51 protein-coding genes, 1 pseudogene and 1 riboswitch (1 of these 53 cut by a window edge) are annotated in these 57203 nt (G+C 72.0%); of the genes and pseudogenes, 42 read left to right on the forward strand and 10 right to left on the reverse strand.

What is annotated here, in order from left to right:
* Positions 1–107: 107 nt before the first annotated feature.
* On the reverse strand, positions 108–911 hold the full coding sequence (locus ACIQ7M_RS00950) for an IclR family transcriptional regulator (RefSeq protein WP_355772951.1): 804 nt from the start codon (positions 909–911) through the stop codon (positions 108–110).
* Between the two features lie 348 nt (positions 912–1259).
* On the opposite strand from ACIQ7M_RS00950, the gene allB reads away from it, so the two are divergent.
* Together allB and alc are read left to right on the forward strand one after the other, a co-directional pair.
* Positions 1260–2600, forward strand: a complete 1341-nt coding sequence (gene allB, locus ACIQ7M_RS00955) for an allantoinase AllB (protein WP_403638453.1) — start codon at positions 1260–1262, stop codon at positions 2598–2600.
* 126 nt (positions 2601–2726) lie between these two features.
* Positions 2727–3848 (forward strand): allantoicase, encoded by a 1122-nt coding sequence (gene alc, locus ACIQ7M_RS00960; protein ID WP_403638455.1) that lies wholly within the window; start codon positions 2727–2729, stop codon positions 3846–3848.
* A gap of 339 nt (positions 3849–4187) precedes the next feature.
* Here alc and ACIQ7M_RS00965 read toward each other — a convergent pair whose 3' ends face one another.
* Positions 4188–4937 carry a 3-oxoacyl-ACP reductase family protein gene (locus ACIQ7M_RS00965; protein ID WP_403638457.1) on the reverse strand — a complete coding sequence of 250 codons (750 nt, stop codon included), beginning with the start codon at positions 4935–4937 and terminating at the stop codon, positions 4188–4190.
* 97 nt (positions 4938–5034) lie between these two features.
* Positions 5035–5160, forward strand: a riboswitch (cobalamin riboswitch).
* Positions 5161–5259: 99 nt separating this feature from the next.
* On the opposite strand from ACIQ7M_RS00965, the gene ACIQ7M_RS00970 reads away from it, so the two are divergent.
* Together ACIQ7M_RS00970 and ACIQ7M_RS00975 are read left to right on the forward strand one after the other, a co-directional pair.
* Positions 5260–5616, forward strand: coding sequence for a (2Fe-2S) ferredoxin domain-containing protein (locus ACIQ7M_RS00970; protein ID WP_403639209.1), 357 nt, complete (start codon positions 5260–5262; stop codon positions 5614–5616).
* A 262-nt stretch (positions 5617–5878) separates the two neighbouring features.
* Positions 5879–7168, forward strand: a complete 1290-nt coding sequence (locus ACIQ7M_RS00975; RefSeq protein ID WP_403638459.1) for a tachylectin-related carbohydrate-binding protein — start codon at positions 5879–5881, stop codon at positions 7166–7168.
* Positions 7169–7373: 205 nt separating this feature from the next.
* Here ACIQ7M_RS00975 and ACIQ7M_RS00980 read toward each other — a convergent pair whose 3' ends face one another.
* Together ACIQ7M_RS00980 and ACIQ7M_RS00985 are read right to left on the reverse strand one after the other, a co-directional pair.
* Positions 7374–7601 (reverse strand): hypothetical protein, encoded by a 228-nt coding sequence (locus ACIQ7M_RS00980; RefSeq protein ID WP_403638461.1) that lies wholly within the window; start codon positions 7599–7601, stop codon positions 7374–7376.
* Positions 7602–7771: 170 nt separating this feature from the next.
* On the reverse strand, positions 7772–8080 hold the full coding sequence (locus ACIQ7M_RS00985; RefSeq protein ID WP_403638463.1) for a hypothetical protein: 309 nt from the start codon (positions 8078–8080) through the stop codon (positions 7772–7774).
* A 158-nt stretch (positions 8081–8238) separates the two neighbouring features.
* Here ACIQ7M_RS00985 and ACIQ7M_RS00990 point away from each other — a divergent pair, with 158 nt between their 5' ends.
* The 8 genes from ACIQ7M_RS00990 (at position 8239) to ACIQ7M_RS01025 (ending at position 15536) form a co-directional block, all read left to right on the forward strand.
* Positions 8239–9234: a LuxR C-terminal-related transcriptional regulator gene (locus ACIQ7M_RS00990; RefSeq protein WP_403638465.1), complete on the forward strand. Its 996-nt coding sequence runs from the start codon at positions 8239–8241 to the stop codon at positions 9232–9234.
* An 86-nt stretch (positions 9235–9320) separates the two neighbouring features.
* Entirely contained in the window at positions 9321–9449 is a 129-nt protein-coding gene (locus ACIQ7M_RS00995) for a hypothetical protein (RefSeq protein WP_403638467.1), read from the forward strand.
* Positions 9450–9594: 145 nt separating this feature from the next.
* Complete coding sequence (locus ACIQ7M_RS01000; protein ID WP_355775333.1) at positions 9595–10410, forward strand: AIM24 family protein; 816 nt, start codon at positions 9595–9597, stop codon at positions 10408–10410.
* A gap of 196 nt (positions 10411–10606) precedes the next feature.
* Positions 10607–11215: a dihydrofolate reductase family protein gene (locus tag ACIQ7M_RS01005; RefSeq protein ID WP_355775335.1), complete on the forward strand. Its 609-nt coding sequence runs from the start codon at positions 10607–10609 to the stop codon at positions 11213–11215.
* 193 nt (positions 11216–11408) lie between these two features.
* A complete protein-coding gene (locus ACIQ7M_RS01010; RefSeq protein WP_403638470.1) occupies positions 11409–12683 on the forward strand; it encodes a histidine kinase in 1275 nt (424 codons plus the stop codon).
* Positions 12684–13119: 436 nt separating this feature from the next.
* A complete protein-coding gene (locus ACIQ7M_RS01015; protein ID WP_403638472.1) occupies positions 13120–13791 on the forward strand; it encodes a response regulator in 672 nt (223 codons plus the stop codon).
* A gap of 43 nt (positions 13792–13834) precedes the next feature.
* Entirely contained in the window at positions 13835–15010 is a 1176-nt protein-coding gene (locus ACIQ7M_RS01020) for a cytochrome P450 (protein WP_403638474.1), read from the forward strand.
* 31 nt (positions 15011–15041) lie between these two features.
* Positions 15042–15536 carry a hypothetical protein gene (locus ACIQ7M_RS01025; protein WP_403638476.1) on the forward strand — a complete coding sequence of 165 codons (495 nt, stop codon included), beginning with the start codon at positions 15042–15044 and terminating at the stop codon, positions 15534–15536.
* A gap of 97 nt (positions 15537–15633) precedes the next feature.
* Here ACIQ7M_RS01025 and ACIQ7M_RS01030 read toward each other — a convergent pair whose 3' ends face one another.
* Positions 15634–16647, reverse strand: a complete 1014-nt coding sequence (locus ACIQ7M_RS01030) for a Gfo/Idh/MocA family oxidoreductase (RefSeq protein ID WP_386983138.1) — start codon at positions 16645–16647, stop codon at positions 15634–15636.
* A gap of 116 nt (positions 16648–16763) precedes the next feature.
* Between ACIQ7M_RS01030 and ACIQ7M_RS01035 the strand changes: the two genes are divergently transcribed.
* The 15 genes and pseudogenes from ACIQ7M_RS01035 to ACIQ7M_RS01105 form a co-directional block, all read left to right on the forward strand.
* Positions 16764–17513: a GntR family transcriptional regulator gene (locus ACIQ7M_RS01035; RefSeq protein WP_403639211.1), complete on the forward strand. Its 750-nt coding sequence runs from the start codon at positions 16764–16766 to the stop codon at positions 17511–17513.
* Between the two features lie 230 nt (positions 17514–17743).
* Positions 17744–18748, forward strand: coding sequence for a sugar ABC transporter substrate-binding protein (locus ACIQ7M_RS01040; protein ID WP_403638479.1), 1005 nt, complete (start codon positions 17744–17746; stop codon positions 18746–18748).
* Positions 18745–19800 carry an ABC transporter permease gene (locus tag ACIQ7M_RS01045; protein WP_403638481.1) on the forward strand — a complete coding sequence of 352 codons (1056 nt, stop codon included), beginning with the start codon at positions 18745–18747 and terminating at the stop codon, positions 19798–19800. Before ACIQ7M_RS01040 ends, ACIQ7M_RS01045 begins: the two co-directional genes overlap by 4 nt.
* An 11-nt stretch (positions 19801–19811) precedes the next feature.
* The gene (locus ACIQ7M_RS01050; protein ID WP_403639213.1) at positions 19812–20618 is read left to right on the forward strand and encodes an ATP-binding cassette domain-containing protein; all 807 of its coding nucleotides are present in this window, start codon (positions 19812–19814) and stop codon (positions 20616–20618) included.
* A 129-nt stretch (positions 20619–20747) separates the two neighbouring features.
* A complete protein-coding gene (locus ACIQ7M_RS01055; RefSeq protein WP_386983144.1) occupies positions 20748–21935 on the forward strand; it encodes an ROK family glucokinase in 1188 nt (395 codons plus the stop codon).
* The gene (locus tag ACIQ7M_RS01060) at positions 21932–22513 is read left to right on the forward strand and encodes a sugar kinase (protein WP_355762914.1); all 582 of its coding nucleotides are present in this window, start codon (positions 21932–21934) and stop codon (positions 22511–22513) included. Before ACIQ7M_RS01055 ends, ACIQ7M_RS01060 begins: the two co-directional genes overlap by 4 nt.
* 146 nt (positions 22514–22659) lie before the next feature.
* Positions 22660–25650 carry a DEAD/DEAH box helicase gene (locus tag ACIQ7M_RS01065; RefSeq protein ID WP_403639215.1) on the forward strand — a complete coding sequence of 997 codons (2991 nt, stop codon included), beginning with the start codon at positions 22660–22662 and terminating at the stop codon, positions 25648–25650.
* A gap of 26 nt (positions 25651–25676) precedes the next feature.
* The gene (locus tag ACIQ7M_RS01070) at positions 25677–28139 is read left to right on the forward strand and encodes an SWIM zinc finger family protein (RefSeq protein WP_403638484.1); all 2463 of its coding nucleotides are present in this window, start codon (positions 25677–25679) and stop codon (positions 28137–28139) included.
* Positions 28140–28250: 111 nt separating this feature from the next.
* Positions 28251–28514, forward strand: coding sequence for a DUF6059 family protein (locus tag ACIQ7M_RS01075; protein WP_403638486.1), 264 nt, complete (start codon positions 28251–28253; stop codon positions 28512–28514).
* Between the two features lie 105 nt (positions 28515–28619).
* Positions 28620–29915, forward strand: coding sequence for an alpha/beta fold hydrolase (locus tag ACIQ7M_RS01080; RefSeq protein WP_355762872.1), 1296 nt, complete (start codon positions 28620–28622; stop codon positions 29913–29915).
* 72 nt (positions 29916–29987) lie between these two features.
* A complete protein-coding gene (locus ACIQ7M_RS01085; protein WP_403638489.1) occupies positions 29988–30623 on the forward strand; it encodes an MBL fold metallo-hydrolase in 636 nt (211 codons plus the stop codon).
* Between the two features lie 116 nt (positions 30624–30739).
* A complete protein-coding gene (locus ACIQ7M_RS01090) occupies positions 30740–31519 on the forward strand; it encodes an exodeoxyribonuclease III (RefSeq protein WP_355762866.1) in 780 nt (259 codons plus the stop codon).
* A 247-nt stretch (positions 31520–31766) separates the two neighbouring features.
* Positions 31767–32207 carry a DUF6278 family protein gene (locus tag ACIQ7M_RS01095; RefSeq protein ID WP_355762863.1) on the forward strand — a complete coding sequence of 147 codons (441 nt, stop codon included), beginning with the start codon at positions 31767–31769 and terminating at the stop codon, positions 32205–32207.
* Between the two features lie 210 nt (positions 32208–32417).
* A complete protein-coding gene (locus ACIQ7M_RS01100; RefSeq protein WP_386983176.1) occupies positions 32418–32564 on the forward strand; it encodes a hypothetical protein in 147 nt (48 codons plus the stop codon).
* Positions 32565–32647: 83 nt separating this feature from the next.
* Positions 32648–32872: pseudogene (locus ACIQ7M_RS01105) on the forward strand (amino acid ABC transporter permease); the annotation flags it as partial.
* A gap of 48 nt (positions 32873–32920) precedes the next feature.
* On the opposite strand, the gene ACIQ7M_RS01110 reads toward ACIQ7M_RS01105, so the two are convergent.
* Together ACIQ7M_RS01110 and ACIQ7M_RS01115 are read right to left on the reverse strand one after the other, a co-directional pair.
* The gene (locus ACIQ7M_RS01110; RefSeq protein WP_403638492.1) at positions 32921–34495 is read right to left on the reverse strand and encodes an alpha/beta fold hydrolase; all 1575 of its coding nucleotides are present in this window, start codon (positions 34493–34495) and stop codon (positions 32921–32923) included.
* A gap of 189 nt (positions 34496–34684) precedes the next feature.
* Entirely contained in the window at positions 34685–35509 is an 825-nt protein-coding gene (locus ACIQ7M_RS01115) for a hypothetical protein (protein ID WP_403638494.1), read from the reverse strand.
* A 103-nt stretch (positions 35510–35612) separates the two neighbouring features.
* On the opposite strand from ACIQ7M_RS01115, the gene ggt reads away from it, so the two are divergent.
* Entirely contained in the window at positions 35613–37430 is a 1818-nt protein-coding gene (gene ggt / locus ACIQ7M_RS01120; protein ID WP_403638496.1) for a gamma-glutamyltransferase, read from the forward strand.
* Positions 37431–37612: 182 nt separating this feature from the next.
* Here the strand turns inward: ggt and map are convergent, their stop codons facing one another.
* A complete protein-coding gene (map, locus tag ACIQ7M_RS01125; protein WP_403638498.1) occupies positions 37613–38380 on the reverse strand; it encodes a type I methionyl aminopeptidase in 768 nt (255 codons plus the stop codon).
* A gap of 32 nt (positions 38381–38412) precedes the next feature.
* Between map and ACIQ7M_RS01130 the strand changes: the two genes are divergently transcribed.
* Both ACIQ7M_RS01130 and ACIQ7M_RS01135 read left to right on the forward strand, forming a co-directional pair.
* Entirely contained in the window at positions 38413–38667 is a 255-nt protein-coding gene (locus tag ACIQ7M_RS01130; protein WP_355762845.1) for a helix-turn-helix transcriptional regulator, read from the forward strand.
* 178 nt (positions 38668–38845) lie between these two features.
* Positions 38846–39781 carry an HAD family hydrolase gene (locus ACIQ7M_RS01135; protein ID WP_403638501.1) on the forward strand — a complete coding sequence of 312 codons (936 nt, stop codon included), beginning with the start codon at positions 38846–38848 and terminating at the stop codon, positions 39779–39781.
* A gap of 201 nt (positions 39782–39982) precedes the next feature.
* Here the strand turns inward: ACIQ7M_RS01135 and ACIQ7M_RS01140 are convergent, their stop codons facing one another.
* Positions 39983–40489: a hypothetical protein gene (locus ACIQ7M_RS01140; RefSeq protein WP_403638503.1), complete on the reverse strand. Its 507-nt coding sequence runs from the start codon at positions 40487–40489 to the stop codon at positions 39983–39985.
* Positions 40490–41383: 894 nt separating this feature from the next.
* On the opposite strand from ACIQ7M_RS01140, the gene ACIQ7M_RS01145 reads away from it, so the two are divergent.
* The 8 genes from ACIQ7M_RS01145 to ACIQ7M_RS01180 all read left to right on the forward strand — a co-directional run bounded on the left by ACIQ7M_RS01145 (position 41384) and on the right by ACIQ7M_RS01180 (position 51728).
* Positions 41384–42061 (forward strand): hypothetical protein, encoded by a 678-nt coding sequence (locus ACIQ7M_RS01145; RefSeq protein ID WP_403638505.1) that lies wholly within the window; start codon positions 41384–41386, stop codon positions 42059–42061.
* Between the two features lie 354 nt (positions 42062–42415).
* Positions 42416–43258, forward strand: coding sequence for a nitrilase-related carbon-nitrogen hydrolase (locus ACIQ7M_RS01150; RefSeq protein ID WP_355764482.1), 843 nt, complete (start codon positions 42416–42418; stop codon positions 43256–43258).
* On the forward strand, positions 43255–44538 hold the full coding sequence (locus ACIQ7M_RS01155) for an aspartate aminotransferase family protein (RefSeq protein ID WP_386986963.1): 1284 nt from the start codon (positions 43255–43257) through the stop codon (positions 44536–44538). The genes ACIQ7M_RS01150 and ACIQ7M_RS01155 overlap by 4 nt, the downstream gene beginning before the upstream one ends.
* A 149-nt stretch (positions 44539–44687) precedes the next feature.
* Positions 44688–46244 (forward strand): PucR family transcriptional regulator, encoded by a 1557-nt coding sequence (locus ACIQ7M_RS01160; protein ID WP_386986966.1) that lies wholly within the window; start codon positions 44688–44690, stop codon positions 46242–46244.
* A 352-nt stretch (positions 46245–46596) separates the two neighbouring features.
* Positions 46597–47439 (forward strand): nitrilase-related carbon-nitrogen hydrolase, encoded by an 843-nt coding sequence (locus ACIQ7M_RS01165; RefSeq protein ID WP_403638508.1) that lies wholly within the window; start codon positions 46597–46599, stop codon positions 47437–47439.
* A 193-nt stretch (positions 47440–47632) separates the two neighbouring features.
* Positions 47633–49033: a dihydropyrimidinase gene (hydA, locus tag ACIQ7M_RS01170; RefSeq protein ID WP_403638510.1), complete on the forward strand. Its 1401-nt coding sequence runs from the start codon at positions 47633–47635 to the stop codon at positions 49031–49033.
* 18 nt (positions 49034–49051) lie between these two features.
* On the forward strand, positions 49052–50074 hold the full coding sequence (locus ACIQ7M_RS01175) for a TIGR03842 family LLM class F420-dependent oxidoreductase (protein WP_403638512.1): 1023 nt from the start codon (positions 49052–49054) through the stop codon (positions 50072–50074).
* A 127-nt stretch (positions 50075–50201) separates the two neighbouring features.
* On the forward strand, positions 50202–51728 hold the full coding sequence (locus ACIQ7M_RS01180; protein ID WP_403638514.1) for an NCS1 family nucleobase:cation symporter-1: 1527 nt from the start codon (positions 50202–50204) through the stop codon (positions 51726–51728).
* Positions 51729–51788: 60 nt separating this feature from the next.
* On the opposite strand, the gene ACIQ7M_RS01185 is transcribed toward ACIQ7M_RS01180, so the two are convergent.
* Positions 51789–52463 (reverse strand): hypothetical protein, encoded by a 675-nt coding sequence (locus ACIQ7M_RS01185; protein ID WP_403638516.1) that lies wholly within the window; start codon positions 52461–52463, stop codon positions 51789–51791.
* 412 nt (positions 52464–52875) lie between these two features.
* Between ACIQ7M_RS01185 and ACIQ7M_RS01190 the strand changes: the two genes are divergently transcribed.
* From ACIQ7M_RS01190 to ACIQ7M_RS01205, 4 genes are all read left to right on the forward strand, one after another.
* Positions 52876–53649, forward strand: a complete 774-nt coding sequence (locus ACIQ7M_RS01190; protein WP_403638518.1) for a DUF4232 domain-containing protein — start codon at positions 52876–52878, stop codon at positions 53647–53649.
* Between the two features lie 85 nt (positions 53650–53734).
* A complete protein-coding gene (locus ACIQ7M_RS01195; protein ID WP_403638520.1) occupies positions 53735–55555 on the forward strand; it encodes a gamma-glutamyltransferase family protein in 1821 nt (606 codons plus the stop codon).
* A gap of 125 nt (positions 55556–55680) precedes the next feature.
* Positions 55681–56547 carry an inositol monophosphatase family protein gene (locus ACIQ7M_RS01200; protein WP_403638522.1) on the forward strand — a complete coding sequence of 289 codons (867 nt, stop codon included), beginning with the start codon at positions 55681–55683 and terminating at the stop codon, positions 56545–56547.
* Between the two features lie 260 nt (positions 56548–56807).
* Positions 56808–57203 carry the beginning of a phytoene desaturase family protein gene (locus tag ACIQ7M_RS01205; protein ID WP_386986986.1) on the forward strand. Its footprint extends 1014 nt past the window's final position, so 396 of the gene's 1410 nt are visible here — the first part of the coding sequence; it begins with the start codon at positions 56808–56810; the stop codon falls past the right edge of the window.

Genomic DNA, 57203 nt, shown 5'->3' on the forward strand with positions numbered 1-57203 from the left:
TCCGGACGCGACGCCGGGGGCGAAGCGACTCGGCGGAGGCGCCAGGGACGGAGTGACCTGGACGCGGCGCCGGGTGCGGAGTGATCCGGACGGGGGCGGTGTCCGGGTCAGCCGATGCCCGGGCCCGAGCTGGCCAGGGCCTCCGACAGCTCCACCGCGACCTGCTGGAGCACCGGCACGATCTTCTCGGTGGCGGCCTCGGTGACCCGGCCGGCCGGGCCGGAGATCGAGATCGCGGCCGCCGTCGGGGAGTCGGGGACCAGGACCGCCAGGCAGCGGACGCCGATCTCCTGCTCGTTGTCGTCGATCGCGTAACCGGTGCGGCGCACCTCGTCGAGCGCCGCGAGGAAGCCGTCCGCAGTGGTGATCGTCTTCTCCGTCGCGGCGGGCATGCCGGTACGGGCGAGCAGCGCGCGCACCTCGTCGTCCGGGGTGTGGGCCAGCAGCGCCTTGCCGACACCCGTCGAGTGCGGGAGCACCCGGCGGCCCACTTCGGTGAACATGCGCATCGAGTGCTTGGACGGCACCTGGGCGACGTAGACGATCTCGTCCCCGTCGAGCAGCGCCATGTTCGCGGTCTCGCCGGTCTCCTCCACCAGACGCGCCAGATAGGGGCGGGCCCAGGTGCCGAGCAGCCGGGAGGCGGACTCGCCGAGGCGGATCAGCCGGGGGCCGAGGGCGTACCGGCGGTTGGCCTGCTGCCGTACGTATCCGCAGGCCACGAGGGTGCGCATCAGCCGGTGAATGGTGGGCAGCGGCAGCCCGCTGCTCGCGGAGAGCTCGCTCAGACCGACCTCGCCCCCGGCGTCCGCCATGCGCTCCAGCAGATCGAAGGCGCGCTCGAGGGACTGGACGCCGCCACTGGAAGCGGACGATCTGGGGTCGGTGGTGCTGGCGCTGGACGGCGGCACGGCGGCGGTCCTTTCGGGGCGCGGTATCGAGCGGGGTGACCCGAAGACTCTCGAAGGGGGCGGCGGCGGGTGGCGGGCAGGCAGAAGCGCAGCCTACCCGGCAGCCGACGGGCCACCGGGTAGGGTAAGCCACCTTCTGTATGACGGAATAAAGATTCTGCTATGCGGAAAATGCTCGCTCGGGGCGCAGCGGAGGCGGATGCCGGCCGGGCCGGGGGAAGCTGGAGGAATGAGCCCTTGACGGGGCGGAGGTCGGGGTGAAGACTTCTTCAACAGAAAGTTGAATTCCGTTACGCGGAAGCAACCCGGTGGCAACGGAAGTCGACGGCGGCGGAGAGAGGGGTCCGGGTGTCCGATGCCGAACTGGTGCTGCGCTCGACGCGCGTCATCACGCCCGAGGGGACGCGCGCCGCTTCGGTCGCGGTCGCCGCGGGGACGATCACGGCGGTGCTGCCGTACGACGCCGAGGTGCCGTCCGGCGCCCGGCTCGAGGACCTCGGTGACGACGTCCTGCTGCCCGGGCTCGTCGACACCCACGTCCATGTGAACGACCCCGGCCGCACCGAGTGGGAGGGTTTCTGGACCGCGACCCGCGCCGCGGCCGCCGGTGGCATCACGACCCTGATCGACATGCCGCTCAACTCCCTCCCGCCGACGACGACGGTCGACCACCTCCGTACGAAACAGGACGTCGCCCGCTCCAAGGCGCACATCGACGTCGGCTTCTGGGGCGGCGCGCTGCCCGGCAACGTCAAGGATCTCCAACCCCTCCACGAGGCGGGGGTGTTCGGGTTCAAGGCGTTCCTTTCACCGTCCGGGGTCGAGGAGTTCCCCGAACTCGATCAGGACGAGCTCGCCCGGTCCCTCGCCGAGATCGCCGGCTTCGGCGGCCTGCTGATCGTGCACGCCGAGGACCCGCACCACCTGGCCGCCGCCCCGCAGAAGGGCGGCCGCAAGTACGCCGATTTCCTGGCCTCGCGCCCCCGGGACGCCGAGGACACCGCCATCGAGAGCCTGGTCGCGCAGGCCGGGCGTCTCGACGCGCGGGTGCACGTGCTGCACCTGTCGTCGAGCGACGCGCTCCCGCTGATCGCCGCGGCCAAGGCGGACGGCGTCCGGCTCACGGTGGAGACCTGCCCGCACTACCTCACCCTGACCGCCGAGGAAGTCCCGGACGGTGCCAGCGAGTTCAAGTGCTGTCCGCCCATCCGCGAGGCCGCCAACCAGGACCTGCTGTGGCGGGCGCTGGCCGACGGCACCATCGACTGCGTGGTCACCGACCACTCCCCGTCGACCGCCGACCTCAAGACGGACGACTTCGCGACCGCGTGGGGCGGCATCTCCGGACTCCAGTTGAGCCTCGCCGCCGTGTGGACCGAGGCGCGCGGACGCGGCCACGGCCTGGAGGACGTGGTCCGCTGGATGTCCTCCCGCACGGCCGAACTGGTCGGCCTGGGCGGCAGGAAGGGCGCCATCGCCGCGGGCCACGACGCCGACTTCGCGGTGTTCGCCCCCGACGAGACCTTCACCGTCGACCCCGCCGCGCTCCAGCATCGCAACCGGGTGACGGCGTACGCGGGCAGGACCCTCGACGGCGTCGTGAGGTCGACCTGGCTGCGCGGCGAACGCGTCTTCGCGGACGGCGAGTTCACCGATCCGCGGGGTCACCTCCTGACCCGTACGACCTGACCCCCCACCCCGCCCGAACCCCAGCCTCGACCCGACCCGATCCTCCCGCCCCGACCGATCCTCCAGCCCCGACCCGATCCTCCCGCCCCGCGGCGGCCCGACTCCCGAAAGGAACCCCTGATCACCGTGACGGCGACCCAGAGCTTCACCGGAGACGCGCACCCCTACGGCGGCGGTGACCCGTACGCGGACTACCGCACCGCCGACTTCCCCTTCACCCGGTACGCCAACCTGGCGGACCGGCAGCTCGGCGCGGGTGTGGTCGCCGCCAACGACGAGTTCTTCGCCCAGCGCGAGAACCTTCTCGTGGCCGGGCCCGCCGAGTTCGACCCCGAGCACTTCGGTCACAAGGGCAAGGTCATGGACGGCTGGGAGACCCGGCGGCGCCGCGGTGCCTCCGCCGAGCACCCGTGGCCGGCCGCCGAGGACCACGACTGGGCCCTGGTGCGGCTCGGCGCCCCCGGTGTGATCCGCGGGATCGTCGTCGACACCGCCCACTTCCGCGGCAACTATCCGCAGGCGGTGTCGGTCGAGGGCGCCTCGGTGCCCGGTTCGCCCTCACCCGAGGAACTCCTGGCGGACGAGGTGAAGTGGACGACCCTGGTACCACGCACACCGGTCGGCGGTCACGCCGCCAACGGATTCGCCGTCTCCGTCGAGCAGCGCTTCACCCACCTGCGGGTCAACCAGCATCCCGACGGGGGCATCGCGCGACTGCGGGTGTACGGCGAGGTCGTGCCCGACCCGCGCTGGCTGTCCGCCCTCGGCACCTTCGACGTGGTCGCCCTGGAGAACGGCGGACAGGTCGAGGACGCCTCCGACCTCTTCTACTCACCGGCCACCAACACCATCCAGCCCGGCCGTTCACGCAAGATGGACGACGGCTGGGAGACCCGCAGGCGACGCGACGACGGCAACGACTGGATCCGCTACCGGCTCGTCGCCCGGTCCGAGATCCGCGCCGTCGAGATCGACACGGCGTACCTGAAGGGCAACAGCGCCGGATGGGCCTCGGTGTCGGTGCGCGACGGAGACGCGGGGGAGGGGGAGTGGACGGAGATCCTGCCCCGCACCCGGCTCCAGCCCGACACCAATCACCGCTTCACCCTCGCCGCACCCGCCGTCGCCACGCACGCGCGCGTGGACATCTTCCCGGACGGCGGCATCTCCCGCCTGCGCCTCTTCGGCTCCCTGACGGAGGAGGGGGCGTCCCGCCTGGCGGCACGCCACCAGGAACTGGGCGGCTGAGCCGCCCAGTTCCGCAGCCGGGCGAACCGTCACCGGGGCCTACGCGGGGGCCGTCCCGGAGAGGGCCCCCGCGCTGCGGTCACTGGCCCGCACCCTAGGCAAGGGGCCCCGCCAGGGGGCTCATCGCGTGCGCTGCCCCGGCAGAGGCCGCCCCCCCCGCACGGGCCCCTCGGCATGCGCTGCCCCTCGGCGTTGGCTGCCCCTCGGCCGGACTCGCTCCCACGGCCGGGGGTCCCCCCGACAGGGGCTGCCCTTTGTACGGAGCTGGTCCCCCGGCAGGGGATCTCCCCGGCATGGGCTGCCCCGCCCGCAAGGGCGCCCGCACCCGCGCTCCGGTCCTCACGCCGCGTGTCCGCCGTCCACCGCGAACTCCGCCCCCGTGACGTAGGCCGCCTCGCCGCCCGCCAGATACGCGACGATCGACGCGACCTCTTCGGCGGCGCCGAAGCGGCCCACGGCGGTCATCGCGCTCTGACCCGCCGCGTAGGGGCCGTTCGCCGGGTTCATGTCCGTGTCGACGGGGCCGGGATGGACGATGTTGGCGGTGATCCCGCGGTCGCCGAGTTCCCGCGCCAGTGCCTTGGTCAGGCCGATCAGCGCGGACTTGCTCATCGCGTAGAGCGTCCCTCCCGGACCGGGGACGCGCTGGGTCATGCAACTGCCGATCGTGACGATCCGCCCGCCGTCCCCGAGGTGCGGCGCGGCCGACCGGGAAGCCAGGAAGACCCCCCGGACATTCACGTCGAGCACCCGGTCCACGTCCGCCAGGGTCAGGGATGCGAGCGGACCCAGCACCCCCACCCCCGCGTTGTTGACGAGGACGTCGAGCCGCCCGAACTCCGCGACGACCCTGTCCGCCACCGTGCCGGCCTCCGCCGCGTCGGAGGCGTCCGCCCTCAGGGCGAGTCCCCTGCGCCCGAGCGCCTCGACACCCCGTACGACGTCCTCCGCGGCCTCCTTGCCGCTCACATAGGTGACGGCCACGTCCGCGCCCTCGCGGGCCAGCCGCAGCGCCGTCGCGGCCCCGATGCCCCGGCTCCCGCCGGTCACGAGGGCCACCTTGCCGTTCATGTCTCGCTGAGAAGTCATGGACCCATCCCAGCCGTTCGAGCCGTGTGGCGCTGGCGGCCAACGGACACCGACATCGGTGGATGACATGATGATCGACGACATAGGGCGACGGCGGAACGAGGAAGCCGGTGTGAATCCGGCGCGGTCCCGCCACTGTGACCGGTGACTGCGCTGCGGCAGGCCACCGCCCCGACCGGGGCGGGGAGGCGGAGCGTTCAAGGATCCGGGAGCCAGGAGACTCACGCGGTCGCCTCCTCGAGCGACACCGGGGCGGATCTCCCCGGGAGGGGAGTGGTGTGCCGTGCCCGAGACACCTTCGGAAGAGACACCGGGGGAGCCCGTGGTGGGCGGACCCGTTCCGTGCCGGGTCGTCGTGTGCCGGGACTGCTGCTGCGGCAGTCCCAAGGTGACCGGAGTGGATCACGCCGCACAGACCGCGCGGCTGCGCGCGGCGGTACCGGTGCGCGTCTCCGAGTGCCTCGACGTGTGCGACCAGGCCAACGTCATCGTCGTACAGCCGTCCGCCGCGGGCCGGGCCGCCGGCGCACGGCCCGTCTGGCTCGGACTCGTCAACGACCCCGACGCGACCGAGGACATCGTGGCCTGGGTGCGCGCCGGCGGTCCCGGACTGGCTCCGCCGCCGGACATCCTCGATCTGTACACCTTCACCCCACCGAGGCGCCCGGCGGATTCCTGAAGCCCGCGCACCTCACGTGGAACGACCGGCCCCGGGGCACCGAGCGTGACGTCCCGGGGCTTTCCGATGCCCTGTCAGGACGTAACAGGCCAAGGACGTTTGCGTCCAGCCGATCTCTCTTCCACCCCTCGTGACCTGCGGCGAAAGTAGTTCTTGCCACCGGGAGATCCGCCCGGGACGACCTCCACGGCTGCACCTGCAGGGCAGCCGGGCGGTCGGTGACGTGCCTTCGCCCGTTCGACTTCACACCGCAGGAGAGATCATGAAGTTCAGCCACGCCGTCCGCCGTACCACCGCAGCAGTCGCCGCCGTCGGCGCGATGTCCCTCGGCATGGTCGCGACCACCGCCGGCGCCGCGCACGCCGTCGCCTCGTGCTCCGGTGACGTGTCGGTGTACGGCACGCTGGCGGACGGACGGCTGACGTACACGCAGATCGCGCCGGACACGGGCAACCGCGTCAAGACGCTCATCGGCCCGAACCTCGGCTTCACGCCCAAGGCGATGGCGACGCTCAACTTCAACACGGTCCTGGTCACGTCCACCACCGGCGACCTCTACCGGGTCGACATCCAGACGAACAACACCTCCCTCGGGGTCGCGGGAGTCGTCAAGATCTGGGACGGCGGCTGGACCTTCGACAAGATGGTCTACGACGGAGCCGGACACCTCTACGGAACCGTCGACGGCCAGCTCCACCAGTACGTCGTCTCGCAGCCCAAGCCCGCGGGCTCGGCCCACATAGGCCAGCACGTCGTGATCGACACCGGCTTCGTCCTCAAGACGCTCGCCGCGGCCGGCGACGACCGCATCGTCGCCTCGACCGCGGACGGCCGGCTGCTCAGCTACAAGATCAACGGAGTGAACGACTGGGACCTCTCGGTCCTCAAGGCGAGCGGCTGGTCGGCGGTCGACTCGCTCTCCTCGCCGGGTGGCGGCCTCTACTACGGCCGCACCAACGGCGGCATGTACTGGTACTCCGACGCCGACCCGACCGACGGCGACGGCAGCGACGTCACCTACCACTCGGACGACCCGGTGGACGCCTCCGGCTGGACCCAGAGCCTGCTGTCGGCCTACGCGAACAACTGCGCCTACGTGCCGTCGGCGCCGCCGAAGTCCGTCCAGGGCGGCACCATCTACCGCAGCGAGGTCATGGACCGGGCCAAGAACTGGTACTCCCGCAACGTCCAGTACGACCAGGGCGCCTCCGCCGTGGACGTCGATGGCGACCACTCCTACCGCACCGACTGCTCCGGCTTCGTCTCCATGGCCTGGCACCTCACCAACTCCCTGACGACCGAGACGCTTCCCAGCGCGAGCACGCAGATCAGCAAGGCCGACCTCCTGCCCGGTGACGCGCTGAACGACTACTCCGAGCACGCCGTCATCTTCGCGGGCTGGAAGAACCAGGACACGGGCACCTTCTACTACTACTCCGAGAGCAGCCCGGCGACGGACATGAACTACTCGACCGCGAACATCAACAGCGGTGACATCAGCGGCCACCCGGCCTCGGACTACGTCGCCCTGCGCTACAAGAAGATCGCCTGACGCCCCACCCGACGCCTCGAAGGCCCCGCCGATCCCCGGCGGGGCCTTCGGGCGTCCGTACGCCCCACGCCCTTGGGGATGTCCGTCCTGGCCGTGCTCCGGCCCACGCCGAAAAGGGCGGCGCCTCCTCGGGTCGAGGGGGCGCCGCCCTTTCAGGTCGACGGGACGCGGCCGCTGCGCGTGGCTGTGGGACGCGGCGGGCGGCCTACTGCCAGCCGGCGTCGGCCGGAGCGACCTGCCAGCCGGCGTCCGTCGGAGCGACCTGCCAGCCGGCGTCCGTCGGAGCGACCTGCCAGCCGGCGTCGGAGGCGAGAACGGAGGAGGCCGGAACCGCGTCCGCCGTGGACCGGTGCGTGACCACCGGGGCGGCGAGAGCCGCGGCGACGACGAGGGAGGAGACCGCGGCGGCCTTGGCGATGCGGGTACGAAGCATGGCTGTTTCCGTTCCTTCCGGGACGAGATGCGGTGTCCGGCCTGCCGTCGCGCCCCGCGGTGGCGCTCTGCTCGGCCGGTGACTCATAGGTTCGTCGCGGCTCAGGCCAGAGGAAAGGGTTCACGGATGGACGGAAGCGGCCTTGGACCGATGCGTCCACGGGGGCCGCTTCAGTCCACCGTCTGCGGTTCGAAGGCCAGAGGCATCAGCGGCACTCCGGCGCCGGTCGGCCGCGCCGCTGCCAACTGCGGTACGGCGCGCAGCAGTCGACGGGTGGCCCGTACCGCTCGTTCCTCCGCCTCCTCCAGCGCATCGGCCAACAGGTAGAAGCCGAGCGTGAGTTCGCAGGAAGAGACGGCATGCACGGCGACGTGCTCGACACCGTCGCGGGGGACGATCGCCGATCGCACCAGAGTCCTGATGTTCTGCGGCAGTTCGTCGCCGGACGGCAGTTCCAGATATGTGTGGACCAGGTACATGCAATCCAGAATCTCAACGGGATACGCCAACAAGTCGGCCCGTGCGGTGGCCAGTTGAGTCCATGGCCGCTTTGGTCCTCCCCCCTGTGACGATCCCCGGTCCTCTGCGAAGATCATCGTGGGACAGGGGAGGGTCTGTGGAATCTGGGGGGAACCTGATGCTGACCGCGCTTGGACTCGATGCCGCCGCGGAGACGGTGTATCGCGCCATGCTCAGAAGTCCGGCCGCCGGTGTCGCGGCCCTCGCCGATGCCGTGGGGCTGCCCGGGGAAGAGGTGCGCGACGCCCTTGACACGTTGAGCGAGTTGGCGCTGGTGCGCCCCGCAGCGGGGGACGCGGGCCGGCTCCGGGCCGTCTCCCCCGACATCGGCATGGAGATCCTCATGGGCCGCCAGCAGGCCCAGTTGGCGGCCCAGCAGCAGCGCCTCGAATCCTCCCGGGCCGCCGCGGCCCAGCTCATCTCCGAGTACGCCGAGCTCCGCCCGGCCACCAGCCATCCCGGGGTGGAGCAACTCGTCGGCCTCGACCAGATACGCGACCGGCTGGCCGTACTCACCCGCGAGGTGCGCGAGGAGTTCCTCGCCTTCGCCCCGGGAGGACCGCAGACCGCGGAGAACATGGCCGCGTCCCGGCCGCTCAACGAGGACCTGCTCGGTCGCGGGGTGCGCATGCGCACGATCTACCTCGACAGTGTCCGTACCAACCGACCCACCGTCGAACACGCCACCTGGCTGGCCCGGCTGGGCGGCCGGGTCCGCACGGTGCCGTCCCTGCCGACCCGGATGATCCTCATGGACCGGCTCACCGCCATGATCTCGGTCAGCAGCGACGACACCGCCGCCGGCGCCGTCCTGCTGACCGGCCAGGGCACCCTCACCGCCCTGTGCGCGCTCTTCGAGACCACCTGGGAATCCGCCCAGCCGCTCGGCGAGACCGTCCCCACCGACCCGAACGGACTCACCGGCCAGCAGACCACCACCCTTCGGCTCCTGGCCGAGGGCCACACCGACGAGGCCATCGCCAAACGGCTCGGGGTCTCCCACCGCACGGCCCGCCGGATCGCCTCCGAACTGATGGAACGCCTCGACGCCCGCAGCCGCTTCGAAGCCGGCGTACGAGCCGTCCAGCAGGGCTGGCTGCCGCCGCGCCCCTGAACCGTTGCCCAGACGCCCACACCTCCGACGGCACCGGTCGTGCCTGTCGTGGCCGGTGGATCTTGAGGGTGGCGGAGGGGCGGGGCGTGGGCGGGGCCGACGGCGGCGGCCTGGTGTTGTTCTGCACGGGCGGCGACGGAACGTGGTCGGTGTTGTTCGGCCGCTCCGCCGCCGGCGAGCTCGTCTCGGTCGTGGTGGTCAGGTCGTACCTCTAGGTCGGACACGATCTCGGTGTCCGGATGGTCCGGGCGGTCCGGACCGTCCTTGATGCCGGGGGTCGCAGGTGCCCCTTCACGCTTGCCCCGCAGGTCGTCGCACTTCATCCGGAACTCTTCGCTCCGCCTCCCGCGTTCTCACGGCGTGACTCTTCAGCAAGAAATCGTCGGCAATGCCATGCAGATGGCCGTCGTGAACCTGGGCCTCGGCCAGACCGTGTACTGCGAGGCGGGAAAGTTCCTGTTCAAGACCACCAACGTGACCATGGAGACGCGGCTCTCCGGGCCCTCGGGCGGCGGTGGCGGCGGGCAGCCGAGCGGTGGCGGCGGCATGGGCGGCATGCTGCGCCAAGCCGTGGGGACCGCCATGCAGGCAGGTCAGCGGGCCCTCGCGGGCGAGTCGCTGGCGTTCCAGTACTTCACGTCGACGGGCGGCGAGGGCACCGTCGGCTTCGCGGGCGTGCTGCCCGGCGAGATGCGCGCCCTGGAGCTCGACGGCACGCGCGCGTGGTTCGCCGAGAAGGACGCCTTCGTGGCGGCTGAGTCGACCGTGCGGTTCGGCATCGCCTTCCAGGGCGGCCGGACCGGGCGCAGCGGCGGCGAGGGTTTCGTCCTGGAGAAGTTCACCGGCCAAGGAACGGTGATCATCGCGGGCGCGGGCAACTTCATCGACCTGAACCCGGCCGACTTCGGCGGCCGTATCGAGGTCGACACGGGCTGTGTGGTCGCCTTCGAGGAGGGCATCCAGTACGGCGTCCAGCGCATCGGCGGCCTCAACCGGCAGGGCCTGATGAACGCGGTCTTCGGCGGTGAGGGCCTGTCGCTCGCCACGCTGGAGGGCAACGGGCGGGTGATCCTTCAGTCCCTCACCATCGAGAGCCTCGCCAACGCCCTGAGAAAGGCCCAGGGCGGCGACAAGCAGGGTCCGACGGGCGGGCTGTTCTCGACCGACGCGGGGTGAGCCCTCGGCCCGCGCGGAGCGTGCCCGTCCGGTCGTGGCGCCCGGTCGCTACGCCTGGTCGTGGCGCCGGCTTGACGCCCGGTCGTGGCGCCGGGTTGTGGCGTCGGGCGATTTGGGCGCGGACCGATGAGTTGCGGGCACCGGTGGGGTCTGACCTGATGACAACAGACCCCACCGTCAGGAAGCAGGCACTGCCATGGGCAAGCTCACCCTCACCGCGTTCGTCAGCATCGACGGAGTCCACCAGGCGCCGGGCGGTCCCGAGGAGGACCCCAGCGGCGGGTTCGGCCAGGGCGGCTGGAGCGTTCCCTTCGGCGACGACGACTTCGGGCGCTTCGTCGTCGACAACTTCTCCCACGTCGATGCGTTCCTGCTGGGGCGGCGCACGTACGAGATCTTCGCGGGCTACTGGCCGAAGATGACCGACCCGGCCGACCCGATCGCCTCCAAGCTGAACTCGCTGCCCAAGTACGTCGCCTCCTCGACGCTCACCGACCCCGCCTGGGAGGGCACGACCGTGATCACCGGCGACCTCGGCAAGGAGGTCACCGCCCTGAAGGAGCGCACCGAGGGGGAGCTCCAGATCCACGGCAGCGCCGTCCTCGCCCAGTCCCTGCTCGCGCTCGGTCTGATCGACACCCTGCATCTGATGACCTTCCCCGTCGTGCTCGGCGAGGGCCGCCGCCTGTTCGCCGACGGCGCCGCCCCCACCGCGTTCCGGCGCACCGGCGGCACGATCACCGGCTCGGGCGTCGCGGTCAACACGTACGAGCGCGAGGGCCGGCCGACGTACGGCAGCTACTAGGGTCGCGGGCGGTCGGGCGCCCGGACGCCGGCCTTCGGGGTCGGCGGACGGCCGTCGCGCGACGCGTTCCCCTACGACCGGCGTCGCCGGGCGCCCGTCCCGGCCGGACGAAAGTCTGAAGCGTGTCGACTTTGGTCGTCGGCAGGGCTCGCGGGGAGGTGGCGGCGGCCTCGGCTGCGTAGATTTGTCGACCGTGAGTGGTGACCATCCGGCGCTCGAGCCGCGTGACGTACCGGCGCCGGTCCTGTCGGGGCGGCGCTGGCTGCTGCCGTCCGCCGTGGCCGCGGAGCTCGATCCCGACGCCGAGCGGGCCGGGCCCTCCGGACGGCCCCGGCGCACCGTGCGCGACTGGGTCGTCGACTTCGGCTGCTTCCTGCTGGCCGTCGTCATCGGGCTAGCGGCCGCGAACACGCTGAGCGACGACCCGGACGTCCCGCACGGCCTCGCCGTCGCCGACCAGCTCATCGGCCTGCTCGCCTGCGCGGCGGTCTGGCTGCGCCGGCGCTGGCCGCTGGGACTGGCCGTCGCGATGATCCCCGTCGGCCTCGTCTCGAACACCGCGGGCGGCGCGGGGCTCGTGGCCCTGTTCACCCTCGCCGTGCACCGGCCCTTCCGGTACGTGGCCTGGGTCGCCGGCGTCCAGCTCGCGCTGCTTCCGGCGTTCTTCTGGCTGCGGCCCGACCCCGAGCTGCCGTATCTCGCCGCCCTCGCCGTCACCGCCCTGCTCACCTCCGCGGTGGTCGGCTGGGGCATGTTCGTACGGTCCAAGCGCCAGCTCATGCTGAGTCTGCGGGACCGCGCGCGGCGGGCCGAGACCGAGGCGGCGCTGCGGGCCGAGCAGGCGCAGCGGCTCGCCCGGGAGGCGATCGCGCGCGAGATGCACGACGTGCTCGCGCACCGGCTCACGCTGCTGAGCGTGCACGCGGGAGCACTCGAATTCCGGCCCGACGCGCCCCGGGAGGAGGTCGCCCGGGCCGCCGGAGTGATCCGGGAGAGCGCGCACGAGGCGCTACAGGACCTGCGCGAGATCATCGGGGTGCTGCGGGCCGGGGACTCCGACGAGGCGGGGCGGCCGCAGCCGACGCTGGCGGCGCTCGACGGGCTGGTCGCCGAGTCGCGGGCGGCCGGCGCGAAGGTCGTCCTCGACAACCTGGTCGCCGATCCGGGCGCCGTGCCCGCGTCCGTGGGCCGCACCGCGTACCGCATCGTTCAGGAGGGGCTGACGAACGCGCGCAAGCACGCGCCGGGGGCGGAGGTCACGGTGACGGTGCGGGGCGCTGCCGGCTCCGGGCTGACCGTGACCGTCGCCCATCCCGCGCCGCCGGGGCCGGTGCCGAAGGTGCCGGGGTCCGGGCAGGGGCTGATCGGGTTGACGGAGCGGGCGACGCTGGCCGGAGGGTGGCTGGAGCATGGGGTTGTGGGGGGTGGGGGGTTTCGGGTTCGGGCCTGGTTGCCGTGGGGGGCGTAGTCGCCGGCTTACCGCTGTCGCGGTGTCGGTCCGGTGGGTGGGTCGGGGCCGCGCCGGTGCATCAGCCCGTCGCCGTTGGACGGAGAGGTGACCGTCGGTGGCGACGGGCATCGATGTACCGGCACGTCCCCGACGGTGCGTGGCCGGGTGCGGGTGTGTCGTGGTGGCCGGTCCACATCCCAGCCCCGGCCGGGCAGAGTTTCAGTCCCGGCCGGGAGAATCCAGCCCCGGCCCGGGAGAGTTTCAGCCCCTCCGGCGCTTGAGGAGCGGGGTCCGGGGCGGAGTCCCAGGGGGCGGCCTCGCCCCGGTCCGCCTTTCGGGTGCCGGGGAAAAAATTCAGCCCCTCCGGCGTTTGAGGAGCGGGGTCCGGGGCGGAGCCCCGGGTACGGGTCGGGTAGGGGCGGAGGGGGCGAAGGAATGCTGGTTGGGTGAGGGGATGACTGGGATTCGGCTGGTGCTTGTGGATGACGATCCGTTGGTGAGGGCGGGACTGGCCCTCATGCTGGGTGGCGCCGAGGACGTCGAGATCGTCGGCGAGGCCGCCGACGGCAGCGAGGTGGAGGAACTCGTCGACCGCACCCGGCCCGACGTCGTCCTGATGGACATCAGGATGCCCGGCGTCGACGGACTGACCGCCACCGAGCGGTTGCGCGCCCGCGCGGAGGCGCCCCAGGTCGTGGTCCTGACGACCTTCCACGCCGATGAGCAGGTGCTGTGCGCACTGCGCGCGGGCGCCGCCGGGTTCGTCCTCAAGGACACACCGCCCGCGGAGATCCTGTCGGCGGTGCGCCGGGTCGCGGCCGGAGACCCGGTGCTGTCGCCCACCGTCACCCGCCAGTTGATGGAGCACGCCGCCGGCTCCACCCTCGACACCCGCAGGTCCGGCGCCCGTTCCCGGATGTCCGGCCTGAACGAGCGCGAGCGCGAGGTCGCCGTCGAGGTCGGCCGGGGCAGGTCGAACGCGGAGATCGCCGCGGGACTGTTCATGAGCGTCGCCACGGTCAAGACCCACGTCTCCCGCATCCTCGCCAAGCTCGGCCTCAACAACCGTGTGCAGATCGCGTTGCTCGCCTACGACGCCGGACTGCTGGAGGAGGACGGGCACTGAGCGGGGCCCTCGCGCGTTGAGCGGGTTGACGGGAGGGAGAGTCGTGATCGATCTGGGGGAGTACGGAGCGCGGTTCACCGAGGATCCGCACCCGGTCTACGCCGAGTTGCGCGCCCTCGGCCCTGTGCACCGGGTGCGGCTGCCACCGCCGGACGCGGGCCATGAGACATGGCTCGTCGTCGGGTACGAGGAGGCGCGGGCCGCGCTCGCCGACCCGCGGCTGGCCAAGAACCCGGACACGGCGGGGTTCGTGTTCTACGGAGAGGAACTGATCGGCCGGCACATGCTGTTCGCCGACCCGCCGCGGCACACCCGGCTCCGGACCCTGATCGCCGGCGAGTTCACCGGCCGGCGGGTCGCGGCGCTGCGCCCGCGGATCACGGAGATCACCGACGAGCTGCTCGACGCGATGATTCCACGCGGGCGCGCGGACCTCGTCGAGTCCTTCGCCTATCCGCTCCCGCTGACCGTGATCTGCGAGCTGCTCGGGGTGCCCGAGCCGGACCGGGCCGCCTTCCGAGCCCTGTCCACGGAGACGGTGGCTCCCACCAGCGCCGAGAGCGAGCAGAAGGCCTTCGTCCAACTCGGCGACTATCTGGGCGAACTCATCGAGGACAAGCGGTGCGCGGGTCCCACCGGTGACCTGCTCAGCGGTCTCATCCGTACCAGGGCCGAGGACGGCGACCGGCTCTCGGCGGGCGAGTTGCGCGGCATGGCGTTCCTGCTCCTTGTCGCCGGACACGAGACGACGGTCAACCTGATCTCCGGCGCCGTCCGGTCCCTGCTCGGTCATCCGGACCAACTCGCCGCCGTCCGCGCGGACATGACGCTTCTCGACGGCGTCATCGAGGAGACGCTGCGCCACGACGGCCCGGTGGAGAACGCGACCTTCCGCTATGCCGCCGAGCCGCTCGACATCGGTGGCATAGCGATCGCGCGGGGGGAAGAGGTGATGATCGGCCTCGGCGCGGCCGGCCGTGACGCGGCGCGCTATCCGGAGCCCGACCGCTTCGACCTCCGGCGCGAGACCCGGGGACATCTCGCCTTCGGGCACGGCATCCACTACTGTCTGGGCGCGCCGCTGGCCCGGCTCGAAGCCCAAGTGGCCCTCCGCTCCCTGCTGGAGCGGTGTCCGGACCTGGCGCTCGACGGACCGCCGAGCGGCTGGCTGCCCGGCATGCTGATGAGGGGCGTGCGCCGGATGCCGGTGCGCTGGTGAGCGGCCCGGTGCCGTGTGAGGAGCGTTGCCCGTGCTGCGTACGGCGGAGATCACCGCGGAGCTGACCGGTCTCGAGGAATCCCGTCATCAGCTCTACTGGCGCTCCCGGCTGGAGTTCACCCTCGACTGCTTCATCTGCGAGCGGACCGGACGGACCACGGTGTTCGAGCGCGGGACCGAGCAGGCGCTGTGCTCCGGCAGCCGCAGCGGGTTCCAGCGCCACCACACCGCGGGGAGGATCGCGGCGTTCGACACCACGAGCGGCCGGGACCGGCTGGCGGTCCGGGCGCTGGTCGACTTCTGGTGGGCTCCCTTCACCGACACGCGGGACGACCGGAAGGCCGCCGCGCCCACGAGCCACCCCTGGGTGCGACTGCACCTCGCCTATCACTGCCCGGAGGCGAACGAGCCGGGGACCGGCAGCATCCAGACCAACCTGGTCCGGCCGCACCACCTGACGTGCAAGCACTGCGACCGGAGACTCGGCGTCGACAGCGCGACCCCCGGCGTCCGGCTCCTGGGGTGAGACGCCGACTCGCCTCGCGCCGGCCGGCCTCGCGCCGACTCGCCTCGCGCCGGCTCACGGCCACCGCCTCTCCGGGAGCGAACGAGTCCCCCGGCCGTCAGAGTCTGCCGCCCGGAATCTCCGCCGGGGAGACCGGGCGCCGCTCCCGCCGGGACAGCTCGCAGGCCTCGGCGATCCGCAGCGCCTCCAGTGCCTCGCGGCCGTCGCAGGGATTGGCGCGCTCGCCGCGGACCACCTCGACGAACGCGGCGAGCTCCGCCTCGTACGCGGGGCCGAAGCGTTCCAGGAAGCCCGTCCACGGCTTGTCCGCGGGCGGCGGTCCGGACCGTTCGGTCGAGGCGATCGGCGTACGGTCGTCCAGGCCGACGGCGATCTGGTCCAGCTCGCCGGAGAGTTCCATGCGCACGTCGTAGCCCGCGCCGTTCAGACGGGTGGCCGTCGCCGTCGCGAGCATGCCGTCGTCGAAGGTGAGGACGGCCGCGCCGGTGTCGATGTCGTTCGCCTCGCGGAACATCGCGGGCCCGGCGTCGGAGCCGGTCGCGTACACCTGGACGACCTCGCGGCCGCTGACCCAGCGCAGCATGTCGAAGTCGTGGATCAGGCAGTCGCGGTAGAGCCCGCCGGACAGCGGGAGGTAGTCGGCCGGGGGCGGCGACTGGTCCGACGTCATCGCGCGTACGGTGTGCAGCCGGCCGAGCCGGCCCGAGCGCACCGCCTCGCGGGCAGCGGTGTAACCGACGTCGAAGCGGCGTTGGAAGCCCATCTGCAGAACCGTTCCGGCGGCATCGACCTCGGCGAGCGCCGCCAGCGTGCCCGCCAGGTCGAGAGCTATGGGCTTCTCGCAGAAGACCGGGAGTCCGGAGCGCGCCGCCCGGCCGATCAGTTCGGAGTGGGCCGAGGTGGCGGCCGTGATGACCACCGCGTCCACGCCCCAGGTGAAGATCTCGTTCACGGTGGGTGCCGCCGTCGCGCCCAGCCGGTCCGCCAGTCGCTGGGCCCGTACGGGATCCGCGTCCGTGACGATGAGGGAGCCTCCGACCTCACGGTGACGGCTGAGCGTGGCCGCATGAAATGTACCGATACGGCCCGCTCCGATGAGTCCGATGCGCATGGCTACAAACTGGGGGGCGACGCGTCGCGCTGTCAATGGTTTGTCCGGACAATCGAACTTCACAACTTCCCGTCAACATGTCCCGGGGCTACGCTCGATCCGTGGCCAAACCAGTCGTGGATCCGACCGTGTCGCTCCAGCTCGGCGTCGACCGCACCAGTCCGGTCCCGCTGTACTTCCAGCTCTCGCAGCAGCTCGAGGCCGCCATCGAGCACGGCGCGCTGACCCCCGGCAGCCTGCTCGGCAACGAGATCGAGCTCGCCGCGCGGCTCGGTCTGTCCCGTCCCACGGTCCGCCAGGCCATCCAGTCCCTCGTCGACAAGGGACTGCTCGTGCGGCGGCGGGGCGTCGGTACGCAGGTCGTGCACAGCCAGGTCAAGCGCCCCCTCGAACTGAGCAGCCTCTACGACGACCTGGAGTCGGCCGGCCAGCGCCCCGCGACGCAGGTGGTCGTCAACGCCGTCGAACCGGCGTCGACCGAGGTCGCGGCCGCCCTCGGCGTGCCCGAGGGCAGCGAGGTCCACCGTGTCGAACGGCTGCGTCTCGCGCATGGTGAGCCGATGGCGTACCTCTGCAACTTCCTGCCCTCCAAGCTGCTGGAGCTCGACAGCGACCGGATGGAGGCCACCGGCCTGTACCGGCTGATGCGCGGGGCCGGCATCACCCTCCACAGCGCCCGCCAGTCCGTCGGCGCACGCGCGGCCAGCGCGGACGAGGGCGAGCGACTCGGCGAGCCGGCCGGGACCCCCGTCCTCACCATGCAGCGCACGACCTTCGACGACACCGGCCGCGCCGTCGAGTTCGGCTCCCACATCTACCGTGCCTCGCGCTACTCCTTCGAGTTCCAGCTCCTCGTACGGCCCTGAACAGCCTTCCGGCTCCCTGAACGGCCCGGGCTCGGCGGGCTTCCGTGCCGCCGCCGGGGAGGCCGCCGCTCCGCGCGCGCGGGAACCGTGATTTGGGCGGATGATCCCAATGATCGATACTTGGCCGTTTGGGCCGGTACGACTCCGGTCCTCAAGGGCCCGCAGGAGGGCCCCCGGGTCGGTCCTTTCGGCCCGGCACACCAAGAGCACGGCAAGAAGGGCACGGCCTCGTGGCACGGACACGGACCTGGGTGGGCATCGCGCTGGCGGGGACACTGACCCTGTCCCTCGCGGGATGCAGCAGCACCGGGGGGAAGCGAGCCGAGGATGCCCGCAAGGCGGCCGCGGCCCAGGGCAGGGCCGCGGTGAACACGCCCCGCTGGACCTTCGCGATGATCACCCACTCGGGCGACGGCGACACCTTCTGGGACATCGTCCAGAACGGCGCCAAGCAGGCCGCCGTCAAGGACAACATCAACTTCCTGTACTCGCACGACGACGAGGCCCAGCAGCAGGCGCAGCTCGTGGACGCCGCCGTGGACAAGAAGGTCGACGGCATCATCGTCACGCTGGCCAAGCCCGACGCCATGAAGGCCGCGGTCGCCCGCGCCCGCAAGGCCGGCATCCCGGTGATCACGGTGAACTCCGGCTCCGAGGAGTCGAAGGCCTTCGGCGCGCTCACCCACATCGGCCAGGACGAGACGATCGCCGGAGAGGCCGTCGGCGAGGAGCTGAACAAGCGGGGCCGGAAGAAGGCCCTGTGCGTCCTGCACGAGCAGGGCAACGTCGGCCACGAGCAGCGCTGCGCGGGTGTCAAGAAGACCTTCGACGGGACCGTCGAGAACCTCTACGTCACCGGCACCAACATGCCCGACGTCCAGTCCTCGATCGGCGCCAAGCTCCAGGCCGACACGTCGATCGACTCGGTCGTCACCCTCGGCGCCCCCTTCGCGGACACCGCCGTCAAGGCCAGGGACGACGCGGGCAGCAAGGCCGAGATCGACACCTTCGACCTGAACGCCAAGGTCGCCGCCGAGCTGAAGAACGGCACCCTCGGCTTCGCCGTCGACCAGCAGCCCTGGCTCCAGGGCTACGAGGCCGTGGACCTGCTCTGGCTCTACAAGTACAACGCCGACGTCCTCGGCGGCGGCAAGCCCGTCCTCACCGGTCCGCAGATCATCACCAAGGACCAGGCCGCCGAGCTGGAGCAGTACGCGGATCGGGGGACCCGATGACCGCCACGGCACCCGCGCCGGCGCCCGGCCCCGAGACCGACGAACGTCTCCTCAAGACCTCGCCCCTGCGCAAGCTGCTGAGCCGTCCCGAGCTCGGCTCGGTGGTCGGCGCTTTCGCCGTGTTCGTGTTCTTCGCGCTCTTCGCGGACAGTTTCGTACGCGCCGCGAGCCTCAGCACCGTCCTGTACGCGGCGTCCACCATCGGCATCATGGCCGTCCCGGTCGCGCTGCTGATGATCGGCGGCGAGTTCGACCTCTCCGCGGGCGTCATGGTGACCAGCTCCGCGCTGATCTCCTCGATGTTCAGCTACCAGATGACGGCGAACGTCTGGGTCGGAGTGTTCGTCTCGCTCCTCGCCACCCTCGCGATCGGCGTCTTCAACGGCGTCATGCTGACCCGCACCGACCCGCCGAGCTTCATCATCACGCTCGGCACCTTCCTGATGCTGACCGGCATGAACCTAGGCTTCACCAAGCTGATCAGCGGCACCGTCTCCACCAAGTCGATCTCCGACATGGAGGGCTTCTCCTCCGCCAAGGACGTCTTCGCCTCGACGATCACCATCGGCGGCGTCGACTTCAAGATCACCATCCTGTGGTGGCTGGTCCTCGTCGCCGTGGCCACCTGGATCCTGCTGCGCACCCGCGTCGGCAACTGGATCTACGCCGTCGGCGGCGGCGAGGAGGCGGCCCGCGCGGTCGGCGTCCCGGTCGACAAGACCAAGATCGGCCTCTACATGGGCGTCGCCTTCGGCGCCTGGATCTCGGGGCAGCACCTGCTGTTCTCGTTCGACGTCGTGCAGTCCGGCGAGGGCGTCGGCAACGAGCTGATCTACATCATCGCGGCCGTGATCGGCGGCTGTCTGATCACCGGCGGCTACGGCTCCGCGATCGGCTCGGCCGTGGGCGCGCTGATCTTCGGCATGGTGAGCAAGGGCATCGTCTTCGCCGAATGGAACCCCGACTGGTTCAAGTTCTTCCTGGGCGTGATGCTGCTCCTCGCGACCCTGCTCAACCACTGGGTCCGCAAGCGCGCGGAGGCCACGAAGTGACGACGGAGAACATGACCGAGGAACCCGCCGCCGCGCGGCGCCCGGCGCTCGTCGAGCTCGACGAGGTCAGTAAGTACTACGGCAACATCCGCGCCCTCGAAGGCGTCTCGCTGGCGGTCCACGAGGGCGAGATCACCTGTGTGCTCGGCGACAACGGCGCGGGCAAGTCCACTCTCATCAAGATCATCGCGGGTCGTCACCGGCACGACGGGGGCACTCTGCGCGTCGAGGGCGAGGAGACCCGGCTGGCGTCGCCGCGCGAGGCCCTGGACCGGGGTATCGCCACCGTCTACCAGGACCTCGCCGTCGTCCCGCTGATGCCGGTCTGGCGGAACTTCTTCCTGGGCTCCGAGCCCCGGAAGGGCTTCGGCCCGTTCAAGCACCTCGACGTCGACCACATGCGGCGCACGACCCACGCGGAACTCCTGCGCATGGGAATCGACCTCCGGGACGTCGACCAGCCGATCGGCACCCTCTCCGGAGGCGAGCGCCAGTGCGTGGCGATCGCCCGCGCCGTCCATTTCGGCGCCAAGGTCCTCGTACTCGACGAGCCCACCGCCGCCCTCGGTGTGAAGCAGTCCGGTGTGGTCCTCAAATATGTGGCCGCCGCACGAGACGCCGGACTGGGTGTTGTGTTCATCACCCACAATCCGCATCACGCCTATCTCGTGGGTGATCGTTTCGTGCTGCTGAAGCGCGGCACCATGTCGGGCAGCTACACCCGGGACGGGATCACGCTGGACGAGCTGACGCGCCAGATGGCGGGCGGAAGCGAGCTGGACGACCTGCGGCACGAGCTGGAGAACCGTGCCCTGTGAGGGGCGCGGGGCCGTGACCCGGACGGCCCCGCGGACCGTCCGGAAGAGGCCACAGGCGGCCCACAGGTCACCTGTGTCACCGCGCTTCCACGGTGCGGCCCCGGTGCGGCGTAGGGCAGAATCGGCGCGATGAGCACCTACCGCGACCTCGCGCTGCCCCGAGCTCTCGGCTCCGCTCGCGCGGGGGGCACCCCCATCGGCTCCGCGCGGGCCACCGTCCTGCGGACCGTGGGCACACGCGAGCGCCGCTCCCATCTGACGGCACCCCGCGTCCCCACCGTCGGCATCGACATCGGTGGCACGAAGGTGATGGCGGGTGTGGTGGACGCCGACGGCACCATCCTGGAGAAGGTCCGCGCCGAGACGCCGGACAAGTCCAAGAGCCCCAGGGTCGTCGAGGACACCATCGTCGAACTGGTGCTGGACCTCTCCGACCGGCACGACGTGCACGCCGTCGGCATCGGGGCGGCCGGCTGGGTCGACGCCGAACGCAACCGCGTCCTGTTCGCCCCGCACCTGTCCTGGCGCAACGAGCCGCTGCGCGACCGCCTCGCCGGTCGGCTCGCGGTGCCCGTCCTGGTCGACAACGACGCCAACGCCGCCGCCTGGGCCGAGTGGCGGTTCGGCGCCGGCCGCGGCGAGGACCACCTCGTGATGATCACCCTCGGCACCGGTATCGGGGGCGCGATCCTCGAGGACGGCCAGGTCAAACGCGGAAAGTTCGGGGTCGCCGGAGAGTTCGGCCACATGCAGGTCGTGCCCGGCGGCCATCGCTGCCCGTGCGGCAACCGCGGCTGCTGGGAGCAGTACAGCTCCGGCAACGCCCTCGTGCGCGAGGCCCGCGAGCTCGCCGCGGCCGACTCCCCGGTGGCGTTCGGGATCATCGAGCACGTCAAGGGCAACATCGCCGACATCACCGGCCCGATGATCACCGAGCTGGCCCGTGAGGGCGACGCCATGTGCGTCGAACTCCTCCAGGACATCGGGCAGTGGCTCGGAGTCGGCATCGCCAACCTGGCCGCCGCCCTCGACCCGTCCTGCTTCGTCATCGGCGGCGGGGTGAGCGCGGCCGACGACCTGCTGATCGGTCCCGCCCGCGACGCCTTCCGCCGGCACCTCACGGGCCGCGGCTACCGCCCCGAGGCACGGATCGCGCGCGCCCAGCTCGGCCCCGAGGCCGGCATGGTCGGCGCCGCCGACCTCGCGCGGCTGGTCGCCCGCCGTTTCCGGCGCGCCAAGCGGCGCCGCGTGGAGCGCTACGAGCGGTACGAGCGCTACGCCGAGACCCGCCGCACGACGCAGCAGGAGTCGCAGTGACCGCCTCGCTCCCCCGTCAGGCGACCTCCCCGGACGAGCCGCAGCGGCCGCCCGAGGACCCGCGCCGCAAGTTCCGCCGCCGCGCGCTGACCCTGCTGATCATCGTGCTGCTCATCGGCGTACCCGCCGGCTACCTGGTGATCTCCGCCGACCAGAGCCGCAACAGCGGCAAGGACAAGGAGGCGAAGTACTCGGCGACCGGCCTCACCTCCGGCTGGCCCTCGCGCGTCCAGCGCCGCCTCTACCAGGTGCCCATCCCCGGCAAGTCCACCGACGTCGCGTACTACGAGACGAACAACTGGAAGACCAGCCGGCTGTACGTCCAGTTCGGCACCACCCAGGCGGGGCTCGACGGGTTCCTCAAGGGTGTCGGCACCAGCCGTGCCGCCCTGAAGAAGGACCACATCACCATCAGCGACCGCAACCAGAAGGTCGTCGGATGGGAGTTCACCGGCCCCGGCCCCTGGTGGGGACTCGTCCACAAGCAGAAGGACCCCGCGCCCACCCAGGACATCGTGGTGAACGGATCCGAGACGGACCACCCGATGGTCTACCTCGTCTCGCGCACGATCCCGTAGCGCCCCCGCCCCGCTCCGCCACACCGGGCCGGGCCCGGTGACGAGGGCCGCAGCCGCCCACCGCCGCCGTGGGAGCCGATTGTCAGACCCCGCCCGTAGAGTCGAAGACAACTGATTCGACCGAAGGGCGGGAGGTGACCGGACGTATGCGGGACGGGGTGGAAGCGATGACCGCGCGGGTGCCTTCCGCGGGCGCGCCCTCGGCATGGGCATCCTCCGCGTCCACGGCCCACGCCCGGCCGCGCGAGGTCGCGCGGCCATCGGCCGAGCGGCCGCCCTCCACGCGGCTCGCCGCCGTCTTCCTGCCCGCGCCGCTGCCCCGGGAGGGACGCGTCGCGTTCTGGGACCCCCAGGGGGAAACCCCGCCCGCCGAGGACGACGGGGACGGCCCGCGGCCAGGGGATCACCCCGGCGGGGCCACCGCACCCGCACCCGGCACACACGCCTCCGCGCCCGGACACACCGAACTGACGGTCGTACGACCGCACGGCTCGGGCGTCCGCAGGAGCACCGTCCCCGCGGTGACCCTCTCGGTCGCCGAAGCCCTCCCCCTGCTGGCCGGGGCCCGGCGCGACCCCGCGGCCCATCCCGCCACCGTCTGCTGGGGCGCCGCCGCGCTCCACGCGCTGCGCCTCGTCGCCCGCGGACGCCTGCTGCCGGGGCTCACCCCCGACGGCTTCGACGCCTGGCGCGCGGGTCCCCTGGACCCGGAGGACATCGCCCACCTGAGGTCGGTCGCCGAGGCCCTCCCGTACGAGGGACACGCCGTTCCCCTGCCCGGCAGGGGACCCGTGCGGCTGCCCGGGCCGGAAGCCCTGGTGCGGTCGTTCCTGGACGCGGTCGCCGACACCCTGCCCCGCACCCCCGCCGCGCCCCACACCGCCGGCGGACCCTTCGCGGCCCGCGAGCCGCAGCGGCTGACCGGCGCCCACGACTGGGCCGCCGAGGTCGCCGCCGGCATGGACGCGGGCGTACGGATCTCGCTGCGCCTCGATCTGTCCGCCCACCAGCTCTTCGACGACGGAGAGGGAGCGCGGCGCGCGGGCGCCGCCGTCGTCCAGGTGCACAGCCTCGCCGACCCCACACTCGTCGTGGACGCGGCCGCCCTGTGGGCGGGGGACGCCGACACGGTGTTCGGGCCCCGCGCCCGCGTCGACGCCGCGCTCGCCGTCCGGCGCGCCGCCCGGGTCTGGCCACCCCTCGACCGCCTGTCCGAACAGGACGTGCCGGACGTGCTCGCCCTCTCCGAGGAAGAGCTGTCGGATCTGCTCGGCGTCGTCGCGACCCGGCTCGGCGCCGCCGGTGTCGCCGTCCACTGGCCCCGGGACCTGGCGCACGACCTGAGCGCCACCGCGGTCGTGCGCCCGGCGCCCGGCTCGGCCACCGACGGGACGGGATTCTTCGAGAGCGAGGAACTCCTCCAGTTCCGCTGGCAGTTGGCCCTCGGCGGGGATCCGCTCAGCGAGGCCGAGATGGACGCCCTGGCCGAGGCCCACCGGCCCGTCGTCCGGCTGCGCGACCAGTGGGTCCTGGTCGACCCCGCCCTCGTCCGCAAGGCCCGCAAACGCGAACTGGGCCTGCTCGACCCGGTGGACGCCCTGTCGGCCGCGCTCAGCGGAACCGCCGAGGTCGACGGCGAGACCGTCGAGGCGGTGCCGGTCGGAGCCCTCGCCACCCTGCGCGACCGCCTCACCGCGGGCGTGACCCCCGTCGAGCCCCCACCCGGCCTGGACGCCCGCCTGCGGGACTACCAACTCCGCGGCCTCGCCTGGCTCGACCTCATGACCTCCCTCGGGCTCGGCGGCTGCCTCGCCGACGACATGGGTCTCGGCAAGACCGTCACGCTCATCGCGCTCCACCTGAGGCGGGCCCGCAGCGAACCGACGCTGGTGATCTGCCCCGCCTCGCTCCTCGGCAACTGGCAGCGGGAGATCAACCGTTTCGCGCCCGGCGTCCCCGTGCGCCGGTTCCACGGCCCCGACCGCACCCTGGACGGTCTCGACGGCGGCTTCGTGCTCACCACGTACGGCACGATGCGCTCGGCCGCCGCCCACCTCGCCGACCAGCGCTGGGGCATGGTCGTCGCGGACGAGGCGCAGCACGTCAAGAACCCCTACTCGGCGACGGCGAAGGCCCTGCGCACGATCCCGGCCCCGGCGCGCGTCGCGCTCACCGGCACACCCGTCGAGAACAACCTCTCCGAACTGTGGGCCCTGCTGGACTGGACGACCCCGGGGCTGCTCGGCCCCCTCAAGTCCTTCCGAGCCCGGCACGCGCGCGCCGTGGAGAACGGCGAGGACGAGGAGGCCGTGGCCCGGCTGGCCCGGCTGATCCGCCCGTTCCTGCTCCGCCGCAAGAAGTCCGACCCCGGCATCGTCCCCGAACTCCCGCCGAAGACGGAGACGGACCACCCCGTACCCCTCACGCGCGAACAGGCCTCTCTGTACGAGGCGGTGGTCCGCGAATCCCTGCTGGCGATCGAGACCACCGACGGCATCGCCCGCCGGGGACTCGTCCTCAAACTGCTGACCTCCCTCAAGCAGATCTGCGACCATCCGGCCCTGTTCCTGAAGGAGGACGTACGGGAGGCCGCGCGGGGGACCTCCCCCCGCTCCGGCAAACTGGCCCTGCTCGACGAGCTGTTGGACACCCTGCTCGCCGAGGACGGCTCGGCACTCGTCTTCACGCAGTACGTCGGCATGGCCCGCCTCATCACGGCACACCTGACCGCCCGCGCCGTCCCGGTCGAGCTCCTGCACGGCGGCACGCCGGTCGCCGACCGCGAACACATGGTGGACCGCTTCCAGAGCGGGGCGACCCCCGTCCTGGTGTTGTCCCTCAAGGCGGCCGGCACCGGTCTGAACCTCACCCGCGCGGGCCATGTCGTCCACTTCGACCGCTGGTGGAACCCCGCGGTCGAGGAGCAGGCCACCGACCGCGCCTACCGCATCGGCCAGACCCAGCCCGTCCAGGTGCACCGGCTCATCACCGAGGGCACGGTGGAGGACCGCATCGCCGAGATGCTCGAAGCGAAGAGGGCCCTCGCCGACGCGATCCTCGGCTCCGGCGAGGCGTCCCTGACGGAACTCACCGACCGCGAGCTGTCCGACCTCGTCTCGCTCCGGAGGCCGTCATGAGCGGGACCGGGGGAGAGGAGTCCCGCGTGCCCGGGACCGGAGCGGGCGAACCGGCCGACGGCGCCGATCCGCAGGGTCCCGTCACCGGGGACAGTCCCGTCACGGGGGAACGCCCTGTCACCGAGGAACGCCCCGCCGACGCGGCCCGCCGCGCCCTGCGCGCCGCCCGGAAGGCCGCGGCCACCGACGATCACGAGGGTGAGGGGGCGAGTGCAGGAGCTGGTGCCGGTGCCGGTTCCGGTAGGAGTGCCGAGCGGGAAGCGGTGACTGGCGACCGGGAATCCGTGTCCGCGGCCCCTTCCGCCGCGCCCACCGAGTCCGCCGAGTCCGCCGAGTCCGCCGCGTCCGCCGGGTCCGGTGCGTCCGAGCCTCCGTCGAGGGCATCCGCCCCGGCGGTGAGGCCGAGCGACGCGGCCCGCGAGGCCCTGCGGCGGGCGACGGCCACGGAGTCGGCCACGACGGATCGTTCGGGCGCGGGGGGCGGGGGAGGCGCGCGCCCTGGTGACATCGCCCGTGAGGCGTTGCGCGCCGCGCGCGACGAGGCACGGCGGCTCCGGTCCGAAGAGGCGGACGGCGGCCAGGAGCGGTCGACGGAGGGCAGTTGGGGCGGAGCCGGATCGAGGCGGCGGGCCGACAGGACGTCCCCGGCCGGAGCCGGTGGAAGACGGGGTCCCGCGTACTCCGTGAGCACGGACCGGGTGTCCCAGCAGCGCCGCCTTCGGGGTCTGCTCGCGGACGCCTTCCGGCTGCCCCCCGACGTGGCCGCCGAGACGGGCCAGCCGTCGCACCCCGACGCGGATACCGACGCCGCTGAGCCGACCCGGGACCCAGGCCCCGGCCGACTCGCCCGCGCCCCGTACCCCGAGCACGACGAACACCCCGAGCACTCCGCCCACCCGGAGCACTCCGCGCAACCCGAGGCGGACGCACACCCCGATCACCCCGTTCACCGCGAACACCCCCAACCCCCGGAGGAATCGGGAGACTTGGCGCCCCAGCGGCAGCCATCGGCTTCCGAGACTTCCGAGGCCTCCGAGACTTCCGAGGCCTCCGAGATCTACGAGGCTTCCGAGGCCTCAGAGCCCTTCAAGCTCGGCTCCCTCGTCCCGGAGCTCTTCACCCCTGGGGCGGGCGCCGGGTCCCCGGAGGCCGAAGAGACCGCTCGGTCCATCGGCGGCGAGCGGGTCACCCCGGCCCCCGGCCCCGCCGGTCGGCATCCCCGCTCCATGGCGTCCCCGGGTCGTGACGGCGAGCTGCGCCGGACCTTCCCCGCCTTCCCCGCGCGGGTCCCGGAGGAGGGCGGCTTCGCCGAGACCTGGTGGGGCAACGCCTGGGTCACGGCACTCGAGGAAGGAGCGCTGGACGCGGCGCGGCTCGCGCGCGGGCGGACGTACGCCGGGCACGGCCACGTCGACGCCGTCACGGTCACACCGGGCCTGGTGCTCGCCTATGTGCACGGCAGCCGGCCGCGTCCGTACCGCGTCCAGATCAGGGTGCGGACGCTGACCGACGAAGACTGGGACCGATTCCTCGACGCCGCCGCCGAGCGGCCCGGACACATCGCGGCGCTGCTCGACAAGGAGATGCCCAGGTCGCTCGCGGACTGCGGTGTCGAGCTGCTGCCGGGCCCCGGCGAACTCGAACCCCACTGCAGTTGCCCCGACTTCGGACACCCCTGCAAACACGCGGCCGCACTCTGCTACCAGACGGCGCGGCTGCTCGACCAGGACCCGTTCGTCCTGTTCCTGCTGCGCGGCCGGGGCGAGCGCGAGCTGCTCGACGCGCTGTCCCGCCGCAACGCCACGCGCGCGGCCCGCGCCGCCCAGGAACGGGAACCGGCACAGCCGGCCGGCGTACGCGCCCGTGACGTCCTCGCCCGGCGTGTGCTGCCGCCCCTTCCCGCTCCGCTGCCGCCGCCCGCGCATCCCGGGCAGCCGCCGGCCTACCCGGGAGCACCGGGCGGCCCGGACTCCTTCGCGCTGGACCAGTTGGCCACGGACGCTGCCGCCCGCGCCCACGCGCTGCTCACCTCGGGCCGCGATCCGGTCGCGGAACTGACGCTCTGGCAGGACGCGGTGCGCCTCGCCGCGGCCCGCCCCGGATCGGGGCTCACGGCCGCCACCCGTGCCCTCTACTCCTCGCTCGCGGCCGCGACCGGCCGGACCCCGGTCGAACTGGCCCGGGCGGTCGCCGCCTGGCGGCAGGGCGGGTTCGACGCGCTCGCCGTGCTCGAAGAGCCCTGGGACCCCCCGGCGGGCCGGTTCGACCGGGCCCGGCCGCTGCTGATGGCCGCCGACTTCCCGGCCTTCCGCCCCTGGCGCAACCACCTCACCCACCCGCACGGCCACGCCCAGCTCCGCCTCGGCCGCAACGGCCTCTGGTACGCGTACGAGTCCGAGCCGGACCGTGACGACTGGTGGCCGCGCGGCACCCCGGACCTCGACCCGGTCGGTGCCCTGACAGGCCTCGGCGCACCGGGCGAGCTCTGACGCCGACCGGGTCGTCCCTGTCGGCGGGATGATCCCCGGTGTCCTGCAGGAAAGGGATACCCTCCGTTCCCACGCTGAGGTGGACGCCCTCGACGAAGGAGCGGCAAGGACATGACCGACATACGCCGTTCACGCCCATGGGCCGACGTGTTCGCCCGGTGGACCTCCGGCCTGCTGGCGGTCGGCTCCATGCTGTCGGGATGCCCGCTGCCCACGCCCTCCGTCCACCGGGAGGAGTCGGACCGGACGCCGGACACGAGCTGCCGGCCACCGGTCGGCCACCCGGAGCGGCCCGCGGCGCACGTCCCGCCGACGGACGTGGAGCGGGAGCTCTGGTGCGCTTTGGGCATCGAGGTCCGACGAACATATACGTGAAGCCACGCCGGAGGACCCTTACGACGCCACCCCATAGGGGGACAGCTCGTACGGGATTCAGGCCCGATCACGTGAAAATTCGTGTGATGTGAGAGCGTGCAGGGCGTGAGTGAGACACCGACGAATACCCTGCAATACCGCCTCGACGGCCCGGAAGACGCTCCGGTCCTCATACTCGGACCCTCGCTCGGCACCACCTGGCACATGTGGGACCGGCAGATTCCCGAGCTCTCGAAGAGCTGGCGGATCTTCCGTTTCGATCTCCCGGGACACGGCGGAGCACCCGCCTATCCGGCCGGATCGGTGGCCGAGCTCGCCGGACGGCTGCTGACGACGCTCGACCGGCTGGGCATCCAGCGCTTCGGATACGCGGGCTGCGCGTTCGGCGGGGCCATCGGGCTCGAACTGGCGCTGCGCCGCCCCGAGCGGGTGGCGTCCCTGGCGCTGATCGCCGCCTCGCCCCGCTTCGGCACGGCCGACGAGTTCCGGCAGCGTGGGGTGATCGTGAGGTCGAACGGCCTGGACCCGATCGCCCGTACCTCGCCCGAACGCTGGTTCACGAGCGGTTTCGCCGCGGCCCAGCCCGCGATCACCGAGTGGGCCGTGCAGATGGTCCGCACGACCGACCCCGGCTGCTACATCGCGGCCTGTGAGGCGCTCGCCGCCTTCGATGTGCGGGGTGAACTGGGCATGGTGGGCGTTCCCACCCTCGTCCTGGCCGGCTCCGACGACGAGGTCACCGGGCCGGCGGAGGCGCGCACGCTGGTCGCCGGGATACCGGACGCCCGGCTCGCGGTCGTCCCCGGTGCCTCGCACCTGGTTCCCGTCGAGCAGCCCGCCGCCGTGACGGATCTGCTCGTACGGCACTTCTCCAGCGCCTGGCTGCCCGCCTTCGACTCGTCCACCGGTCAGATGGCGGTCCAGGTCGCGCAGGCGTACCCCGTGCAGGCCGCCCCGCCGCCGGTCGCGCCCTTCGCCGAGATCGCCCCGGCCCCCGTCGCGCCCGAGCCCGTGGGACGGCAGGATCCGTACGACATCGGGATCAAAGTGCGCCGCGACGTGCTCGGGGACGCTCATGTCGACGGGGCGCTGACCTCGGCGGACGAGTTCTCCGGGGACTTCCAGGAGTTCATCACCCGCTACGCGTGGGGCGAGATCTGGGACCGGCCCGGACTCGACCGGCGCTCGCGCAGCTGTGTGACGCTGACCGCGCTGGTCGCGGGAGGCCACCTCGACGAGCTCGCCGTCCACACCCGCGCCGCCCTGCGCAACGGTCTCACCCCGGTGGAGATCAAGGAAGTGCTGCTCCAGACGGCCGTGTACTGCGGTGTGCCGGCGGCGAACAGCGCCTTCCGGGTGGCCCAGAAGATCATCCGTGAGGAGACGACCCCCCAGGAGTGAACGGGCGGAGCCGTCCGGCGGACTCGTCCACAGGAGTGACCCCCGGGCCGGGTACGCGGGCACCATGGACTCATGAAGCTCACGAAGAAGTCGCACGCCTGCGTCCGCCTCGAGAAGCACGGGCGGACGCTCGTCATCGATCCCGGGGGTTTCAGCGAGGAGGACGCCGCCGCGGGCGCGGACGTCCTCCTCGTCACGCACGAGCACCCGGACCACTTCGACGAGCAGCGGCTCCGCGCGGCCATGGAGGCCAACCCGGCGGCCGAGATCTGGACCCTGCGGTCGGTGGCGGAGAAGGTCTCCGCCGCCTTCCCCGGCCGGGTGCACACCGTGGGTCACGGCGACACCTTCACCGCCGCCGGTTTCGACGTCCAGGTGCACGGCGAACTGCACGCGGTGATCCATCCGGACATCCCGCGGATCACCAACGTCGGCTATCTCGTCGACGGCGGCCGCGTCTTCCATCCCGGGGACGCCCTGACCGTCCCCGACCGGCCGGTCGAGACGCTGATGCTCCCGGTGATGGCACCGTGGAACAAGATCTCCGAGGTCATCGAGTACGTGCGGGAGGTCAAGCCGCAACGCGCGTACGACATCCACGACGCCCTGCTCACGGACCTCGCGCGGCCGATCTACGACCGCCAGATCGGCGCCCTCGGCGGCTCCGAGCATCTGCGGCTGACACCGGGGGCGTCGGCGGAGGTCTGAGCCGGAGCCGGCCGCGCCCGCACCCGTCGTGCTCGCCTGCCGTCCCGGTGGTCAGGGGACGGCACGGAGTGTCTCCGGCGGACCCGTTGTCGTACCCGCCCGGTAGGTTGTGAGGCATGCGTATCGCCACCTGGAACGTGAACTCGATCACCGCCCGGCTCCCGAGGCTGCTGGCCTGGCTGGAGAGCAGCGGCACGGACGTGCTGTGCCTCCAGGAGGCCAAGGTCGCCGCCGAGCAGTTCCCCGTCGAACAGCTCCGCGAGCTGGGTTACGAGGCGGCCGTGCACGCCACGGGACGGTGGAACGGCGTGGCGGTGATCTCCCGGGTAGGCCTGGAGGACGTGGTCAGGGGCCTGCCGGGGGGTCCCGCGTACGAGGGCGCGGAGGAACCCCGGGCCGTCTCCGCGACCTGCGGTCCGGTCCGCGTCTGGTCGGTGTACGTGCCGAACGGCCGCGAGGTGGAGCACGCGCACTACGCGTACAAGCTCCAGTGGTTCGAGGCCCTGAGGGCGGCGGTGGCGGGCGACGCGGCGGGCAGCCGCCCGTTCGCGGTGCTGGGCGACTACAACGTCGCGCCCACGGACGACGACGTGTACGACGTGGCCGCGTTCGAGGGACTGACCCATGTCACCCCGGCCGAGCGTGCCGCGCTGGCCGCCCTGCGCGGGGAGGGACTGACGGACGTGGTCCCGCGCCCCCTGAAGTACGAACACCCGTACACGTACTGGGACTACCGCCAGCTCTGCTTCCCGAAGAACCGCGGCATGCGCATCGACCTCGTCTACGGCAACGAGGCGTTCTCGACGGCGGTCAAGGACGCGTACGTCGACCGCGAGGAGCGCAAGGGCAAGGGCGCCTCGGACCACGCACCGGTCGTGGTGGACTTGGACGTCTAGGGCCTGTCAGACAGGCCCTGGTGCCGCGGCCTCAGGGCCCGAGGGTGCCCGCGACGGGGGACAGGCGTTCGGCCCCGCGATCGTGGGCACCCTTCTTCTTGGGCGGCTCGGGAACCGGTGATGACTCGAGGTGTTTCTCCGGACGTCACGATTCACCTCATACCGTGATGCGATGGCGCGAGCTACATTTTGTTCACATACCGGGAACGCGGAGCTTCGACGATCGCACCCCACGGAGAGGCCGGCCATGAACATCCCCTTCTTGGACAAGCTGCTGAAGCGGCATCCGGTGCGGCAGGGGCGTCCCCTCGCCAAGGCGTTCGAGGACGACCCCGTGGGTGTGGCCGAACTGCTCTCGGAGTGTGAACTGCTCCGCTCCCAGGCCGCGGCCGTCGGTCTCGAACTGGACGACACCCCGGACTCGTTGGTGGCGCTCGACCAGCTTCTGCCGCTGTGGCGCGACGACCCCGAGGCGCTTCCCTGGCTCGGCAACGACGCCGGCCTCTATCTCGGCACCGTCGTGGTGCGCACGGTGCCGGGTGCCTCCTGGCACGTCTGGGCGGGCGGCAGTCCGGCCGTCCGGCTCCCCTCGGGCCGTGAGATCCCGGTCGTCGAGGCCGGCCTCGACTGGGCCGTGCAGGGCGTCCCCGAGCTGTCCCAGATGTACGCCGAGGCCACGGAGGCCTGACCGGGGGCCCGCACGGCCGTCCCGGCGAGCGCGGGAGGGGCTGGACGGCCGTCCCGCCGAGTGCCCGGGGTGCCGTGATCGCCTGTCGTGATCCGCTCGTCATCCAGCCTCAAATACGGCTAATGACCCGACGTGCGTGTCGTCCGTTATGTGGTGATTCGCGTCGATAGTTTGCGGTGACCGCCCCGGCCGACAGCAGGCTGGACCGGGGTGACCGTCGATCCCTTGATCGACCCGTACGACGTCACCACGCACTTCGGGGAGCCGCATGTTCCGCAGGTCCACGACCTCGCCGACGGCAAGGGAGAGGTGGTCGTGATCACCGGCCCGTCGAACAGATCGTCAACTGCCACGTGAGGCACGGCCATCCGCGTCCGAACCCGCCGGTTCCCCGGTGGGGGCGCGAGCGCGCGCCCCTCGCCGGGGGCTTCCCCGGGCCCGGGAGGCCGATCGCGGCGATCCTCGACTACGATTTGCCGTTCATCCCCGTGACGACGGTGATCTCACCGATCCGCATCGGGATGTGTGTGCCGCTCTCCCGGTCCGCCCCGCCGGCGTACGGGCGAAAGCGGCACAGTCCCGAGACCGAGGCCGTGGACGTGGCTCCGGCCGAACCAGGGACGCTGCTGCCGGGTGGGGTACCCCCCACAGCCCCGAGACCGTAGGGGGAGCAGCAGCTCACAGGGCCAGGCCCGGCCGGCGCCAGCCGGAGATCACTGCTCGCGCAGGGGTACCGACACGTAGGACGGGTCGTGCTCCGGCGAGGAGAAGGTCAGCTGCGCGCCGGACGGGTTGTGCTCCATGTACAGCGGGTCGACCGTGTCGACGACCACGGCGAGGCGATGCCCGGCCGGGACGTCGTAGGCCGTGGAGAACAGGTCCAGGTCGACACCGAACGGCGTGCCGGGCGTCTGCCCGTGGAAGGTGTACGGCGCGTTGCTGACGAGTTTGCCGACCCCGAGCGGGCCCACGTCGTAGAGGTAGGCGATGAAGGTGCCGCTCTCCTTGGTGCCGGTGACCGTGGTGTGGAGCTTGGCGGTCCCTCGTACGCGCTGGGTGCTCGTGTACCTCTCCGACTGCCACACCGCGGTCCAGTAGCGCGGCAGCAGGGGGATCGAGGCCATCGGAGGGATCCGCGTGAGCTGGTCGAGGATGCTGGACAGGAAGATGACCCCGCCGTCCGCGCCCGAGTCGACGTTCGTGTGGATGCGGGTGGTGCCCCCGAGGGCGATCTTCCTCGTGGTCGCGCCGACCGACTTCCAGTCCGCGTAGCCCTCGTAGCCCCCCGTGGAGCGGGACTTGAGCTGCACCGGCTGCTCGTGGTCGATGCCGTTGTCCTCGCCCCGCAGATAGTGGTCGAACCAGCGGGCGGTGTCGGTCCACACGTCGTTGGGGAGCCCGAACAGACCGGTGATCTCGGCGGTGGCGTGGTCGCCGGGACGGAACTCCAGCCGCTTGGGTCCGGTCAGCTCCTCGTAGAACTTGGCGTACTGGTTGGCCGAGAAGATCGTGTCGCCCCAGGTGTTGGCCATGAAGACGGCGGGGCCGTTCTTGTCGAGCCGGCCGAGGTAGGTCTCGGGAGAACGTTTCTTCCCCCAGTCGATCAGGTCCTGTTCCTTGGCGAGGTTTCCGGAGAAGAAGTCCTTGAACACCTGCTGGGTCTCGGCGCTCGGGTGGCCTGTGATGTGCCCGACGCCGTCCAGCAGGGCGGCCGCCTGGACGTGTTCGGTACGGCCGGAGTAGATGGACGTGGTCAGGTCCGCCCAGCCGCTCAGCGCCGCGACCGCCTTGATGCGCTGGTCGTGCGCGGCGGCCAGCAGGCTGATCCCGGCGCCGTACGAGACGCCCGCCACGCCCACCTTCCGCGCGTCGGCCGGGGTGTTGGCGAGCGCCCAGTCGATCACCTTGGACACGTCCGCGGTGTCGCGGGGGCCGGCGACGTCTATCTCGCCGCCCGACTGCCAGAAGCCGCGGACGTTGTAACCGACGACGACATAGCCGGAGTTCGCGAGCTTCTGGGCCTGTGCGAGGTACTCGACCTGGGGCAGGCCCCAGCTCGTGGGCAGCACGATGAGCGGGTAGGAGCGGGTGCCGTCCGCTCCCGCCGGGGTGGTGACGTTGGCCTTGAGGGTGGTGCCGCCGTCACCGGAGATGTCGACGAAGCGGACACCTCCCGAGCTGCCGGCGGCCTGGGCGGTGGGGGCCAGGCCCAGGCTCGCGGCCGCGATCAGCGTCGCGGACACGGCGCCGACGGCGGACGTGCGCAGGGGGTTGCGACCGTTTCCCAACGGGTCACTCCTCACTTGGTCAGTGCAAGGTGACCCGACGGTAACCGCGGCGGCTTACTCGAAGTAACCCGTCGGTAAGTTACGTGCGAGTAACGATTGTTGAAGTGTTCATTTCCATCCGTTCAAACCTCGTCGGCGTGTGCCGCCACGAACGGCCGGAAAGCGCCGCACCTCCGCGGACCGCGGGTGTCACGTACGCCGACGTGCCCGAGGCGTGGCCGCCTTCGCCGCTGCCTCCCCGTCCTGGCCGGGGTCGGACGCCGGGTCCGGCCCCGGGTCCAGGGCCGGCGGCGTCGGCAGCGGGGCCTGGGCGGCGCGCGTGACGTCCGCGACGACCTCGACGACATCGGGGCCGTACGCCTGGGAGTTCACGACCTTCAGCAGCAGGACGAAGCTGTTGCCGCCGTGCTTACGGGCGAGGCGCGCGTGGTTGCGGGCGAGATAGCGGGTCGCCGCCTGGTTGGTGATCGCGCGCTGGCCGCAGAAGAGGAAGACCGGTCTCACGTCACGGCTCTGGCCCGCGGTCAGCCGGGCGAGGATCACGTACTCGGCCTGGCCCGACTCCAGTCGGTAGCGCTCGCTGCCGATCTGGAAGGCGCCCCGGTCGGGTCCCCGCCCGGAGTCGACGTTGACCTGCACGCCCGGCAGCAGGGACTGCAGATGCGCGGCCATGCGCCGGTTCGACGCCGGTCCGCCCACGCAGAACTCCGTGCGCTCGCCGAAGCCCTGCTGGGTCGCGTCGTGCGCGATGACCTGGGCGTGCGCGCCGCAGTCCTTGATGAGCGCGGACAGTTCGAGCAGCGCGAACACGTCGTGGCGCATCACCGTCAGTTCGGGACCGCCCGCCTCGCGGTTCACCACGAGGAGCGACTCGGAGTTGTCGGGCAGCCCGAAGAACGCCTGCTTGCGGCGCAGCTTGCGCTTCCACAGGTAGGTGCGGGCGACCCAGCCGAGCGCGGCACTGAGGCCGGCGGCGAGGACGCCGAGGACGATGTTGCGCACGTCGTCATTCATGTGCGCGCATGCTAGCGGGCCCACGGAACCGTGTTCGAGGGGGCCTGACGTGGTCGCCGCCGTGAAGTTACGCTGCGCGGACGGCTGTTGACTGGAGGTATTGATGCGACGTCCTCTTGTGCGGAATCTGACGGTCCTGGCGGTTTCGGCCGCGACGGCATTAGTGGGTGCGGCGGCGCCGCCCGGAGCGCCGACGGCGGGTACGGCCGCGAGGACGCCCGCCGCGAAGGTGCCCGTCGCGGTCGGCTCCGGAGGCGCCGTGGCGAGCGTCGACGCGGACGCCTCCGCCGCGGGCATCGAGGTGCTGAGGAAGGGCGGCAACGCGGTCGACGCGGCCGTCGCCACGGCGGCGGCCCTCGGTGTGACCGAGCCCTACTCGTCCGGCATCGGCGGAGGCGGCTACTTCGTCTACTACGACGCCAAGTCCCGTACGGTGCACACGATCGACGGACGGGAGACGGCACCCCTGACCGCCGACTCCGGGCTGTTCCTGGAGAACGGCAAGCCGCTCGCGTTCGCCGACGCGGTCACCAGCGGGCTGAGCGTGGGCACACCGGGCACGCCCGCCACCTGGCAGACAGCCCTGGACTCATGGGGCAGCAGACGCCTCGGCACCGTCCTGGAGCCGGCCGAGCGCATCGCCCGCTCCGGGTTCACGGTCGACCCGACCTTCCGTTCGCAGACCGAGCTGAACCAGGCCCGGTTCGCGAACTTCCCCGACACCGCGAAGCTCTTCCTGCCCGGTGGCTCGCTGCCGGTCGTCGGATCGACCTTCAAGAACCCCGATCTGGCCCGTACATACGAGGAGTTGGGCAGCAAGGGCACGCGAGCCCTGTACACCGGCGCCCTCGGCCGGGAGATCGTCGCCACCGTGAACAAGCCGCCCGTGGACCCGGCGTCCGGCTACGACGCCCGGCCCGGCAAGCTGTCCACGAAGGACCTCGCGGCCTACGGGGCGAAGCGCCAGGCGCCCACCAGGACCTCGTACCGCGGTCTGAACGTCTACTCGATCGCCCCGTCCTCCTCCGGCGGCACCACCGTCGGCGAGGCGCTCAACATCCTGGAGGGGACGGACCTCTCGAAGGCGAGCGAGACGCAGTACCTGCACCACTACATCGAGGCGAGCCGGATCGCGTTCGCGGACCGGGGCCGCTGGGTGGGCGACCCGGCCTTCGAGGACGTACCCACCAAGGGCCTGCTCTCGCAGAAATACGCGGACAGCCGGGCCTGCCTCGTCAAGGACGACGCCGTGCTGACGAGCCCGCTCGCGCCGGGCGACCCGAACAGTCCCGCCGCCTGCGCCGGCACCGGGACGGCCGCCCCGACGACGTACGAGGGAGAGAACACGACCCACCTCACGGTGGCCGACAAGTGGGGCAACGTCGTCGCCTACACGCTGACCATCGAACAGACCGGCGGCAGCGGGATCACCGTCCCTGGACGCGGTTTCCTCCTCAACAACGAGCTGACGGACTTCTCCTTCGCCCCGGCCAACCCGGCCGTGCACGACCCGAATCTGCCGGGTCCCGGAAAGCGTCCGCGCTCGTCGATCTCGCCGACCATCGTCCTCGACCGGCACGGAAAGCCTGTCGTGGCGCTCGGTTCGCCCGGTGGCGCGAGCATCATCACGACCGTGCTCCAGACGCTGACCGAGTTCGTCGACCGCGGTCTCCCCCTGGTCGACGCGATCGCCGCGCCACGCGCCAGCCAGCGCAACGCGGCGCAGACCGAGCTCGAACCGGGCCTGTACGACAGCCCGTTGAGGGCCGGGCTCGAAGCCATCGGGCACTCCTTCAAGGTGAACCCGGAGATCGGCGCGGCCACGGGCGTCCAGCGCCTCCCGAACGGCACCTGGCTGGCCGCGGCGGAGAAGGTCCGCCGGGGCGGAGGCTCGGCCATGGTCGTACGGCCTTCTTCCTAGCCGCTCCGCTGTACGGCGGCGTCCGAGCCGGTCACCGCCGTACGGGCGGGGGTGTGTCCTGCCCCGCGGCAGGAGGCCTCTCGGTGGGGACGGTGCCGATCTCCTCCCCGCGGTGGGCGGGGTTGCCGCTGCCCGCCGTCGGGGCGGTGCCGTCCGCCTCGTGGCCGTGGGTGACCGGCGGGTCAGCGGGCCGTCAGGATGCGCGGGCCCGAGTCCGTGATGGCCACCGTGTGCTCCGCGTGCGCCGCACGGGAGCCGTCGTTCGTGCGCAGCGTCCAGCCGTCCGGGGCCGCGTGGTAGTCGTCCGTGCCGCCGCCGATGAGCATGGGCTCGATGGCGAGGACCATGCCGTGCCGCAGTGGCATCCCGCGTCCCGGGCGGCCCTCGTTCGGGACACCCGGGTCCTCGTGCATCCGGCGCCCGATGCCGTGGCCGCCGAACCCGTCCGGGATCCCGTACCCGGCCGCCCGGCACACCGTGCCGATGGCGTGCGCGATGTCCCCGATGCGGTTGCCCACGACGGCCGCCTCGATCCCCGCGGCCAGGGCCCGCTCCGCGGTCTCCACGAGCCGCGCGTCGGCGGCGCGCGGCTCGCCCACGATGAAACTGATCGCCGAGTCGCCCACCCAGCCGCCCAGTTCGGCGCCGAAGTCGATGGAGACCAGGTCTCCGTCGCGCAGCCGGTAGCCCGTCGGGATGCCGTGCACGATCGCCTCGTTCACCGAGGCGCACACGACCGCGGGGAAGGGTGTGGGCGCGAAGGAGGGGTGATAGCCGAGGAAGGGCGACGTCGCGCCCGCGTCGCGCAGGACCTGATGCGCCACCTCGTCCAGCTCCAGCAGGGAGACGCCCACGTCGGCGGCCTCGCGGACCGCGGTGAGTGCCCTGCCCACGACCTGGCCGGCCGCGTACATCTCGTCGATCGATGTGTCGGTCTTCAGTTCCACCATGCCAATTACTATACCGGTATTAGAATGGTGTCATGGTGCGAACCCCACTGACCCCGGAAGAACGCGAACGCGGCGAGCGGCTCGGTCGGCTGCTGCGCGAGGCCCGCGGCGGCCGCAGCATGGCGGACATCGCCGGGGTGGCGGGGATCTCCGCGGAGACCCTGCGCAAGATCGAGACCGGGCGCGCCCCCACGCCGGCCTTCTTCACGATCGCCGCACTGGCGCGGGCTCTCGGCCTCTCGATGGACGAGCTCGTCGTGCGGTGCGCGCTGGTGCCGGCGGCGTGAGGGCCTGAGGGCTCGGTGACCTGGGGGTGTCGAGTCGGCTCGTGACGCCCTGTGGCCCGGAGGTCTCGCCGTCCGGTTCAGGTGGCCCGTGTGCGACTTGGATGGCCCGTGTTGAGAAATTGTTGAATTCACTGCTTGTTCCCTTGTCGTCTACGCGCGTAGTCATTAACCTCCGGCCATGTCGAACACCAACGCCCGCTCCGGCGTGGCGACTTCGCAGCAGCCCGCGCCCGGCGAAGCGCGGCCTTCCACCACGGCAGAGCGCACGGCGAGGCGCGGCCGCCGTGTGCCCGCGATCGTGCGGCTCGTCTGCACCGACCTCGACGGCACCCTGCTCGACTCGTCCGGCGCCATCCGCGAACGCACCCTGGGAACGCTCGCGGAGGCGGAGCGCGCCGGGATCGCCGTGGTGGGGGTGACCGGACGGCCCGTCCGCGACACCCTGGACCTGGCCCGGCGCCACGGGCTCACCGGGCCCGTGGTGTGCAGCAACGGGGCGGTGACCGTGGACGCCGAGTCGGGGCGCCTGCTGGACTGCCGGGGATTCGGCCCCGGTGACGCGGCGGGCATCCTGCGCGCGGTCCGTGACGCGGTGCCCGGGGTCGCGCTGGGGGTCGACTCCGTGTCCGGGCTCCGCCTGGAGACGGCCTTCGTGCGACGGGTGCCGAACACCTGGCGCCATGTCGCGCTGGACGGCGTCTCCGCACCGGCGGACGCGGACCCGGTGGTCAAGATCCTCGCCGCCCATCCGATGCTGCTCGTGGACGAACTCGCCGCCTTGATCGCCTCGGTCGTCGGGGACCGCGCGGTGATCACGAGATCCACCGGTGACTTCCTGGAGATGTCCGCTCCCGGTGTCGACAAGGGGGAGGCGCTGCGGACGCTCGCCGAGCGGAGCGGGTTTCCGCTGGAACGCACCGCCGCCGTGGGCGACATGCCCAACGACATCCCGATGCTGCGCGCGGCCGGGCTCGCCGCCGCCGTCGCCAACGCCCACGAGGACACGCTGCGCGCCGCCGACATCGTGCTGCCCAGCAACGACGACGAGGGTGTCGCCGCCCTCATCCGGCTCGTCCTGCCCCGCGCGGCGGGGGTGGAGGCGTGCCGGATCTGAGGGGGCGGTGAGGTCCGCCGTTCCGGCCCGCCGCGCCTTCGGTGGACCGTTCGTCCCGGCGTGCGCCCGAGTTCTTCTTCGGGCGCACGCCTGCGCGGGCGTGCTCCGACGCGCCCCCTCGGCGAGAGCTCCGCGTCCCCGCCGAAAACTCCCCGTAGTCGATCCGTAACACGACTGGTGTTCTCTGTCGGGTCGAAGTGCTCACGTCGGGCGGGGAGTTGAGTGATGGCTGTAGGACAACTCCCGGAACAGGTACTGGAGTTCGCGCGGTATCTGAACGGGCTTGTGGACCGGCTCGACCGGAGCGGCGGTTGGTGCGGGGTGTTTTGGCAACGCGACCCCGACGGCATGCGGGCGTGCCTCGAAGGACGGGAGGTGCCGCCCTGGGACGTCGTGGAGGCACTCCTCCAGGACGTCTTCGAGCAGTACGGGGAGCGGGCCGCGGCCCAGGAGACGGCACGGGCCCGGCCGCTGCACGCGGCCTCGCTGGCCGCGTACGACGTCCGTCCGGGCGGCCGGGACGCGCTCGGCGACCGCCTGGACGTCATGCTCCGCGAGCAGCGCTACGCCGCCGAACGCCAGGTCGAGCTGAGCGGACGGCTGCCCTCGGCGGTTTCCCGGGGGGAGGCCGAGGCGATCCGCCTGGACCTCGCCTGGGCCCAGGACGATCATGAACGGGCCGCCGCCCGCTGCGTCGAACTGCGCCACCGCATGGAGAACGTCGACCGCCACGCCCTGCGGGCCCGCGGGCGACACATGCCGGGCTTCCCGGCTCAGGGCGCAGGCCTTGGTTCAGGCCCTGGCTCCGGCGCCGGACCGGGCCTCGTCCCTGGGCATGGCCCCGGGGCCGGGCCGGGGCATGGTGCGGGACCGGGCTTCGACACTGGACATGACCACGGCGGGGGCCCGGGTCCGCACTCCGGGGCAGGGCCGGGTCCCGGCTATGGCCCGGACCTTGGCACAGATTCCGGCACCGGCACCGGCCCCGCCGTCGGCTCTGGCTCTGGCTCAGGTTTCGGCCCCGGTTCAAGTCCCGGCCCTGGCTCTGATTCGGGCCACGGCGCGGGGTACGGCTACGGCCCCGGCTCAGGTTCCGGCCCCGGCTCTGGTTCAGGTTCCGGCCCCGGCTCTGGTTCCGGCCCTGGCTCTGATTCGGGCCAGGGCGCGGGGCACGGCTACGGCCCCGGCTCTGGTTCAGGCCCCGGTTCAAGTTCCGGCCCCGGCCCTGATTCGGGCTACGGCGCGGGGCACGGCTCAGGTTCCGGCCCCGGCCCAGTTTCCGGCTACGGCGCGGGGCATGGCTACGGCTCTGTCCCCGACCTCGCCGCGGGGACGGCCCCCGGTTCTCGCCCGACCGCCCCCGCCGAGCAGGCCGAGCCCTGGCCTCCTCCCGTCGGCCACGCTCCGGGCGGCCACGCACAGCCCGGGGCCCGGCCCACGGGCCTCGCGCCGGAGGACGACAGGTCTCGTCCCGGGGAGCGGGCCGCCACTCCCGCCCCGGCACACGACAGGACCCCGCCCGGCGCCGACCCGCATCCGGCCAAGCGTGCCAAGCGGCGTCGACGAGGGGGCGCGCGTTTCGCCGGGATGGTGGAGGCCGACGTGGCTCCCGTGGCTGTGCCGGAGGCCGGTCCCGTGCTGCCCGCCCCGCCCGCGCGGGGCGGACGTACGCCCCGGGGCGCGCGTTTCGCCGGTGCCGCCGAGGAGCCCGCGCGCCCCCACGCGACGACACAGCCGGAGCCGCTGGACGAGGGTGCGCGGCGGCACACGGCGGAGACCGTCGCGACGCTCACGCGGCTGCGCGGCGAGGGCCGCAGCGGGGAGGCGCACGCGCTGCTCGTCGAAGCGGCGTACTGGCCCCCCGCCCGCTTCCCCCTGCTCGCCGCCGAACTGCACGGCGCCGGACTCGACGCGGACTGGGCCACCCTGCTCTGGGAGGCGGCCTCGCTGCCGGCCGACCGGCTGGTCGCCGCGGCCGACGCGCTCACCGTCGCCGGCCGCACCGCCGACGGCAGGCAGATGCTGCGCCAGGGCGTCACCCGGCCCGCCCCCGAGATAGGGGCCGCCGTCCTCGGCCTCGCCGACCAGGGCCGAGGCCGCGAGATCGGCGCGCTCCTCGACGCGTACGTGCGTGTCTGCGCCCCGGAGGAAGCCGCCCGCAGCGCCGAGACGGACCCGGAGCGCCTCGTACCGCTGCTCCTGCGGGCGGCCCGGGATGTGTCCGACGAATGCCAGTGGGACCTGGTCCACGCCTTGCGCGTCGCCGGCTTCACACCATGACCCGCCGCCCGGCGAGCTCACGACGCCGCCCGCCCGTGGTCGCCCATGCACGCCCGCGTGCAGGCGGCGCAGGGCTCGGCCCAGACGGCGATCCGCCGACCGCCCGTGCGCGCGGCGGCGACCACCCGGCCCTCCGGGCGCGCGACCACCCGGCCCTCCGGGCGTTCGCCCGGTCGGTCGTACCTCCGGTTCCGGCGGCCACGTCACTCACCCGTGAGGGTCAGAAACGTGATCGACTCAGCGGGTTAACGACGATGGTCTTGGCAAGGCTGTCCGGGGGGCTTACTTTCGAGCCTCTACAGCCTTTGTCTACGGGCGTAGAGGCTCTCTGACGTCCCGTCGAAGGAGCAGCTCATGGGCAACGTCGTACGTGCCGCCCTGGTCCAGGCCACCTGGACCGGCGACACCGCATCCATGGTCGCCAAGCACGAGGAACACGCCCGTGAGGCGGCCCGGCAGGGCGCCAAGGTCATCGGGTTCCAGGAAGTCTTCAACGCCCCCTACTTCTGCCAGGTCCAGGAGCCGGAGCACTACGCCTGGGCGGAGCCGGTCCCCGACGGGCCCACCGTCACCCGTATGTGTGAGCTCGCGCGCGAGACCGGCATGGTGATCGTCGTACCCGTGTTCGAGGTCGAGCAGTCCGGGTTCTACTACAACACCGCGGCCGTGATCGACGCCGACGGCACCTACCTCGGGAAGTACCGCAAGCACCACATCCCGCAGGTGAAGGGGTTCTGGGAGAAGTACTACTTCAAGCCCGGCAACCTCGGCTGGCCCGTCTTCGACACGGCCGTCGGCCGGGTCGGGGTCTACATCTGCTACGACCGGCACTTCCCCGAGGGCTGGCGGCAGCTCGGTCTGAACGGCGCCCAGCTCGTGTACAACCCCTCCGCCACCTCCCGCGGCCTGTCCGCCTACCTCTGGCAGCTCGAACAGCCCGCGGCGGCCGTCGCCAACGAGTACTTCATCGCCGCGATCAACCGGATCGGGCAGGAGGAGTACGGCGACAACGACTTCTACGGAACCTCGTACTTCGTCGACCCGCGCGGACAGTTCGTCGGCGAGCGGGCGAGCGACAAGGCCGAGGAACTCGTCGTCCGCGACCTGGACTTCGGCCTCATCGAGGAAGTACGCCAACAGTGGGCGTTCTACCGCGACCGGCGCCCCGACGCCTACGAAGGGCTGGTGCGGCCATGACCGACCTGTACACCCGCCACCAGGCCGTCCTGCCGGACTGGCTGGCCCTCTACTACGAGGACCCGATCGAGATCACCCACGGCGAGGGCCGCCACGTCTGGGACTCCGACGGAAACAAATACCTCGACTTCTTCGGCGGCATCCTCACCACGATGACCGCGCACGCCCTGCCCGAGGTGACGAAGGCCGTCAGCGAGCAGGCCGGCCGGATCATCCACTCCTCGACGCTCTACCTCAACCGGCCGATGGTCGAACTCGCCGAACGCGTCGCCCAGTTGTCCGGCATCCCCGACGCCCGCGTCTTCTTCACCACCTCCGGCACCGAGGCCAACGACACGGCCCTGCTGCTCGCCACCGCCCACCGGCGCAGCAACCAGATCCTCGCCATGCGCAACAGCTACCACGGCCGGTCGTTCAGCGCGGTCGGGATCACCGGCAACAAGGGCTGGTCGCCCACCTCCCTGTCCCCGCTCCAGACGCTGTACGTGCACGGCGGTGTCCGCACCCGCGGCCCCTACGCCGACCTCGACGACGCCGCGTTCACCGACGCCTGCGTGGCGGACCTGAAGGACCTGCTCGGCCATGTCCGCCCGCCCGCCGCGCTGATCGCCGAACCGATCCAGGGCGTCGGCGGCTTCACCGCGCCCCCCGACGGCCTGTACGCGGCCTTCCGCGAGGTCCTCGCGGAGCACGGCGTCCTCTGGATCGCCGACGAGGTGCAGACCGGCTGGGGCCGCACCGGCGAACACTTCTGGGGCTGGCAGGCCCACGCCGCCTCCGGCCCGCCCGACATGCTCACCTTCGCCAAGGGCATCGGCAACGGCATGTCCATCGGCGGAGTCGTCGCCCGCGCCGAGATCATGAACTGCCTCGACTCCAACTCCATCTCGACCTTCGGTGGTTCACCGGTCACGATGGCGGCGGGACTCGCGAATCTCACCTACCTCCTCGAACACGACCTCCAGGGCAACGCCCGGCGCGTCGGCGGCCTGCTCATCGAACGGCTGCGCGCGGTCGCCGCGCAGTTCGGCGGTGTACGCGAGGTGCGCGGCCGCGGACTGATGATCGGCATCGAACTGGTGAAGCCCGGAACCGACCGGGCGCACCCCGAAGGAGCCGCGGCGGTCCTCGAAGCGGCCCGCGAGGAAGGCCTGTTGATCGGCAAGGGCGGCGGACACGACACCAGCGTGCTGCGTATCGCCCCACCGCTCTCCCTCACCGTCGCGGAGGCGGAGGAGGGCGCGTCGATCCTGGAACGCGCTCTGAGGCGGGCCCAGTAACAGATGAGCACGGGCGGGTGAGCCGAAGGGGCGGTGGTCTCGAAGACCCGGCGCGCGAGGACCCGACGGTCCGGGCGCGCGCCGAGTCCCCGCGGCCGCCCGCAGCGCTCCGGAGGCGAACCGCGCCACGGACGAAGGGGAACGCCGCCATGACCACCGTCCTGGAACCCGCCCTCTCGGTACGCCAGGTCCTCGCCCTGGACCGGGTGCTCGCCGGGGAGCCCGAGGTGGTGGCGGGTGCCGGCCATCTCGACCGGTCCGTCCGCTGGGTGCACGTCGCCGAGGCCGCCGACGTGGGTGTCATGCTCAGCGGCGGCGAAATGGTCCTCACCACCGGGGTGTTGCTCGCCGGAGACCCCGATGCCCAGGCCGAGTACATCCGTTCGCTGCACCGCGCCGAGGCCGCGGCCGTCGTCCTCGGGCTCGGCCGCGCCTTCCCCGCGCCCCCGGACGTGATGCGCCGGGCCGCCGAACGCTGCGGCCTGCCGATGGTGGTGCTCCACCGCCCGTTCCCCTTCGCCGAGTTGACGGAGGAGGTCCAGTCCCGGCTGGTGCGGCACAAGTTCGCGGCGGTGAGCCTCTCCGAAGCCGTACGCACCGCGCTCACCGGACTGATCACCACCGGTGCCCCGCTCCAGCACATGCTCGACGAGATCGCCGTGCACGCCGCCTGCCCGGTCGTCGTCACCAACCTCGCCCACCGGGTCCTCGCCACCGCCGGCGAACGCTCCGCCGTCGATGACGTGCTGCGCGACTGGGACCGCATCGCCCGGCAGGCGGGAGGCAGCGAGGGCGACGGATGGATCCGCGCCGAACTCGGCGGACGGGGGGAGCGATGGGGCCGCATCGTGCTGTGCGGCCACCGGGGCGACGCGGCGACCGGGCGGCTGCTCGCCGACCGGGCCGCCGAGGCCCTGGTCCTGCACCGCATGCTCGCAGGACCCGCCCACTCCTGGGAGGAGGAGTCCGCGCAGGGCCTGCTGACCGACCTCGTGAGCGGTGTCGTACCGGCCCGCCAGCTCCTGCCGCGAGCGCGGGCCGCCGGACTGCCCGTGAACCGCCGCACCTTCGTGCCCCTGGTGGTGCGCGACGGCGACGCGGCCCAACTCGACCGTGTGCTGCGCCTGCTGGGGCTGCCGGGCCTCGTCGCCGAACTGTCCGACGGAGCGACCGCGCTGCTGCTCAGCCTTCCGCGCGACCAGGACGCCGAGGCGCTGGCCGAGCACTTCGCCGTACGGCTGCGGCACGAGACCGGGGCCCCCGCCACCGTGGCCGCCGCCGGGCCCCGCACCGCCTGGGACGACGTGCCCTCCGGATTGCGCGAGGCCCTGCACGTCGCCGAGGCCGCCGGCGACCCGCCCGCCGGCCAGGACCGGCCCGCGCTGGTCCGGCTGCGTGACGTCCATCTGCGCGGCCTGGTGCGGCTGCTGCGGGACGACCCGAACGTCCAGTCCTTCGCGGAACGCGAACTCGACGGTCTGCTCGGCGGTCCGCAGGCGGATGCACGGCTGCTGCCCGTGCTGCGGACCTACCTCGCCACCGGCCGCAACAAGTCGCGCACCGCGGAGCTCCACCATGTCAGCCGGCCCGCGCTCTACCGCCGGCTCGAGGTCATACAGGCCCGCCTCGGCGTCGACCTGGACGACTTCGAACAGGCCGCCTCCGTCCACATCGCGCTGCTCGCGCACGACGCGCAACAGCGGTGAAACACGGAACCAGTCAGGCGCAACACGGGAGAACGCGGAGGTGACACCGTGGAACGGCACGGCACGTCGGACGTGACACGGTGCAACTCAAAGAACCGGCCGGGGCTTTCTAGTCTCCTGGGGCGGACACCGGAGGGCGCGTCTGCCCTGCGCCGCCCGGCACGCTCCCCCAAGCTCTGCGAGCAGGGGGGACCCCCACTCGCCGCAACGGGCACAGGCCCCAGTACATCCAGTACGAGGTCCTGTGCCCGGCACGCCGAGAGCACGCACCTGACGACGCAGGGCCCGCCCTCCGGGCGGACGACGCGACCTCCGGCGTCCGCCCCAGCACACCGAGCGACCGGAGGTCCCGATGAGCAGAGTGATCCGCGCCGCCGTCTTCCAGACGGCATGGACCGGCGACAAGGAATCGATGATCCAGGTCCACGAGCAGGCGGCCCGCGACGCGGTCGCGCAGGGCGCACAGGTCCTGTGCTTCCAGGAGCTGTTCTACGGACCGTACTTCTGCCAGGTGCAGGACAAGGAGTTCTACGCGTACGCCGAGCAGATCCCCGAGGGTCCGATCGTCCGGCGCTTCCAGGCGCTGGCGAAGGAGCTGGGCCTCGTCCTCGTGCTGCCGATGTACGAGGAGGAACAGCCCGGCGTCCTGTACAACACGGCGGCCGTGATCGACGCCGACGGCTCCTACCTGGGCAAGTACCGCAAGACCCACATTCCCCAAGTGCCGGGATTCTGGGAGAAGTTCTACTTCCGGCCCGGGAACTCCGGCTGGCCCGTCTTCGACACGGCCGTGGGCCGGATCGGCGTCTACATCTGCTACGACCGGCACTTCCCGGAGGGCTGGCGGGCCCTCGGTCTCGCGGGCGCGGAGATCGTCTTCAACCCGTCGGCCACCTCCCGCGGACTGTCCGGCTACCTCTGGCAGTTGGAGCAGCCGGCCGCCGCCGTCGCCAACGAGTACTTCGTGGGTGCGATCAACCGGGTCGGGCAGGAGGAGTACGGCGACAACGACTTCTACGGGACCTCGTACTTCGTGGACCCCGAGGCCCAGTTCGTCGGCGAGGTGGCGAGCGACAAGGAGAGCGAACTCGTCGTCCGCGACCTGGACATGGCCAAGCTCCGCGAGGTCCGCGACCGGTGGCAGTTCTACCGCGACCGCGCCCCGGTGGCGTACGGGCCGCTCACCGCGCCCTGACCGTCCGGAGGGGGCACGCTCCAGTCGTCCGTGCCGCGGGTCCCGCGATCCGAGCGCGGGACCCGCGGCACGGCACCCGGCACCGGCCGTCCCGCGAACCACCCCTCGGGCCTCCTCGCCGGGACGTACCGGCCCCGGCCCCCGACAGCCCCGCAAGGCCATCAGCGCACGTACGACCGGAAGGAGAGGGAGCATGAGCCGTACCGTCATCCGGGGTGGTCTCGTCATCACCGCGTCCGACGAGATCCACGCCGACGTCCTGATCGAGGACGGCCGGATCGCCGCCCTCGCCGCGACGGGCACGCCCGCGGCCGAGTCGTGGACGGCCGAGCGCGCCATAGACGCCACCGGCAAGTACGTGATCCCGGGCGGCGTCGACGCCCACACCCACATGGAGCTGCCGTTCGGCGGCACCTTCGCCTCCGACACCTTCGAGACCGGCACCCGGGCCGCCGCCTGGGGCGGCACCACCACCATCATCGACTTCGCCGTCCAGAGCGTCGGCCGCTCCCTGCGCGAGGGTCTCGACGCCTGGAACGCCAAGGCGGACGGCAACTGCGCCATCGACTACGGCTTCCACATGATCGTCTCCGACGTGAACCAGGACACGCTCAAGGAGATGGACCTGCTGGTCGAGGAGGGCGTCACCTCCTTCAAGCAGTTCATGGCCTATCCGGGCGTCTTCTACAGCGACGACGGCCAGATCCTGCGCGCCATGCAGCGCTCCGCCGAGAACGGCGGCCTGATCATGATGCACGCCGAGAACGGCATCGCGATCGACGTCCTCGTCGAACAGGCGCTGGCACGGGGCGAGACCGATCCGCGCTTCCACGGGGAGGTGCGCAAGGCGTTGCTGGAGGCCGAGGCCACCCACCGCGCGATCAAGCTCGCCCAGGTCGCGGGCGCCCCGCTCTACGTCGTGCACGTCTCGGCGACCGAGGCCGTCGCCGAGATCGCCCGGGCGCGCGACGAGGGACTGAACGTCTTCGGCGAGACCTGCCCCCAGTACCTGTTCCTGTCGACCGACAATCTCGCGGAACCGGACTTCGAGGGCGCGAAGTACGTGTGCAGCACGCCCCTTCGCCCCAAGGAGCACCAGGCGGCGCTGTGGCGGGGCCTGCGCACCAACGACCTCCAGGTCGTCTCGACGGACCACTGCCCGTTCTGCTTCACCGGCCAGAAGGAACTCGGCCGCGGCGACTTCTCGAAGATCCCCAACGGGCTTCCGGGCGTCGAGAACCGCATGGACCTGCTCCACCAGGCCGTCGTCGACGGGCACATCTCCCGCCGCCGCTGGATCGAGATCGCCTGCGCCACACCGGCCCGCATGTTCGGCCTCTACCCGAAGAAGGGGACCATCGCGCCCGGCGCCGACGCCGACATCGTCATCTACGACCCGCACGCCGAGCAGGTCATGTCGGTCGAGACCCACCACATGAACGTCGACTACTCGGCGTACGAGGGCAAGCGGGTCACCGGACGGGTCGAGACGGTGCTGTCGCGCGGCGAAATGGTCATCACCGACCGGGAGTTCACCGGGCGAGCCGGCCACGGCGTCTACACCCCCCGTTCCACCTGTCAGTACCTTCTCTGAGCGACCAGGAGTGGCGCCATGGACTTCGGACTCGTCCTGCAGACAGACCCCCCGGCCTCCCGTGTCATCGACCTGATGAAGCGGGCCGAGGCCAACGGCTTCACGTACGGCTGGACCTTCGACTCGGCCGTGCTCTGGCAGGAACCCTTTGTGATCTACAGTCAGATTCTCGCCAACACCGAGAAGCTGACGGTCGGCCCGATGGTCACCAACCCGGGAACCCGCACGTGGGAGGTCACCGCCTCCACCTTCGCGACACTCAACGACATGTACGGCAACCGCACGGTGTGCGGCATCGGGCGCGGCGACTCGGCGATGCGTGTCGCCGGACGCAAGCCCAACACCCTGGCCCGGATCAGCGACGCGATGAAGGTCATCCGCTCCCTCGCCCGGGGCGACGAGGCCGACCTCGGCGGTGCGGTCGTCAAGTTCCCCTGGGTGCGTCCGGGTGCCGAACTGCCGGTCTGGATGGCCGCGTACGGCCCGAAGGCGCTGAAGATGACCGGCGAGGAGGCCGACGGCTTCATCCTCCAGCTCGCCGACCTCTACCTCACCGAGTACATGGTCAAGGCCGTGAAGGACGCGGCCGCGAGCGCCGGGCGCGACCCGGCCGAGGTGAAGATCTGCGTCGCCGCGCCCGCGTACATCACCGAGGACGACTCGGCCGGCGCGCTCGCCCACGCGCGGGAGCAGTGCCGCTGGTTCGGCGGCATGGTCGGCAACCACGTGGCCGACCTGGTCTCCAAGTACGGCGAGCACTCGGCGGCCGTGCCCGACGAACTCACGGACTACATCAAGGCCCGTGAGGGCTACGACTACTCCCACCACGGACGGGCCGACAACCCCGACACCGCGTTCGTGCCCGACGAGATCGTCGACCGGTTCTGCCTGATCGGACCCGCCGAGCGGCACATCGAGAAACTGAACGCGCTGCGCGCGCTGGGCGTCGACCAGTTCGCGGTCTACGACATGCACGACGCCCAGGAGGTCACGATCGACGCGTACGGAGCGCGGGTCATCCCCGGCGTCAACGGGCAGTAACCGAAGGTCAATTCCCCCGGTCTCCCCTTCCCGCCGTCCCGGGAAGGGGATCAGGGCGCACTGTGCGCACCCCCCCGAGTCGTCCCCGCACGGCCTCTCCCGTCACTCCTCATTGATTGGCCTGCTCATGACAGAAATAGTCTCCCCGGGCGTCCCGCCCGCCGGACAAGTCACGCTCCCCGACGGCCGGGTGGAGATCGCACCCGACGCCCCCGCGCCCACCGGCCCCTACGCCAACGACGACCTGCTGCCGGTTCCGGTCGAGAAGCGCACCTGGACCACGTACAACTTCTCGGCCCTGTGGGTCGGCATGGCCCACAACACCGCTTCCTGGACGCTGGCCTCGGGCCTGATCGCCGTCGGCATGGACTGGAAGCAGGCCGTCCTCACCATCGCGCTCGCCAACCTGATCGTGCTGGTCCCGATGCTGCTCACCGGGCACGCGGGGCCGAAGTACGGCATCCCCTTCCCCGTCTTCGCCCGCGCCTCCTTCGGGGTCCGCGGGGCCAACCTCCCCGCTGTCGTAAGGGCGTTGGTGGCGTGCGGCTGGTTCGGCATCCAGACCTGGATCGGCGGCGAGGCGATCTACTTCCTCGCGGGCAGGCTCTTCGGGGACGGCTGGGCCAACGCCTCCGAGATCGGCGGCCACGCCTGGACGATGTGGCTGTCCTTCGCCGTCTTCTGGGTGCTCCAGGTCGCCATCATCTACCGGGGGATGGAGATGATCCGCCGGTTCGAGAACTGGGCCGCGCCCTTCGTGCTCGTCGGCGCCGGCGTGATGCTGTGGTGGATGAGCGACAAGGCCGGCGGCTTCGGGCCGCTGCTCGACCAGCCCTCGAAGCTCGGCTGGGGCGGCGACTTCTGGAAGCTGTTCTGGCCCTCGCTGATGGGCATGATCGGCTTCTGGTCGACCCTGTCGCTGAACATCCCGGACTTCACCCGGTACGGCAGGAGCCAGAAGGCACAGACGGTCGGACAGGCCCTGGGGCTGCCCACCACCATGACGCTCTTCGCCTTCCTGTCCGTCATGGTCACCTCGGGTTCGCAGGCCGTGTACGGCAAGGCGGTCTGGGACCCGGTCCAGCTCGCCGCCAAGGCGGACAACGTCGTCGGCATCCTCTTCGCGCTGGTCACCGTGCTGGTCGCGACCCTGTCGGTGAACATCGCGGCGAACCTGGTCTCCCCGGCCTTCGACTTCTCCAACATCGCCCCGCGAAGGATCAACTTCCGGACCGGTGCGCTCGCCACCTGTGTGCTCGGCGTGCTGATCTTCCCGTGGAAGCTGTACTCCGACCCGCAGGGCTACATCTTCACCTGGCTCGGGCTGGTAGGCGGTCTGCTGGGGACGGTCGCCGGCATCCTCATCGCCGACTACTGGATCCTGCGCCGCACCAGACTCGACCTCGCCGACCTGTACCGCACGGGCGGCCGGTACTGGTACGACGGCGGCTGGAACTGGCGGGCCGTGGTCGCCTTCGTCACCGGCGGTGTCCTGGCCGTCGGCGGCGCGGACTTCCATCCCCTGATCGACGGACGGCCCGTCCCGGCACTGGAGTCGCTCGCCGACTACGGATGGGCGGTCGGCCTCGGCACCTCGATGGTGCTCTACCTGGTCCTGATGCTTGCGCGCGGGAAGGACGCCGTCGCGGACTGACCATGAACCGGCCGCGGGCCGCATGGCCCCCGCGGACCGGCCGCGGCGACCGGAGGACGGTCAGCTCTTCTGGGTCTGGCCGTCCTTCAGCGCCGCCACCGCTTCCTTGGCCGCCTTGATGGCGCCCTTGTTGATCTCGTCGGTGCCGGGCGCCTTCTTGGTCTCGAAGTCGCTGCCGTTGTAGGTGACGACCACCAGAGCGTTGGACGCCCGGATGATCACCACGCCCTCACGGGTCTCCTGCTTGTCCTCGGTGCTGAGATTGACCACGGAGTAGGCGGAGTCACCGACACCGGGCACCGCACCGCCGCCGCTCTTGTCGGCGACACGATCCTTGTAGGCCTTCTCCGCCGCGGCGTTCGAGTCCTTGATCTCGTACGAGACGTCGAGCCAGCGGTAGTCGAAGCCCTTCAGGGCGTTCCACGAGCAGGTGCGGCGCACCGCCTTGTCGGTGGACGCGATCTCCTGGCCGGCCGTCTTGGCGCCGGGGACCAGGGACTTGATCGTCGCGACCTGGACGCCGCCACAGGGGGCGGGCGACGCGGCGAACGTCTTGACGGCGGCCGAGGTCGAAGGGGCCGACGACGCGTCCGGCGTTTGTTTCTGCGACGATTTGTCCTCGGCGTTGGGGGTCGCTTCGGACGGGCCGGTCGCCAGGGCCCAGCCCGCGGAGGCGAGCAGAGCTACAGGCAGCAGGCGCGCGGCGAGCGCGAGCGGCAGAGGAAGAGAACCCAAAGCGCACTTCTCGTGGGGGATGGTGCGGAGGAGTCCGCACTGCGGACGGGACGCCAGTGTCACATGAGACGCCGTGGTGCGGAAGGGCCGACCGACGTCATGCCCGTGTGATGACGGTGACTCACCTTGGCGTTGATTGGCTGATGCTGATGCAAGATGTCTGTTTTGTTCGATCCGGTGATCGCCAATTTCTCCCTGTCGAGTCGGGTGATGCTCGCTCCGTACCCGGATCCCGGGTGTCGGACGGTGTGTGCCGACCGTGCGACGGTGTGTCCCGATCCTTGCGGCGGTGTGGTCGCCCGGTCGCGATCGCCTCCAACTGGCCCTGTTCTTAGGCGAGTCGGGCTCCGGCGCGCACGCGAGGGCAGGCGGAGCGATGCCCTCCGCGGAGCATTCGTGCCATGATCGGCCCATGATCGTGACGCACCGGCGCCGCGTCGGCGCGGCGGCCCCCGCCGGAACCCCGGCCCGGTCCGAAGTCCCCACCGTCTCCATACCCGCGCGCGGCACTGCGTCCCGTGCCGCCGCCCTCCGGGAGAAGTGGGCGCGCCCGGTCCTGCTCCTCTGTCTTCTCGCGACGGCCACTACGGGCTGCGGCCTGTCCGCCGAGATCGACCGTGAGCGCGACCCCGGGCGGACCTCCGTCCCGGACGCCGTCCCGAGCGTCGTCGGGACCGACGCCGCGCACCTCCCGGACCCGTCCGGGACCCCCGGCGACTCCCTCGTCATCGAGGTGCCCGGGCCCGACACCGTGCCGACGCCGCAGGGCCCCTGCCCGCCGTCCGGCCTGCGCCTGGCGACCGGTCCCGTCGACGCGGCCATGGGCCTGCGCGGGATGACCCTGACCCTCACCGTCTGCGGCAAGCACCCGTACGAGGTGAACGGCCGCCCGGCCGTCGTCCACGTCCTCGACCGGGACGGCGCCCCGATCACGGGCGTACACGCCGTGGCGGGGACGGACAAGGTGCCCATGGCGCCCGCCGACCCGGGCCCCGAGCCCTTCACGCTCCACCCGGGCGAGAGCGCGCGGGCCTCCCTGTACTGGCGGATGAACGCCGAGGACGGCGTGTTCCTGCGGGTCGCGCCGCAGCGGGGGCAGCCGGCCGTCACCCTCCGGCTGCCGGACCCCCTCGACATCGGTCCCGAGAACACCCTGGGGACCACGGCCTGGGCGCCCGTGCCCTGATCAGCCGCCCGCCCCGCCGTCCGGGCCGGGGCGGATGCCATAGTCGGGACCGAGGCCGATCGCTCCGTACCGTGAGGTGGCAGGCATGTTCACGACCCGACCCACCCTCCAGGGCACCTTCGGGATGGTGTCCTCCACCCACTGGCTCGCCTCGCAGTCCGCGATGGCCGTCCTGGAGGACGGCGGCAACGCCTACGACGCCGCCGTCGCGGCCGGTTTCGTCCTCCACGTCGTGGAGCCCCACCTCAACGGACCCGCAGGCGAGGTCCCGATCATCCTGGCCCCCGCGGACGGACCCGTGCGGGTGCTGTGCGGGCAGGGCGTCGCGCCCGCCGGAGCGACGGTCGCCCACTACAGGAGCCTCGGTCTGGACCTCGTACCCGGCACGGGCCCGCTCGCCGCCGCCGTGCCGGGCGCGTTCGACGCCTGGATGCTGCTGCTCCGCGACCACGGCACCAAACCGCTCGCCGACGTCCTGAAGTACGCCATCGGATACGCCGAGGACGGGCACGCGCCCGTGGAACGCGTCGGCGAGACGGTGGACGCCGTACGCGCGCTCTTCGAGACGGAGTGGACCTCCTCGGCCGCGGTGTACCTGCCCGGCGGCCGCTCACCGCGCCCCGGCGAACTGTTCCGCAACCCCGCCCTCGCCGCGACATGGCGACGGCTGCTCGACGAGGTCTCCGGCGCGGGGGACCGGGTGGCCGAGATCGACGCGGCACGGGAGGTGTGGCGCTGCGGATTCATCGCCGAGGCCCTGGTCCGGCAGGCCCGGCGGCCCACCATGGACACCAGCGGCGAGCGGCACGCCGGCACCCTGACGGCCGCCGACCTGGCCGGCTGGTCCGCGACGTACGAGGCCCCGGCGACGTACGACTGGCGCGGCTGGACCCTGTGCAAGGCGGGCCCCTGGAGCCAGGGACCGGTCCTGCTCCAGCAGCTCGCCCTGCTCCCGCCCGAACTGCCCCGCTACGGGTCCGCCGAGTACGTCCACCTGCTCGTCGAGGGCTGCAAGCTCGCCATGGCCGACCGCGAGGCCTGGTACGGCGACGCCGCCGAGGTGCCGCTCGGCGAGCTGCTGTCGGAGCCCTACAACGCGGCCCGCCGGGCACTCGTCGGGGACAAGGCGTCGTACGAACTGCGTCCCGGTGCTCCGGGCGGCCGCGAACCGCGGCTGAGCGGGCACGCGCGCGTGGTGGCCGCCGACGAGCCCGGCTTCGACGCGCTCGCGGTGCCGGGCGCCGGTGAGCCCACCATGGCCCGCGCGGCGGCGGAACCCGAGGTGGCACCCGACGGAGGCACCCGGGGCGACACCTGCCACCTGGATGTCGTCGACCGCTGGGGCAACATGGTCGCGGCCACGCCCAGCGGCGGCTGGCTCCAGTCCAACCCGGTCGTCCCGGAGCTCGGCTTCCCGCTCGGCACCCGGCTCCAGATGGCCTGGCTGGAGGACGGGCTGCCCAACTCCCTGACCCCGGGCCGCCGGCCGCGCACCACCCTGACGCCCTCCCTCGCACTGCGCGACGGCGTGCCCGTCCTGGCGTTCGGCACCCCCGGCGGCGACCAGCAGGACCAGTGGCAGACGCATTTCTTCCTGTCCGTGGCGGTGCGCCCCGAGGTGCGCGGCGGACTCGATCTCCAGGGCGCGATCGACGCCCCGAACTGGCACAACGACAGCTTTCCCGGCTCCTTCTACCCGCGCGGCATGCGTCCGGGCAGTCTCACCGTCGAGTCCGGCACGGACGAGGAGGTCGTCGGGGAACTGCGCCGCCGGGGCCACGACGTCACGGTCGCGGAGGCCTGGTCCGAGGGGCGGCTGTGCGCGGTGGCCCGCGATCCCGGGACCGGGATCCTGTCGGCGGCGGCCAACGCGCGCGGGATGCAGGGATACGCGGTCGGCCGCTGAGGCCCCTCCCGCGACGGGCGGGACGACCGCCGTGATGATCGCGCCGCCCCGGGAATTCATGGTGATTCCACCTGGAGTACCCCGGAGGGGTGAGGATTGTCAGTGAGGCGTGCTGTCATGGAGCCATGATCGAAGACATCGAAACCATCGACGAGTTTCTCGCACACCGCGCGGCCGACGTGGAAGACGCCATCCGCAAGGCCGCCGCCGCGGAGATCATGCCCAGGTTCCGGCAGCTCTCCGCGGACGAGATCGACCAGAAGTCCGGCCCGCACGACCTCGTGACGGACGCCGACCGCCTGGCCGAGAAGTACCTCACCGAGGCCCTCACCGCACTGCTGCCCGGCTCGGTCGTGGTCGGCGAGGAGGCGGTGCACGCCGACCCCACCACCTACGAGGCGATCGGCGGCACGGCGCCCGTCTGGATCGTCGACCCCGTCGACGGCACCCGGCAGTTCGTGCACGGCGACCCCGGGTTCTGCACCCTGGTCGCGCTCGTGCTGGACGGCGTGGTGCACGCCTCCTGGACGTACGCGCCCGCGCGCGGTGAGTTCGCCACCGCGATCCGAGGGCGCGGAGCCGTGCTCGACGGCGTGCCGCTGCGCTCGGGATCGCCCGAGCCGGACCGCGACCTCGACATCGCGACCTCGCACCCGGACTACACCACGGACGAGCAGAAGCGCGCCCTCCTCGGACTGTGGACCGAGGGTGTCGTCCCGCGCCCGTGCGGTTCGGCGGGCCTGGAGTACCTCTCCATAGCCCGCGGCGAGTTGGACGCGGTGGCGTTCAGCTGGGAGGCGGCCTGGGACCACGCCGCGGGGCTCCTCCTGGTCGAGGAGGCGGGCGGTGCCCATCTGACGCTCAGTGGCGAGCCGTTCCGCGTCACCGGGGGCAACGCGCTGCCGTTCACGGCGGCCCGGGACGAGGCCACGGCCCGCCGGGTGACCGCCCTGCTGACGGCACAGCCGGAGTGGGTGGCGGCCCGCGCCTGAGCGCGAGCTCCACGACTGTGCCTGAGCGGAGCTCCAGGGCCGCGCCTGACCGGAGCTCCACGGCCGCGCCCGGGCGGGAGCCCCACGGCCTCGCCCGAGCCGGGCTCCACGGGCCGTGCGGGTCCGGGTCCCTCGCGGCGGGCGGCGCACGGCAGGGGCTGTTTCGGCCCAACGCCCCGTGCCGTCAAGGCTGTCAGTCCTCCGGCATATCCTGATGCTCAGTGGCCGTCGGCTGACAAAGGAGTCCGAAGGTGCCGTCGATGCTCGATGCGGTCGTGGTGGGTGCGGGGCCGAACGGACTGACGGCCGCCGTGGAGCTGGCCCGCCGGGGCTTCTCCGTGGCCGTGTTCGAGGCCCGTGACACGGTGGGCGGGGGATCGCGCACCGAGGAGCTGACCCTGCCCGGATTCCGGCACGACCCCTGTGCGGCGGCGCATCCGCTCGGGATCAATTCCCCCGCCTTCCGCGCGATGCCCCTGGAGCGGTACGGCCTGGAGTGGCTGCACGCGCAGCTCCCCATGGCGCACCCGTTCCCGGACGGCTCGGCGGCGGTGCTCGCCCGCTCCGTCGCCGAGACGGCGGCCTCCTTCGGGCCGCGGGACGCGGGCGCCTACCGCAGGCTCGTCGCGCCGTTCCTGAGCAAGTGGGACACCCTG

Source organism: Streptomyces sp. NPDC096324 (genome assembly GCF_044763015.1).
Classification (GTDB): Bacteria; Actinomycetota; Actinomycetes; order Streptomycetales; family Streptomycetaceae; genus Streptomyces.

What these genes read in the sequence shown, in the direction of transcription:
- ACIQ7M_RS00965 (WP_403638457.1), bottom strand. Translation starts at nt 4,937, where the DNA reads ATGACTTCTCAGCGAGACATGAACGGCAAGGTGGCCCTCGTGACCGGC.
- ACIQ7M_RS00975 (WP_403638459.1), top strand. Translation starts at nt 5,879, where the DNA reads ATGAAGTTCAGCCACGCCGTCCGCCGTACCACCGCAGCAGTCGCCGCC.
- ACIQ7M_RS00980 (WP_403638461.1), bottom strand. Translation starts at nt 7,601, where the DNA reads ATGCTTCGTACCCGCATCGCCAAGGCCGCCGCGGTCTCCTCCCTCGTC.
- ACIQ7M_RS00985 (WP_403638463.1), bottom strand. Translation starts at nt 8,080, where the DNA reads ATGTACCTGGTCCACACATATCTGGAACTGCCGTCCGGCGACGAACTG.
- ACIQ7M_RS00990 (WP_403638465.1), top strand. Translation starts at nt 8,239, where the DNA reads ATGCTGACCGCGCTTGGACTCGATGCCGCCGCGGAGACGGTGTATCGC.
- ACIQ7M_RS01005 (WP_355775335.1), top strand. Translation starts at nt 10,607, where the DNA reads ATGGGCAAGCTCACCCTCACCGCGTTCGTCAGCATCGACGGAGTCCAC.
- ACIQ7M_RS01015 (WP_403638472.1), top strand. Translation starts at nt 13,120, where the DNA reads ATGACTGGGATTCGGCTGGTGCTTGTGGATGACGATCCGTTGGTGAGG.
- ACIQ7M_RS01030 (WP_386983138.1), bottom strand. Translation starts at nt 16,647, where the DNA reads ATGCGCATCGGACTCATCGGAGCGGGCCGTATCGGTACATTTCATGCG.
- ACIQ7M_RS01045 (WP_403638481.1), top strand. Translation starts at nt 18,745, where the DNA reads ATGACCGCCACGGCACCCGCGCCGGCGCCCGGCCCCGAGACCGACGAA.
- ACIQ7M_RS01050 (WP_403639213.1), top strand. Translation starts at nt 19,812, where the DNA reads ATGACCGAGGAACCCGCCGCCGCGCGGCGCCCGGCGCTCGTCGAGCTC.
- ACIQ7M_RS01055 (WP_386983144.1), top strand. Translation starts at nt 20,748, where the DNA reads ATGAGCACCTACCGCGACCTCGCGCTGCCCCGAGCTCTCGGCTCCGCT.
- ACIQ7M_RS01065 (WP_403639215.1), top strand. Translation starts at nt 22,660, where the DNA reads ATGCGGGACGGGGTGGAAGCGATGACCGCGCGGGTGCCTTCCGCGGGC.
- ACIQ7M_RS01075 (WP_403638486.1), top strand. Translation starts at nt 28,251, where the DNA reads ATGACCGACATACGCCGTTCACGCCCATGGGCCGACGTGTTCGCCCGG.
- ACIQ7M_RS01085 (WP_403638489.1), top strand. Translation starts at nt 29,988, where the DNA reads ATGAAGCTCACGAAGAAGTCGCACGCCTGCGTCCGCCTCGAGAAGCAC.
- ACIQ7M_RS01090 (WP_355762866.1), top strand. Translation starts at nt 30,740, where the DNA reads ATGCGTATCGCCACCTGGAACGTGAACTCGATCACCGCCCGGCTCCCG.
- ACIQ7M_RS01095 (WP_355762863.1), top strand. Translation starts at nt 31,767, where the DNA reads ATGAACATCCCCTTCTTGGACAAGCTGCTGAAGCGGCATCCGGTGCGG.
- ACIQ7M_RS01115 (WP_403638494.1), bottom strand. Translation starts at nt 35,509, where the DNA reads ATGAATGACGACGTGCGCAACATCGTCCTCGGCGTCCTCGCCGCCGGC.
- ggt (WP_403638496.1), top strand. Translation starts at nt 35,613, where the DNA reads ATGCGACGTCCTCTTGTGCGGAATCTGACGGTCCTGGCGGTTTCGGCC.
- map (WP_403638498.1), bottom strand. Translation starts at nt 38,380, where the DNA reads ATGGTGGAACTGAAGACCGACACATCGATCGACGAGATGTACGCGGCC.
- ACIQ7M_RS01130 (WP_355762845.1), top strand. Translation starts at nt 38,413, where the DNA reads ATGGTGCGAACCCCACTGACCCCGGAAGAACGCGAACGCGGCGAGCGG.
- ACIQ7M_RS01135 (WP_403638501.1), top strand. Translation starts at nt 38,846, where the DNA reads ATGTCGAACACCAACGCCCGCTCCGGCGTGGCGACTTCGCAGCAGCCC.
- ACIQ7M_RS01150 (WP_355764482.1), top strand. Translation starts at nt 42,416, where the DNA reads ATGGGCAACGTCGTACGTGCCGCCCTGGTCCAGGCCACCTGGACCGGC.
- ACIQ7M_RS01155 (WP_386986963.1), top strand. Translation starts at nt 43,255, where the DNA reads ATGACCGACCTGTACACCCGCCACCAGGCCGTCCTGCCGGACTGGCTG.
- ACIQ7M_RS01160 (WP_386986966.1), top strand. Translation starts at nt 44,688, where the DNA reads ATGACCACCGTCCTGGAACCCGCCCTCTCGGTACGCCAGGTCCTCGCC.
- ACIQ7M_RS01165 (WP_403638508.1), top strand. Translation starts at nt 46,597, where the DNA reads ATGAGCAGAGTGATCCGCGCCGCCGTCTTCCAGACGGCATGGACCGGC.
- hydA (WP_403638510.1), top strand. Translation starts at nt 47,633, where the DNA reads ATGAGCCGTACCGTCATCCGGGGTGGTCTCGTCATCACCGCGTCCGAC.
- ACIQ7M_RS01175 (WP_403638512.1), top strand. Translation starts at nt 49,052, where the DNA reads ATGGACTTCGGACTCGTCCTGCAGACAGACCCCCCGGCCTCCCGTGTC.
- ACIQ7M_RS01180 (WP_403638514.1), top strand. Translation starts at nt 50,202, where the DNA reads ATGACAGAAATAGTCTCCCCGGGCGTCCCGCCCGCCGGACAAGTCACG.
- ACIQ7M_RS01190 (WP_403638518.1), top strand. Translation starts at nt 52,876, where the DNA reads ATGATCGTGACGCACCGGCGCCGCGTCGGCGCGGCGGCCCCCGCCGGA.
- ACIQ7M_RS01195 (WP_403638520.1), top strand. Translation starts at nt 53,735, where the DNA reads ATGTTCACGACCCGACCCACCCTCCAGGGCACCTTCGGGATGGTGTCC.
- ACIQ7M_RS01200 (WP_403638522.1), top strand. Translation starts at nt 55,681, where the DNA reads ATGATCGAAGACATCGAAACCATCGACGAGTTTCTCGCACACCGCGCG.